The organism is Pseudomonas sp. CLCA07, assembly GCF_053615335.1.
In genome coordinates this window covers 862,763-918,589 of record NZ_CM132131.1, presented here as the reverse complement: position 1 = coordinate 918,589, position 55,827 = coordinate 862,763, and the positions used below count along the sequence as shown (strand labels likewise).

Sequence of the window (55,827 nt, the reverse complement as noted above, 5' to 3'; positions counted from 1 at the left end):
GCTGACGGAAAAGCAGGCCGGGCGCCTTGATCTTCCGGCGCTGGCCGTAATGCCAACCAGCCTGATTCCGAACTGGCTCGACGAAGCGGCGCGCTTTACCCCGCAATTGAAAGTTCTGGCGCTGCATGGCTCCGCCCGGCAAAAAGATTTTGCCAGTCTTGCTGAATACGATTTGGTGTTGACCACCTACGCGCTGCTGCCTCGGGATCTAGAGGTTTTGCAGCCACAAGTCTGGAGTGTGCTGATTCTCGATGAGGCGCAGAACATCAAGAACCCGGTCAGTAAAGCTGCTCAGGCAGCCCGCGACCTACAGGCCCGTCAGCGACTGTGTTTGTCTGGCACACCGCTGGAAAACCACCTCGGCGAACTGTGGTCCCAGTTTCACTTTTTACTGCCGGGTTGGCTTGGCGACAGCAAAACCTTCAATCGTGACTACCGCACGCCGATCGAGAAGCACGCAAATAGTGAGCGGATGCAACATCTTACGGCCCGGATAAAACCCTTTCTGCTTCGTCGCAAGAAAGACCAGGTAGCAACCGAATTACCGCCAAAAACCGAGATTGTGCATTGGGTTGATCTCAGCGATGGGCAACGGGATGTGTATGAAACCGTTCGCGTCGCGATGGACAAGAAGGTGCGTGACGAAATAGCCCTCAATGGCGTTGGGCGCAGTCAAATCATCATCCTTGACGCGTTACTCAAGCTGCGTCAGGTGTGCTGCGATCTGCGGCTGGTCAAATCGACGATCACTGCAAAGTCGCTTCGTTCTGGCAGTGGGAAACTGGTCAGCTTGATGGAGATGCTGGAAGAGTTGCTCAGTGAAGGCCGCAAGATTTTACTGTTTTCGCAATTTACTTCGATGCTCGCCTTGATTGAGGCGGAGTTGCAGCAGCGTGGTCTCGGTTACTCGTTGTTGACCGGTGATACGACGGATCGGCGCACGCCGGTCAAAGACTTCCAGAGCGGTAAAGTGCCGCTGTTTCTGATCAGTCTGAAAGCCGGCGGTACAGGTCTGAACCTGACGGCGGCGGACACGGTGATCCATTTCGATCCATGGTGGAACCCGGCGGTGGAAAATCAGGCGACCGATCGTGCCTACAGGATTGGGCAAAACAAACCGGTGTTTGTTTACAAGCTGATTGCTCGGGGCACAGTGGAGGAGAAAATTCAGGCTTTGCAGCAGGAAAAGGCCGCTTTGGCGGGTGCTGTGCTTGAAGGCGGGATGACCGGAGGATGGAAGCTTGAGCAGACTGAGATTGAGGCGCTGTTTGCACCGCTGCCCAACTCCAAGTCCTGACAGCGGGTTTCTTTAGTGATGGCCCCTTTGCGAGCAGGCTCGCTCCCATAGTAGGTCTATGGCGTTCCCATCATGGTGGGCAAACACAGATCCAAATGTGGGAGCGAGCCTGCTCGCGATGGCAATGTATCTGGCAATACTAGCCTCAGCGTTTTTCCAGCTTATCCGGCAACGGCGCAAACAGCGCTTCAATATCATCACTCTGCAACTTCCAGTCCCCGGTCTTGCGTCCATCCAGAACGCCGGCGGCCAGGTCGGATTTTTCTTTCTGCAGATGCTGAATCTTCTCCTCGACGGTCCCCCGGGCAATCATCTTGTAGACGAATACCGGCTTCTCCTGACCGATACGGTATGCCCGGTCAGTTGCCTGATTCTCCGTCGCCGGGTTCCACCATGGATCGTAGTGAATGACTGTATCCGCTTCGGTCAGGTTCAAACCAACACCGCCGGCCTTCAAACTGATGAGAAAAATCTGACGCTTGCCGCTCTGAAAGTCTTTCACCGGTGCGCGTCGGTCGCGGGTCTGTCCGGTCAGCAGCGCATACTCAACGCCACGTTTCGTTAGCTCGACCTCGATGAGCGCCAGCATTGACGTGAACTGCGAGAACAACAGAATCCGCCGACCCTCCTCGAACAACTCATCAAGCATTTCCATCAAACTGTCGAGCTTGCCCGATGTGCTGCCGCGAGTCGGCAGGACGGCATCGTTAACCAGGCGCAAATCACAGCACACCTGACGCAGTTTCAATAGCGCCTCAAGAATGATGATCTGGCTGCGCGCCACGCCTTTGCGGGTGATCTCGTCGCTGACTTTCTTGTCCATCGCCAGGCGCATGGTTTCGTACACGTCGCGCTGCGCTTCGTTGAGTTCGACCCAGTGAATGATTTCAGTCTTCGGCGGTAATTCCGTCGCGACCTGTTCCTTGGTCCTACGCAGCAGAAACGGTTTGATCCGACCGTTGAGGTGTTGAAGTCTGACTTCACTGGCGCGCTTTTCAATCGGCACACGGTAATCGCGGTTGAAGCTTTTCACATCGCCAAGCCAGCCCGGCAGCAGGAAGTGAAACAGCGACCACAACTCACCCAGGTGGTTTTCCAGCGGCGTACCACTGAGGCACAAACGTTGACGCGCATTCAGCTCGCGCGCCGCCTGCGCCGCCTTGCTGTTGGGGTTTTTGATGTACTGCGCTTCATCCAGCACCAGCACATGCAAAGGCTGCGCGGCGAGGCGTTCGACGTCCTTGGGCAGCAGCGCATAGGTGGTCAGGATCAGGTCGTAGTCGGCCATATTATCGAAGTGTTTTTTGCGACTGGCACCGTACAGCGCCAGCACTTTGAGTTGCGGCGTGAAGTGCGCTGCTTCGTCGAGCCAGTTCGGAATCAGGCTGGTGGGCATCACCACCATGCACGGCCGATCGAGGCGTCCAGCCGCTTTCTCAGTGAGAACATGCGCCAGGGTTTGTAGGGTTTTACCCAGGCCCATGTCGTCCGCGAGAATCCCGCCGACCTCCAGTTGCCGCAGTGATTGCATCCAGCTCAAGCCTTCGAGCTGATAGGGGCGAAGGGTTGCGTTCAAGCCTTCAGGTGCGGTTGCGGTGTGGTCCTTGATGTCGCGTAAACGCTGGGCAAAGGTGCGGATCTGTTCGCCACCTTCCCAGAGTAGCGGCAAGTCTTCCAGCGGATTCAGGCGCGTCGCGTCGGCCTTGCTCAGCCGTAGTGTGGTTTCGCCAGGTTCTTGCAGATAGAACTCGCCGAGCGTCGCCAGCACCGGCTTCAAGCGGCCGAAGGGCAGGGCGACTTGCAGCGGGCCGTACTCGGAGTTCGGGCGATTGGGGATGTTCACCAGGATCAGCTCATCGTCGCGACGTCGGGCGAGGCGTTCCGGATTGAGAATTTCAGTGTGCGAGCGCATCAGGTTCAACAGGATCGGCAGCAAACTCAGGCGCTCGCCGTTGACGATGATCCCCAGTTCCAGATCAAACCAGTCGCGCTCCGGCACCTGCTCGACGGTGGCGTACCAGTCGTCCACGGCGGTCAGGTCGAAACCGAAGTCTTCGTCGATTTGCAGCTCCCAGCCCTGGGTGCGCAGCTTGGGTATTTCATTGAGGGTGAACGTCAGCCAGGCGCTGTCGTTGACCATCTCGTAGAGTTCGCCGGCACTTTCCGGCAAGGCTTTGCTTTGTCGGGTGGCAATCTTGAAGCCGAGGATTCGTAACTGTTCCCTGTAGGTCTGTTCGACATCCGGGTGACGTTTTATCCGCAGCGTCTGGGTTTCCTGGCGAATCAGAATATCGGCGTTCTTTTGTCCGCAAACGTATTCATCCAGATAGCTAAAAGACAATGCCGCACGATGCTGAATGTAGCGCTGCATCTTGCCGTTGCGCGGTTCGAAGGCGCTGAACTCGATGCTCGCCAGCCACAAGCGCGGCACCGGTTGAACGTTATCCACAAGCACTTGCGGCGGTGCTTTAGGGCCGCGGTTTTCCAGTACGGCCTGAAGTTTTTCCAGCAGATCGGCATCTTGCGCAGCCGCGGGGTAGGCCAGTGTTTCTTGCACCTTTAGCAACACCGCTGCGCAATGTTTGCAGTTGCTGTGAACCGGGCAGGTGCAGGTCGCGTCAACCATCAGCAAGGTGGCTTTGGCTGACTCACGCAGGCGAATGGTCTGACGGTAAACATTACCGCCCGAGCCTTCGCACGCAGCGGTGATCGTAGCGTCACCGACCTCGACGATCCTGACGCGGTTCTCCAGCGCGTAGCGACGGCCACGCTCCAGGCTTTGTTCCTTGAATCGGCTGACCCAGGAAGGTGCCAGGGGTTTGCTCAGGGGCGAGGGCATAGCAATCAGTCCGGAATTTCTTCGGGGACTGGCCGAGGAGCAGGGGCGGTGAGCGAGGTGATCTTGATCAACAGGCCGAGGTGGCCGTTGTCGAGGAAGTTCAGCTCGCCGTTCTTGGTATGGCTTTCTTGCTTGAGGCGTTCGCTGGCGGTGACTGTGCCGTTGCCATCGATCTGGTTGACCCAGAAATCGGCGTCGACGTCGGTGAAGCGCCCCAGCTTCAGGTTCAAGGTGCCCTCAATCGGGAACTGACCGTATTGTTCCTTGCCGTCGCTGATCGCGATTTTGCTGTCTTGTTCGCCGAGGGTTTGTTGCCAGGCCTTGTGCAGTAACACAGTGTAGTCAGCGCTGGCGGTGAGTTTTTCCACTTCGCCATTCAGGCTCGGCGTGCGCAGGCTGTCTTTGCTGATGGGCTGCGCGCCGGCGGCCCAGTCTTCCGGTGCCGCGCGGCTGACGATGGCGGGCACGGCGTTTTGTCGGACCAGAATCATTTCAATCTGATACAGATCATCGGCAAACGCGGTGGGTGCGAGCAGCGTTATAAGCAGGGGCAATGAGCGAAACAGGCGCATGCGGCGTCCTTCAAGCAGTTTTCGGGATAAGGAGCTCAAGCAGCGCCTCTACAGTATTAAAGCGTTCTTCCGAACGCTCCATCGGCACCATGAATTTAAACATCGTGGCGCCTTCGAATTTATAGCGTTTGGGCTGGCCCTGAATCAGTTTGATCAGTGTCAGCGGGTCGACCGGCGTCTGTGCCGCAAACTCGATGCGGCCACCTTGCGGGCCGCCGTCGACTTTCTTGATGCCCAGCAATTCAGCCTGCAACTTCAGCGATGTGATGCGGATCAGGTTCTTGGTCGGCTCTGGTAGCAGGCCGAAACGGTCGATCATTTCTACTTGCAGATCTTTGAGGCCGTCTTCATCGGTGGCCGAGGCGATGCGTTTGTAGAGAATCAATCGAGCGTGAACGTCTGGCAAATAGTCTTCGGGAATCAACGCCGGTACGCGCAGGTTGACTTCCGGACCACCGCCCAGCGGCTGATCAAGGTTCGGCTGCTCGCCCTTGCGGATCGACTTCACCGCGCGCTCGAGCATTTCCATGTACAGCGTAAAGCCAACCGCCTGGATCTGCCCACTCTGACCATCGCCCAACAGCTCGCCGGCGCCACGGATTTCCAGGTCGTTGGTCGCCAGCACGAAGCCTGCACCGAGGTCCTGGGTGTTGGCGATCGCTTCCAGACGCTTTTCCGCATCCGGGGTGATTTGCTGGCGCGGCGGCGTCAGCAGGTACGCATAAGCCTGGTGGTGACTGCGACCGACACGACCGCGCAACTGGTGCAACTGCGCCAGGCCAAACTTGTCGGCACGCTCGATGATGATGGTGTTAGCGCTCGGCACGTCGATGCCGGTCTCGATAATGGTCGAGGCGATCAGCACGTTGAAGCGCTTGTGGTAGAAGTCGCTCATCACCTGTTCGAGTTCACGCTCGCGCATCTGCCCGTGGCCGATGCCGATCCGTGCTTCCGGCACCAGTTCGGCGAGGTCGGCGGCGCATTTCTCGATGGTCTTCACGTCGTTGTGCAGGTAGTAAACCTGGCCGCCACGCAGCAATTCACGCAGCAGGGCCTCTTTGACCGTGCTCTTGTTCTGTTCCATGACGAAGGTCCGCACCGACAGGCGACGGGCCGGCGGGGTGGCGATAATCGACAGGTCACGCATGCCCGACACTGCCATGTTCAGCGTGCGCGGAATTGGCGTGGCAGTCAGGGTGAGAATGTCGACTTCACTGCGCAGGGCCTTGAGCTGTTCCTTCTGACGCACACCAAAACGGTGCTCTTCGTCGATGATCACCAGCCCGAGGTTTTTGATCTTCACGTCATCTTGCAGCAGCTTGTGCGTGCCGATCACGATGTCGATCTTGCCTTCGGCCAGGTCCGCGACGGCGGCGTTCACTTCCTTGGTCGACTTGAAGCGGCTCATCACTTCCACGGTCACCGGCCAATCGGCGAAACGGTCGCGGAAGCTGTTGTAATGCTGTTGGGCGAGCAAGGTGGTTGGCACCAGAATCGCTACCTGCCGACCGCCATGCACCGCGATGAAGGCTGCGCGCATCGCTACTTCGGTCTTGCCGAAACCGACATCGCCGCAGACCAGTCGGTCCATCGGCTTCGGCGCGAGCATGTCGCCGCGTACCGCATCGATGGTGGTTTGCTGGTCCGGGGTTTCTTCGAACGGGAACCCGGCGCTGAACGTCGCGTAGTCAGCTTTTGGATCTTCGAAGGCATAGCCTTCGCGGGCGGCGCGACGGGCATAAATGTCGAGCAATTCTGCGGCGACGTCGCGCACCTGTTCGGCGGCTTTGCGTTTGGCTTTTTGCCAGGTTTCGGAACCGAGACGATGCAGCGGGGCCAAGGCATCGTCGCTGCCGGTGTAACGCGCGATCAGGTGCAGGTTGGCCACCGGCACGTACAGCTTGGCGCCTTCGGCGTATTGCAGCGTGAGGAATTCGGCGGCCTGATCGTCGATTTCCAGTGTCGCTAACCCGAGGTAGCGACCGACGCCGTGATCGATGTGCACCACCGGCGCGCCTTCGCGCAATTCGGTGAGGTTCTTGATGACTGCATCGTTGTTGGCGTCGGCACGTTTTTCGCGGCGACGACGCTGCATCACGCGTTGACCAAACAACGGGCTTTCGGCCACCAGCGCCAAGGCCGGATTATCGAGTACCAGGCCTTCATCGAGCGGGGCGATGGTGATCGCCAGACGCTCCTTGCTCGCGACGAAGTCTGGCCAGCTGTCGACGGTTTTCGGTCGCAGCTTCAAGCGTTCGAGCAATTCCAGCAGCACTTCGCGACGACCCGCTGACTCGGCGGTGAACAGCACGCGTCCGGGGAATTCGTCGAGGAAACCCGCCAGCGCTGCCAGTGGCTGAGTGGCCTTGGCTTCGATGGCCAGGTTCGGCAATTCCCGCGCAGGGAAACGTTCGCGGCCGACACCGGTTTCCACGTCCTGTTGGCTGGCAACCACGCGCGGCCAGCTTTTCAGGCGGGCAAAGCAATCTTCCACCGGCAGGAACAACTCGGCAGGCGGCAATAAAGGACGGGACGGGTCGACGCGGCGTTCTTCATAACGGTTGCGCACGTCATTCCAGAAATTTTCCGCCGCTTGCTCGATGCCCGGCAGGGAAAACACTTGCGTGTCCTGCGGCAGGTAATCGAACAGTGTCGAGGTTTCATCGAAGAACAGCGGCAGGTAGTACTCGATACCGGCCGGTGTAATCCCGCTGCTCAAATCCTGAAAGATCGGGCAGCGGCGGAAGTCGACATCAAAGCGCTCACGGAAGCGTGCCTTGAAGCGGGTGACCGCATCTTTTTGCAGCGGAAACTCACGCGCAGGCAATAGGCGGACGGTGTCGACCTTGTCGATGGAGCGCTGGTTTTCCGGATCGAATGTACGCAGCGTCTCGATTTCGTCATCGAACAGGTCGATGCGGAAGGGCAGTTTGCTGCCCATCGGGAACAGATCGATCAGCGAACCGCGCACAGTGAACTCGCCATGCTCGTACACCGTGTCGACGTAGCGATAGCCGCTGGCTTCGAGCCGGGTGCGCATTTGTTCGACGTCGAGCTTCTGGCCAACATCCAGCACCAGGCTGCTGCCCAGCAGGAACTTGGTCGGCGCCAGGCGATGCAGGGCGGTGGTGATCGGCACCACCAGAACGCCATGGCTCAGCTCCGGCAGCCTGTAAAGGGCGGCGATGCGCTGGGAAATAATGTCCTGGTGCGGCGAAAACAGATCGTAGGGCAGGGTTTCCCAGTCCGGGAAGTGCAACACGGGCAAATCCGGGGCGAAGAAACTCAGCTCCTGCTCAAGCCGTTCGGCACTTTGGCTGTCGGCGGTCAGCAGCAGGGTAAAGCGCTTGGCAGCGCTGGCAGCCTCGGCGATGGCCAGGCTGAGGGCGGCACCGGGCAGGTTGCCCCAGTGCTGTTTACCTGCCGCGGCAGGGAGAAGCGGTAGACGCAGAACGGGCACGGAAGGTTGAGCTCCAAGCGTTGCGACAAAGTCGGTAATTGTAGCGGTCCCGGGTGCCGCCTGTCAGTTGCAGACTGTGTCTATTACGCAGGTTTGGCGAAATGTAGTGGTAAAGACAAAATCTGCCGGTTTTTTACTGAAAATTGCTGAATATGTAGTGGCAAAACCACCCGGTGTTACGGAGGGTTACGGATAAGGTAGCGTTGTCTCCAAAAAATTGACTGTGCTGCAAGGCCCGGTTTTATTGGGCTTTAGCGGGGCGTAATTTTTTTGAACAGGAAATTGTTACGGATCGCACGACAAGCGCGCATTGCTACGGGAGGGAGTCGGCGGCATAATGTAGCCCCTTTTTTCTGCCCCTACATGTGGAAGGTTCCCGTGACTCAGAAGCCCGACCAGTGTCTTGGTGAATGGATCGACCGTGAAGCACTCGCAGAAGCGATGATTCCGCTTATCGGTCAGCTCTACCGCAATAACAACGTGGTGAGCTCGATCTATGGCCGCAGCCTGATCAACCGTTCAGTCATTGCGATTCTCAAAGCTCACCGCTTTGCTCGTCATCGTCAGTCCGATGACAGCGAATTGTCCGTCCACGAAACATTCCCGCTGCTCAAGGCGATGAGCGAGCTCAAGCTCGGCGCCGCTTCGGTAGACCTGGGCAAGCTTGCGGTCAAGTTCAAGGCCGAAGGCAAAGGTCGTACTGCCGAGCAGTTCGTCCGTGAAGAACTGGCTGACGTGGTTGGTCAGCAGAACATTGCCGCTCGTAAAGGCACCGACGTTGTCCTGTACGGCTTCGGTCGTATCGGCCGTCTGCTGGCGCGCATCCTGATCGAGAAAACCGGTGGTGGCGACGGCCTGCGTCTGCGCGCCATCGTTGTCCGCAAGGGCGCCGAGAACGATCTGGTCAAGCGTGCAAGCCTGCTGCGTCGTGACTCGGTTCATGGTCCGTTCGATGGCACCATCACCATTGATGAAGCCAACAGCACCATCACCGCCAACGGCAACCTGATCCAGGTTATCTACGCGAAAAACCCGACTGAGGTGGATTACACCCAGTACGGCATCAAAGACGCGCTGCTGGTGGACAACACCGGTGTATGGCGTGACGCCGATGGCCTGGGCCAACACCTGGCTTGCCCGGGTATCGACCGTGTTGTTCTGACCGCGCCGGGTAAAGGCAAGCTGAAGAACATCGTTCACGGCATCAACCACGGTGAAATCACCGCTGACGACAAGATCGTTTCCGCCGCTTCCTGCACCACCAACGCCATCGTGCCGGTGCTGAAAGCTGTGAACGACAAGTTCGGCATCATTAATGGTCACGTTGAAACCGTTCACTCGTACACCAACGACCAGAACCTGATCGACAACTTCCACAAAGGCGATCGCCGTGGCCGTAGCGCCGCGCTGAACATGGTGATCACCGAGACTGGTGCTGCCACTGCTGCTGCCAAGGCACTGCCTGAGCTGGCTGGCAAGTTGACCGGTAACGCGATCCGCGTTCCGACGCCAAACGTGTCGATGGCCATTCTCAACCTGAACCTTGAGAAAGCTGCCACCCGCGAAGAGATGAACGAGTACCTGCGCTACATGGCGCTGCACTCCGATCTGCATAAGCAAATCGACTACGTCAACTCGCAGGAAGTGGTTTCCACCGACTTCGTTGGCTCGCGCCACGCAGGCGTTGTGGACGCTGAAGCGACCATCAGCCAAGACAACCGCGTTGTTCTGTACGTTTGGTACGACAACGAATTCGGTTACAGCTGCCAGGTGGTACGCGTGATGGAAGACATGGCCGGTGTAAACCCGCCAGCATTCCCGCGCTAAGCGTTAGCTACACATGAAAACGCCCCGACTTTGGTCGGGGCGTTTTTTTTTGTGCATGATTTCGGGTTGCTCCAGCCGGCCTCATCGCGAGCAGGCTCGCTCCCACAATGGTTTGTGTGAACTCTATCAAAACCTGTGGGAGCGAGCCTGCTCGCGAAGGCGTCAGAAAACATAGCATTGAAGCTGGCTGTCACACCCGGCTCTTCCCGGATTTCTATCGCATAATGGCTGGCCTGGCGTTGTGTCAGGAATTGGCTTGGGGAGCGTAGGAATTGTTGGAAAGGTGGCAGGGTGTTTTCTTTGTGCTGTTCGGAGCCTTGGCCGGCTGCGGCAACAGCGACTCCATGGAAAGCTTCGGCGGCCCCACCATGGGCAGCACTTATTCGATCAAATATGTGCGCCGCGCGGGGCTGCCCGCCCCAAAAAAAGTCCGGGCCGAGGTCGAAAAAATCCTCGCCGATGTTGATCAACAAATGTCGACCTATCGCAGCGACTCGGAAATCGAGCGCTTCAATGATCTCCCCGCCAATCGCTGTCAGAAAATGCCCGAACCAGTCCTCGGATTAATCCGCGTTGGTGAACAGCTTTCAGAACAAAGCGAAGGCTCCTACGACCTGACGGTAGAACCTCTGCTCAACCTGTGGGGGTTCGGCCCGCAGGCGCGTGAGGAAAAAGTCCCGGCCGCTCAGGCACTGGCCGAAGTGCGACAGCGAGTCGGTTACCAGCATCTGCGCATCGACCACGATCAGTTGTGCAAGGATGCCGCCGTCGAAGTCGACTTCAATAGCATCGCCGCCGGTTATGCCGTCGACACCATTGCTGCAAAACTCGATGCCATGGGCATTCACAATTACCTCGCCGAAGCCACGGGAGAGCTCAAGGCCGCAGGCAAAAAAATTGACGGTTCACCTTGGCGTATTGCCCTCGAAGAACCCCGGGATGATCAGCAAGTTGCGCAAAAAGTTATCGCGGTCGACGGCTATGGCGTGTCCACCTCCGGCGACTATCGCAATTATTTTCAGCAGGACGGAAGGCGTTATTCCCACACCTTCGATGCCCGCACCGGTGCGCCGGTCCTACACACCCTGGCGTCAGTCACGGTGATTCATCCTTCAGCGCTGATGGCCGATGGACTATCGACGCTGTTGCTGATTCTCGGCCCTGAACGGGGTTGGGACTATGCCCAGGCGCATGACATCGGTGCATTCTTTGTGATTCGTGCCGATACAGGTTTCGTCACACGAACCAATCAGGCTTTTGAACGCCAAAGTGGCGGTAAAACCGAGTGATGACAGCGATTCAAGCGTTAAAGACTGGCGTTGTAGTGCAGGCAAAACTAGCCTACGACGCGACCAAGGGTTAATGTGCGCGGCGTTGACGCTTCTATAGACTGTGTCCGGGTTCTGCACTGGCCCCAAATTGTTCCTTCACGCCACAGATCGGCGTGATTTAGCCGCAGGGTGCCGATGGCGCCGCGGCCTGTTCTGAGGAGTACGCATGGCTGTCTACAACTACGACGTGGTGGTGCTGGGTTCCGGCCCGGCGGGAGAAGGCGCGGCAATGAACGCCGCCAAAGCAGGGCGCAAGGTGGCGATGGTCGATAGCCGTCGCCAGGTCGGCGGCAACTGCACCCACTTGGGTACCATCCCGTCCAAGGCACTGCGTCACTCGGTCCGGCAGATCATGCAGTTCAACACCAACCCGATGTTCCGGGCCATTGGTGAGCCGCGCTGGTTCTCGTTCCCGGACGTACTGAAAAGCGCCGAGAAAGTCATTTCCAAACAAGTTGCTTCGCGCACCGGCTACTACGCCCGTAACCGTGTCGACGTGTTCTTCGGCACCGGCAGCTTCGCCGACGAGCAAACCATCGAAGTGGTCTGCGCCAACGGTGTGGTTGAAAAGCTTGTCGCCAAGCACATCATCATCGCCACCGGCTCGCGTCCTTATCGCCCGGCGGACATCGATTTCCACCACCCGCGTATCTACGATAGCGACACCATTCTCAGCCTCGGCCACACCCCGCGCAAACTCATCGTCTACGGCGCTGGCGTGATCGGTTGCGAGTACGCCTCGATCTTCAGTGGTCTGGGTGTTCTGGTTGAGCTGGTGGATAACCGCGGTCAGTTGCTGAGCTTCCTCGACTCGGAAATTTCCCAGGCGTTGAGCTACCACTTCAGCAACAACAACATCACGGTCCGCCACAACGAAGACTACGACCGTGTCGAAGGCGTAGACAACGGTGTAATCCTGCACCTCAAGTCCGGCAAGAAGATCAAGGCCGACGCCTTGCTCTGGTGCAACGGTCGTACCGGCAACACCGATCAGTTGGGTCTGGAAAACATCGGCGTGAAGGTCAACAGCCGTGGTCAGATCGAAGTGGACGAAGCCTATCGCACCTGCGTACCGAACATTTACGGCGCCGGTGACGTGATTGGCTGGCCGAGCCTGGCGAGTGCCGCACATGACCAGGGTCGTTCGGCCGCTGGCAGTATCATCGAAAACGGTAGCTGGCGTTTTGTGAATGACGTTCCGACCGGCATCTACACCATTCCGGAGATCAGCTCGATCGGCAAGAACGAGCAGGAACTGACTCAGGCCAAGGTGCCGTACGAAGTGGGCAAGGCGTTCTTCAAGGGCATGGCGCGCGCGCAAATTGCCGGCGAGCCGCAAGGCATGCTGAAGATCCTGTTCCACCGCGAAACCCTGGAAGTGCTGGGCGTACACTGCTTCGGTTATCAGGCGTCGGAGATCGTGCACATCGGTCAGGCGATCATGAACCAGCCGGGCGAACTGAACACGCTGAAGTATTTCGTCAACACGACGTTCAACTACCCGACCATGGCCGAAGCCTATCGGGTAGCAGCGTACGATGGCCTCAACCGGCTTTTTTGAGCGGCTCCGGCCGGTGGCCTGAGCCGGCCGGGGAGACCGATTTCAGCAACTCTCGAGCGTGGCGCTGGCCAAACCGGGAAAGTCTGTAATCAGGCTGTCAACGCCGAAGTCGGCGAGTCTGCGCATTAGCGCGGGCTCGTTGACTGTCCACACCGACACATGCAGCCCCTGACGCTGCGCCTTCTGCAGGCGTTCCGGCGTACACAGGGTCCAGTTCAACGCCAAAATTTCACAGCCATAGCTTTGCGCGACCTTCAGCGGGTCGAGCCAGGCGTACTCGGCCACCAATCCGCGAGACACGTCCGGCACCAGGTCCAGCGCGGCTTTGAGCACTTCGCGTGAACTTGAGGTAATAGTGACCTTGTCGAGCAGGCCGAAACTCTGAGCCATTTCACGAATCGCCAGCACAGTCGTGGCAGCACGGGTGCGTGAGGCGCTTTTGACTTCCAGTTGCCAGTGATCGAAGTCGCACTTCTCGAACAATTCTTCCAGCGTCGGGATCGGGCAGGGTTTGATCCAGCCTGGGCCGCCGTTGCGCGCGTCATAAGTCACCAGTTCCGCCGCCGTATGCTCGACGACCTTGCCGCGCCGGTCGGTGGTGCGCTTGAGTGTCGTGTCGTGGATGACCATCAACTCGTTGTCCATGGACAGGTGCAGGTCCAGCTCGCAACGGCGAATGCCGTGCTTGAGGCATTGCTGAAAGCTGGTCAGGGTGTTTTCCGGTGCTTCGCCCTTGGCGCCGCGATGGCCGTAGATGAGGGTCACGGTTCTTCCTTAAATTAAATGCTTGATTCGTTTTCACGGGCCAGTCGTCGTTCCTGGGCCTGCTTCTGCAAAATGTAACGGGCCAGCAACTGTCGCTGAGCATCGGTCGGGCGTTCGAACTCGGTGCCGACATCAAAGCTGCCAGCCTTGCGGTCGCAATGGGTGACACGGGCTCGCAGCAACAGGCCGAGGGCTTGCGGCATCAGCACCAGCTTGACCGACAGGTGCGTGCCCACGGCGATAGGCGTCGGATGAAGGAACTCAATGCCGCCTTCGGAAATAACCACCGGCTGAGGCTCGCCGATCTGCCCAAGCACAGTGATTGCGATCACCTGGCTCAGTAAATCGATGCGTTTGTTCTGGGATTTCAGGAACGCCGCAAGGTTGCGGTCGCGCTCACTGATCTGGCGTAACAGGTGTTGCGACTCGAATTCGCTCAGGTGCAGCTCGCTAAGCAAATTGAACAATGGAGAAGCATCCTGCAACACTTCCTGGCCAGCGGCCTCGGGAGCTGACAGGGTCCGAATTTCCAGTGCGATCGTGTCCTCGATACGGTAGTATTCGCGGCGATCTTCTTCATCTAATGTCGACATGGCGAACCCATGGTAGCGGCGGTGGTCTGAGTGTAAAGCTGGTTATCGACCCCCGCCACAAGGACGTTCCTTTTCCCTCCGAACAAGCCCCGACATGTTCAGACCTCTCTTCGTATTTATTGGCACGCGTTATACCCGTGCAAAGCGTCGCAATCATTTTGTGTCGTTCATTTCCCTGACTTCAATGATCGGACTCGCCCTTGGCGTGGTGGTGATGATTGTCGTGCTGTCGGTCATGAACGGTTTCGATCATGAGATGCGCACCCGCGTGCTGGGCATGGTGCCCCACGCGACCATCGAGTCCGGTGAGCCGATCAGTGACTGGCAAAGCCTGGCCGCGAAGGTCAAGAAGAACTCGCAAGTGACGGCCGTCGCGCCGTTCACTCAGATGCAGGGTTTGCTGACCAACAACGGCAAAGTCTCCAAAGTCCTGCTCAATGCCATCGATCCTGCGCTGGAGCGTAACGTCTCGATCATTGATAACTTCATGCAGCAGGGCAAACTCGACGATCTGGTCCCGGGTGAATTCGGCATCGTCATCGGCGACAAGGCTGCGGCCAAGCTCGGCGCCGCTATCGGCGACAAGCTGACGTTTGTTGCGCCTGAAGTCACCGTGACCCCGGCCGGCATGTTCCCGCGCATGAAACGCTTTACCGTGGTCGGCATCTTCCATGTCGGCGCTGGGGAGCTGGACGGTTATCTGGGTATCACCAACTTGCAGGATCTGGCCAGGCTGCACCGCTGGAAGCCGGATCAGGTACAGGGCATTCGCCTGAAGTTCGACGACCTGTTCCAGGCGCCGCGCACCGCGTGGAGCATCGCCCAGCAGCTCGGTGAAGACCATTTCTATGCCCGCGACTGGACGCGTACCCATGGCAATCTGTATCAGGCGATCCGCATGGAAAAAGCCATGATCGGTCTGCTGTTGCTGCTGATCGTCGCCGTTGCCGCCTTCAACATCATTTCCACACTGGTGATGGTGGTGAACGACAAGAAGGGCGACATCGCGATATTGCGCACATTGGGCGCCACGCCGCGCACGATCATGGCGATCTTCATGGTGCAGGGCACCGTCATCGGGGTGGTCGGGACGCTGATTGGTGCCGTGGTCGGGATCTTCGCCGCGTTGAACGTCAGCGCAGCGATCTCGGCCCTCGAAGGCCTGATCGGCCATAAATTCCTCAACGCCGACGTGTACTTCATCGATTACCTGCCGTCGCAAGTGCAGAGCCAGGACGTCTTGATGGTCTGCGGCGCCGCGTTGGTCCTGAGTTTCCTCGCCACCCTGTATCCAGCCTGGCGTGCCGCGCGCACCCAGCCGGCGGAGGCGCTACGTTATGAGTGAGTCGGGCATGAGTGATAAAGCAATCTTGAGCTGCCGCAACCTGGGCAAATCCTACGAGGAAGGCCCGGAGTCGGTAGAGGTTCTGGCCGGTCTGCAACTGGAACTGCATCCGGGTGAGCGCGTGGCGATTGTCGGCAAGTCGGGTTCCGGCAAAAGCACCTTGCTCAATATGCTGGGCGGGCTTGATACGCCGACCAAGGGCAGTGTCTGGCTCGACGGTGAAGAACTCTCGGCGCTGAGCGAGAAGAATCGCGGCCTGCTGCGTAACCGCGCCCTCGGGTTCGTGTACCAGTTCCACCACTTGCTGCCGGAATTCACCGCGCTGGAAAACGTCTGCATGCCGCTGCTGATTGGCAAGACGTCGATCCCGGAAGCGCGTCAGCGTGCGACGGCGTTGCTGGAGCGGGTAGGGCTGGGGCATCGTCTGGAACACAAACCGGCCGAATTGTCCGGTGGTGAACGCCAGCGTGTGGCTATCGCTCGTGCTCTGGTGAACAATCCAGGGCTGGTGATGCTTGATGAGCCGACCGGCAACCTCGACTCCCACACCGCCCAAGGCATTCAGGATTTGATGCTGGAACTCAGCACGTCGATGCGCACCGCGTTCCTGGTGGTGACCCACGACATGAACCTGGCCCGCCAGATGGACCGCGTCCTGCATTTGCAGGAAGGTTGCCTGACACCCATCTGATTGAGCAAAACCCGACGTACCAGACGGTACGCCGGGTCTTTTATTTTTATACGGTGCCCCAGCGAATGTTCAGACCGTTATCGATCTTCATCGGCGCGCGCTATACCCGCGCCAAGCGCCGCAATCGCTTTGTTTCCTTCATCTCGATGACTTCGATGATCGGCCTCGCCCTCGGCGTGCTGGCGATGATTGTGGTGTTGTCGGTCATGAACGGTTTTCAGCGCGAAATGAGCTCGCGCATCCTCGGCATGGTGCCGCACGCCACCATCGTCGGCGTGAACCCGATCGACGATTGGCAGCCTGTCGCCGCGGCCGCGATGAAAAATCCGCAAGTGACGGCGGCCGTGCCGTTCACCGAGATGGAAGGCATGCTGTCCTACAAGGGCACGATGCAGCCGATCCAGGTCAGTGGCGTCGATCCTGCGCAGGAAGGCAAGGTGTCGATCGTTGCCCAGCACATTGTTCAGGGGCGTCTTGATGCCTTGAAGCCGGGTGAATTCGGTGTGGTGATCGGCGAGATCACGGCGCGTCGTTTCCGTTTGAACGTCGGCGACAAGCTCACCCTGATCGTGCCGGAAGTCAGCACCGCACCGGGCGGGATTACCCCGCGCATGCAGCGCCTGAACGTGGTCGGTGTGTTCAAGGTCGGTGCTGAGCTGGACGGTTCGATGGCTTTGATCCACGTCGCCGATGCCGCGCAGATGCAGCATTGGGAACCGAATCAGGTGCAGAGCGTGCGTCTGGCGGTTAAGGATTTGTACGCCGCGCCTCAAGTATCGAGCGACATCGCCAGCAGTTTGGGTGCCGCATACAAGGCTGACGACTGGACCCACACCCAGGGCAGCCTGTTCAGCGCGATGAAAATGGAAAAGACCATGATTGGCCTGCTGTTGCTGATGATTGTCGCGGTGGCGGCGTTCAACATCATCGCGACCTTGATCATGGTGGTGAACGACAAGGGCGCGGACATCGCGATCCTGCGCACCATCGGCGCCACTCCGGGGCAGATCATGGCGATCTTCATGGTCCAGGGGACGGTAATCGGAGTTGTCGGGACCTTGATCGGCGGCGTGCTTGGGGTCATTGCGGCGTTGAATGTCAGTGAACTGGTGGGCTGGATCGAGCGGGTGAGTGGGCAGCACATCTTCAGTTCGGATGTGTATTTCGTCAGTAACCTGCCTTCGGAATTGCAGGGCGCGGATGTGCTGTTGATTTGCTCGGCAGGGTTCATCTTGAGCTTCCTTGCCACCGTGTATCCGGCGTGGCGTGCGGCGAAGATCGAGCCGGCTTACGCGTTGCGGTATTCGTAAGCCGTTACACCCTCATCGCGGGCAAGCCCGGCTCCCACAGTTGGTCGAGTTGAATCACACATTTGTGAACGACTCCAAACCCTGTGGGAGCGGCGGTGCGACGATTCGACTTGCCCGCGATGAGGTCGGTACTGCTGGCCTCAATCTCCTTTGGGTAACTCAATCACAAACCGCGTCCACCCATTCTCCGATTCGCAACGAATCTGCCCACCATGGGCACGAATGATCGACTGAGTAATCGCCAGTCCCAACCCCGCATGTTCACTGCTGCCCTCCTGGCGCGCCGGATCGGCTCGATAAAACCGGTCAAACAATCGCGGCAGCAACGCCCCGTCAATGCCGTCGCCGCTGTTCTCAACCGTCAGACTCAACCCTTTAACCTGATCAACAATCCGCACCCGAACCTCGCCCTCGGCCGGCGTAAACCGCAACGCGTTGTCCAGCAAATTGGAAAGCGCCCGCCGCAACATGCTGCGGTCACCCTCCATCCGTGCACTACCTTCACGACTCAGCGCCACCTTGGCGTCTTCAGCCAGCGGCGCAAAAAACTCCAGCAACACATCCGCTTCTGCCGCGAGCTCCAGCGGTTCACGCTTGGGCGTCAGCAACCCGTGATCCGCCTTGGCCAGGTACAACATGTCGTTGACCAGTTGCGCCATCCATTGCAGCTCTTCGAGGTTACTGTGCAGCGCCTCGCGGTAATCCTCGATGGGTCGGGGGCGGGTGAGGGTGACCTGCGTGTGGGTCAGCAGATTGGACAGCGGCGTGCGCAGTTCATGGGCGATGTCAGCGGAGAACGCCGAGAGCCGTTGAAAAGAGTCGTCGAGGCGTCCGAGCATGGCGTTGAAGCTGTGGGCCAATTCCGCGAGTTCGGGCGGCATGTTCTCTTCGGGCAGACGCGCATTCAGTGATTGCGCCGAAACACCGCGGGCGACCGCACTCATGCGTCGCAACGGGCGCAATCCACTGCGCGCCGCCCAAGCCCCGAGCAGGGCAGTGGCCAACGCTGACAACCCAACGGTCAGCCAGATCAGATGCTGCATGCGTTGCAGAAAGTGCTGGTGATGGGTGATGTCCAGTAACAAGGTCAGTTGTGGGGAGTCAGGTTTGTCGACGAACAACGGCGCATTCAACACTCGGTAGTCAGTGCCGTCGTCGTTCAGGGTCGATAAACCCGGTTTTTGCGGGAGCTTGTCCGGCAGCTGCGCCGAACTGTCATACCAGCGCTGGCCATCACTGCCGGTAATTCGCAGCGACAAATCGGCCTGCCGGCTCAATTCATCCGCGAGTCTGATTTGGTTGTCGCTGGATTGAATATCGTGAAGTGCCCGGCGTAAACCAATCAACTTGCCGTCCAGCAACTGCTGATCGAGTTCGACGAAGTGCGCTTCACTGGCGCGGCTGAACAACACCCCGGCGAACAGCGAAACCACCGCCGTGCAGGCCGCAAACAGCAACGCCAGACGGCTGCTTAACGAAAGATGCCGCATCAGGCTGAACGCTCTTCAAGGACGTAACCCATGCCGCGCACGGTGTGGATCAGTTTGTTGGGGAATTCATCGTCGATTTTCAGGCGCAAACGACGGATGGCGACCTCGATCACATTGGTGTCGCTGTCGAAATTCATGTCCCAGACCTGAGAGGCGATCAGCGATTTGGGCAGGACTTCGCCCTGGCGACGCAGGAGCATTTCCAGCAGGGCGAATTCCTTGGCCGTCAGGTCGATGCGCTGGCCGTTGCGCTCAACGCGGCGGCGGATCAAGTCCAGGCGCAAATCGGCCAGTTGCAAACTGGTTTCCTGTGGCGAGGCGCTGCCACGACGCAACAGGCTGCGAACCCGGGCCAGCAGTTCGGAGAAGGCGAATGGTTTGACCAGATAATCGTCGGCACCGAGTTCAAGACCGTGGACTCTGTCTTCCACCGCGTCACGGGCTGTCAGAAAAAGCACCGGCGTGTCGAGGCCCGCACTGCGCACTGCTTGCAGAATCTGCCAGCCATCGCGGCCGGGCAACATCACGTCGAGAATCAACAACGCGTAGTCACCGCTCAGTGCCAGTTGTTGCCCGGTGCGGCCGTCGGCCACCAGTTCGGCGTTGAAACCGGCCTCGCTCAGGCCCTGACGCAGGTAGTGGCCGGTTTTCGGTTGGTCTTCGACGATCAGCAGTTTCATGGGCGACTCTGGGTAAATTGAACGTACGCTTTATACCGTGGGCAGCGTGGATACAGATCAACCTGACAAAGTTGTAATCTGGCTGTCAGGTTGCGGGCAGTGGCAGCAGTTTAGAGTTTTCCACAGGCTGAACCTTATCTTGTTGGAGTACGACGATGTTTTTGCGCAAATCTTTGCTGCGGGTGGCGTGTTTGTTGGCGTTGAGTTCGCCGGTGTGGGCTGCCCCGGCGCATACCTACGAATTCGGCCAGCCCGCTATGGCGGCCAAGGCGACTCGCAGTATTGAAGTGGTGATGGGCGATATGTCGTTTACTCCCAAGGCCATCGAGATCAAGGCCGGTGAGACGGTTCGCTTTGTGCTGGTGAATAAAGGCCAGTTGTTGCACGAATTCAACCTGGGTGATGCGGCGATGCATGCCAAACACCAGCAGGAAATGTTGCAGATGCAGCAGAGCGGCATGCTGACGCCTACAGGCATGAAGGAAATGGACCACGGTTCGATGGCTGGTATGGATCATGGATCGATGAAACACGACGACCCGAACAGCGTCCTCGTCGAGCCGGGCAAAACGGCGGAACTGACCTGGACCTTTACCAAGGCCACTAGCCTGGAATTTGCCTGCAACATCCCCGGCCATTATCAGGCTGGTATGGTCGGCAAGTTGACTGTCAGTCAGTAAGCACTCAATGGCGGGCGCAAAGGCTGGTAGAATCCGCTGATTCTTCAGTCAGGTTTCCGCCATGCATCCCGCAGCCGAACACTCGCCGCTGGGCAAATCCAGCGAATACATCGCCACTTACACGCCGTCCTTGCTGTTCCCGATTCCGCGCACAGCGAAATGGGCCGAGCTGGGCCTGACGGCTGAAACCCTGCCATACAAGGGCGTGGATTTCTGGAACTGCTTCGAGCTGTCGTGGCTGTTGCCGTCCGGCAAGCCCGTGGTGGCGATTGGCGAGTTCAGCATCCCGGCGGATTCGCCGAACATCATCGAATCGAAGTCGTTCAAGCTGTACCTGAACTCGCTGAATCAGACGCCGTTTGCCGACACAGCGAGCCTTGAGGCTACGCTGGCGAAAGACCTGTCGGCCGCCGCCGGCAAACCGGTTGGCGTGCGCATTCGCAGTCTCAAAGACGTTGAAGCCGAAGGCGTCGTGGCGCTGCCGGGCGTATGCATCGATGATCTGGATATCAGCGTCAGCAACTACGAGCATCCGCGTCCGGAACTGCTGCGTTGCGATGAGTCGCTCATTGTCGAAGAGAGCGTGCACAGTCATTTGCTCAAATCCAACTGCCCGGTCACCAGTCAGCCGGACTGGGGCAGCGTGGCGGTGGAATACCGCGGCGCGGCATTGGATCACTCGAGTTTGCTGGAATACATCGTGAGCTTCCGTCAGCACTCGGACTTTCATGAACAGTGCGTGGAGCGGATTTTTCTCGACTTACAGCGGTTGTTGAAGCCGGAGAAGTTGACGGTGTATGCGCGGTATGTGCGCCGTGGCGGGTTGGATATCAACCCGTATCGCAGCACCGAGACTGTTCAACTGTCGAACCACCGTCTGGTCCGTCAGTGAAGATCAAGTGTGGGGGCGGGCTTGCTCGCGAATGCGGTGAATCATTCAACATTGATGTCGTCTGACACTCAGCTATCGCGAGCAGGCTCGCTCCCACAGGGGGATTGCATACAAATCCCGGATATGAAAAAGCCCCGCTAGCGATAGCGGGGCTTTTTCGTATCTAGCGGGTTCAGATCCCCATGTTGCCCAGGGCTTGCACTATGTTGCGCAAGGTGCCGGCAAGGGTCGGGTGTTCGATTTCGAAGCGTTCAACGGCCAGGTTCACATTGTCGGCGAGGCTGGAGTCCTGGGTTTTGGTTTCGAGCTCCAGTTCCAGTTCGATCTGTTGCATCAGCGCGTGCAGGTCTTCGCGCTCGGCTTCGGTCAGCGGTGGATTCTGTTCCAATTGCTCGCGCAGAGTATTGAGCTGTTCTTGCAGTTCGCGGGCAGGCATGGCGTTCTTCCTTTTATCGATAGGCACTGGCATAGACCGCAGCCTCGTGCCAAAGGTCTATGGCTGACCTTTAGATTAATCCACTTGCGCGCAACCTGCATGATCTCGGTCAGGGCTTTTCGCCTTTGAGCCGGCGCAGGCTGATATCGGCCAGGCAGGTGTCGAGTTCGCCCAGATGATCGATCACCGAATGCACGCCCAAGTTGAATAACTGCATCGTCGCCTTGCCGCGTAAATGCTCGCGTTCCTTTTGACTTAACGCATGCCATTCGCTGGGCGCGAGGCCGCAGAGCGAGCCGCAGGACGCGAGGCCAATCGTCCATAGCCCGGCATTCAAACCCGATTGCAGCAATCGCGGTTCGCCGCTGACCAGCACACAGCCATCCAGACGTTCGACATTCAACGCCATCAGGGCTTGCCAGCAAGCATTCGGTGCGGGCCATGGGTTGATTGTTGCAGGGTGTTGCGAAGAGCTGATCCAGGAAGGCAGGGTCACGGCCAGAGAATGACTGAGGGCAGGGGGTAGTTCATCGAGCCAGGCGCAGGGAATTTGCTTGCGCTGCAAACTGCGCAGGCTGTCCAGCGCACCGGGAGTGGCCTCGGCGTGCTCCGCAGAATAAACCCCGTGTTGGCGCGTCCGGGCGCCGAAATCCACCAGGCAACCGCTGAGGCCGAACAAGACGGCGGTCAAGCTGGGTGCTGCAATGGGCAAGGTTTCAGCGTTTGGCATATCAACGTCCCTGAAATAGTGACAAGGCTATGCGGCGTCAGTGACAGTTGAGTGACATTGGTGTGAAGCGCTCTCAATCAGGGCGATTCATCTGTAGGCGAATGTGCACGATGCTGCATAAACCAGCTTTTCCGACTTATACTAACTAGCTTAACGCCCGGGCCGAGTGCCCGCGCCAGTAATAATCCAAGGAGTTTTTCTATGCGCTGGAGCAATCATCTCGCTCAGCTTTGTGTGTGTGCCAGCGTGTTGCTGGTTCCGTTTGTGGCTCAGGCTGCTTCGGAAGACGACCCTTGGGAAAGCGTTAACCGTCCGATCTTCAAGTTCAACGATGTGATCGACACTTATGCACTCAAGCCTGTTGCTCAGGGTTATGAGTTCATAACGCCGCAGTTTCTGGAAGACGGCATCCACAACATGTTCCGCAACGTCGGTGATGTCACCAACCTGGTGAACAACATTTTGCAGGTCAAACCGACCGCCGCAGGTACTGATACGGCACGCATCATCTTCAACACCACGTTCGGCCTGCTGGGCTTTTTCGATGTGGGTACCAAGATGGGCCTGCAACGCAACGACGAAGACTTCGGCCAAACCCTCGGCTATTGGGGTGTCGGTAGCGGTCCTTACGTGGTGCTGCCATTGCTGGGCCCAAGCACCGTGCGTGATGCGCCTTCCAAGGTCGTCGACAGCTACACCGGCCCGTACCCGTACATCAACGATGTGCCGGTGCGTAACTCGGTCTTCGGCCTGAACGTCGTCGACACGCGCGCCAGCTTGCTGTCGAGCGAGAAACTGATCACCGGTGACAAGTACACCTTCATTCGTAATGCGTACTTGCAGAACCGCGAATTCAAAGTCAAAGACGGCCAGGTCGAAGACGATTTTTAATCTCGATCGGTAATACGAAAAAGGCGGCCATTGGGCCGCCTTCTTTCGTTTGGATCCGGCTTATTTTATCTTCAAGATTGTAAGCCCGAGTTTCTGAGCATCACCGTCCACTGACTTCACCCACACCACCTCGGTGTCTGCCTCAAGGCCTTTTAATGCGGCGTGATCGGAGTCGATGCGCACGATGAGCCGGTTGCCGACGTTGAATTCACGCTTCGCTTCAACCTGCATGCCACTGCTGGAAAGGTCGATGCAGACGGCTGAAGCCTCATCGCCTTCCTGAATCAACGACACCTCGGCATCGACTCGCATGCGGATGAAATAGCGCTTTTCGCTGTAGTCCCGACCGGTTTGACTCATGGTCTCGATCCTTCCATTGGGTTACGAATTTGTCTGTTCTTATAACTCTCGGTGATTTGACAAATAAAGACGCCAAGCGACCATCGGCGTGAGCTTGAAACGCCCCGCGGATGGGAGTACCGTCTGCGCCTTAGAAGGGCACCTCTGGTGTACGTGTGAGTAGGGCAAGTGCTCGAAAACGGTGCAGCAGAGAGGCTAGAAAGCGAATCCAGTAGTGTGAGCCGGGCCAAAGCCCTGCCTGCTACGCCAACCTAATTCTGGCGCCGTTTGCCCACATGCCAAAAACCAGTGCCACGCTGCTGATAATCGATGATGACGAAGTAGTGCGCGCGAGTCTCGCGGCCTATTTGGAAGACAGTGGTTTCAGTGTCCTGCAGGCCAGCAACGGCCAGCAGGGTCTTCAGGTATTCGAGAAAGATAAGCCCGACTTGGTCATCTGCGATCTGCGCATGCCGCAGATGGGCGGACTCGAACTTATCCGCCAGGTCACTGAGCGGTCTCCGCAAACCCCTGTGATTGTGGTCTCGGGTGCCGGCGTGATGAACGACGCGGTCGAGGCGTTGCGCCTGGGCGCTGCGGATTACCTGATCAAGCCTCTCGAAGATCTGGCTGTGCTCGAGCATTCTGTGCGCCGAGCCCTGGATCGCGCGCGTCTGCTGCTGGAAAACCAGCGCTACCGCGAGAAGCTGGAAAAGGCCAACCGCGAGCTCGCCGCCAGCCTGAACCTGCTCCAGGAAGACCAGAATGCCGGTCGCCAGGTGCAGATGAACATGCTGCCGGTCAGCCCCTGGACCATCGACGAGTTCCAGTTTGCGCACCAGATCATCCCGTCGCTGTACCTGTCGGGTGATTTTGTTGACTACTTTCGGGTCGACGAGCGTCGGGTAGCGTTCTACCTGGCAGACGTTTCCGGGCATGGCGCCTCTTCAGCCTTCGTTACCGTGCTGCTGAAGTTCATGACCACGCGCTTGCTGTTCGAATCCAAGCGCAGCGGCACATTGCCGGAATTCAAGCCTTCAGAGGTCCTTGGTCATATCAACCGAGGCCTGATCAGTTGTAAGCTGGGAAAACACGTCACAATGGTCGGTGGAGTCATCGACGAGGAGACAGGTTTGTTGACCTATAGCATCGGTGGTCATTTGCCGTTGCCTGTGTTGTACACGCCAGACAGTGTTCGTTATCTGGAAGGGCGTGGTCTGCCGGTGGGCCTCTTTAATGAAGCCACCTACGAAGACCACGTGCTGGAGCTGCCGCCGACGTTCAGCCTGACGCTGATGTCTGATGGCATTCTGGACCTTTTGCCAGAACCCACACTCAAAGAAAAAGAAGCGGCGTTGCCCCAACGGGTCAAGGCTGCGGGCGGCACCCTGGATGGGCTGCGGCAGGTTTTTGGATTGGCCACGCTTGGGGAGATGCCGGATGATATCGCCCTGTTGGTGTTGAGCAGGAATCTTTAATGAGTACCGGTAGAATCCAGTTCGCCGAGCAGGACGGCACCTTCGTCCTGAAATTCGTCGGTGAAGTACGCCTGACCCTGTGTTCGGCGTTGGATGCGACTATTGATCGGATCTTCACCGCGTTGAACTTTAATGCGATCGTGATCGACCTGACCGAAACCCGCAGCATCGACAGCACCACCCTTGGCCTGCTGGCCAAGCTGTCGATCCTGTCGCGGCAGAAGGTCGGCCTGCTGCCGACCGTCGTCACCACCCACGAAGACATCACCCGTCTGCTGGAATCCATGGGTTTCGAGCAAGTGTTCAACATTGTTGACCAACCTGTGCCGTGCCCGGAATGCCTGGACGACCTGCCAGACCAGGACCAGTCCGAAGAAGTGGTGCGTATCAAAGTCCTCGAAGCACACAAAATCCTCATGGGCCTCAATGACCACAATCGCGAAGCGTTCCATGACCTGGTGAATGCGCTCGAGCGTCACTGATCGGCTTAAAGTGATGTGGGCCTTACGGGCCCCATCGCAGGCAAGCCAGCTCCCACATTAGCCTCCGTCGTAAGCACTATCGCGACCCACCACAGAACCCCTGTAGGAGCCGGGCTTGGTCCGGGCGGCGATCCGACGATGGGGCCATCACATGCGCCATATCCCTCCACGCACAGCCATCCAAATCCAAGTTCAACGCACAAAAAAGGGCGAACCCACCAAGGTTCGCCCTTTTTGCATTGCCTTGAACTAGATCACAGCTTGGCCTGCAACAGCGCCTCAAGCTTCTCCTGATCCCGAGCAAACTGACGAATACCCTCAGCCAGTTTCTCAGTCGCCATTGCATCCTCGTTGGACAACCAACGGAACTGCGCTTCATTCAAGCTCAGGCGTGCTTCACCGGCATGCCCAGGTGCCAGCTTGCGCTCCAGCTTGCCAGTATCTGCCGCCAGCTTCTCCAGCAGGTCCGGGCTGATTGTCAGGCGATCACAACCCGCCAACTGCTCGATCTGGCCCAGGTTACGGAAGCTCGCGCCCATCACCACAGTCTTGTAGTCATTGGCCTTGTAGTAGTTGTAAATCCGCGTCACCGACTGCACGCCCGGATCATCCGCGCCGATGTAGTCGTTGCCGTTGGTTTTCTTGTACCAGTCGTAAATCCGGCCCACGAACGGCGAAATCAGGAACACACCCGCATCGGCACACGCCGCCGCCTGAGCAAAGGAGAACAACAGCGTCAGGTTGGTCTGGATGCCTTCTTTTTCCAGCGTCTCTGCCGCGCGGATGCCTTCCCAGGTGGAGGCGATCTTGATCAGCACGCGGTCACGGCCAATGCCGGCCTTGTCGTACAACTCGATCAGACGGTGCGCACGCTTCAATACGGCGTCAGTGTCGAACGACAGGCGCGCATCCACTTCGGTGGAAATACGGCCCGGTACAACCTTCAGAATCTCTTGCCCGACCGCAACACCAAAACGGTCGCTGGCCAGGCCCACATCGCCTTTGCAGTCGTGAACGCAAGCATTCAGCAACTCGGCATACGCAGGGATAGCCGCGGCTTTGAGCAGCAGGGAAGGGTTGGTGGTAGCGTCCACCGGTTTAACGCGAGCGATCGCTTCGAAGTCGCCAGTATCGGCAACCACGGTGGTCATTTGTTTAAGTTGTTCCAGCTTGGAAGTCATGAGCGTGCTCTGTCCTGTGGGTCTAATGACATTACCCGAGCGCTGACAGCCACTCAAGGGCGCATGTACGTATCGATGGCCCCAGCGGCAACAACCTGAAAACGGCTGTTTGAATGGCGGGGCGCGGTATCGATAAATACGATGCCAAATCAGCGCACAGGTTCAACCCGGGCGACTATTAGCGCCCCTCCAACAACTCCGCCGCCTGATCCAGCAACACCAAAGGCTCCTTGGCCTTATGAATATCCACCGACAACAACTGCCGAAACTTGCGCGCCCCCGGGAACCCGGTGCCCAGTCCCAGTACATGCCGGGTGATATGGTGCATCGAACCACCCGCATCGATGTGCGCGGCGATATAAGGCCGCAACTGCGCCAGCGCCTCGGCCCGAGTGATCACCGGTGCCGTGCTGCCGAACAGCTGCTGATCCACCTCAGCCATCACATAAGGATTGTGATACGCCTCCCGCCCCAGCATTACACCGTCGAACGTCTGCAAATGCTCGTGACAAGCCTCAAGCGTCTTGATCCCGCCGTTGAGAATAATCTCCAGGTCCGGAAAATCCGTCTTCAACTGCGCCGCCACGTCATAGCGCAGGGGCGGAATGTCGCGGTTCTCCTTCGGCGACAACCCCTCCAGAATCGCAATCCGCGCATGCACCGTAAAACTCGTACACCCGGCATCCCGAACCGTACCGACGAAATCACACAACTGCTCGTAACTGTCCCGCCCATTAATCCCGATGCGGTGCTTCACCGTCACCGGAATCGACACCGCATCACGCATCGCCTTCACACAATCAGCCACCAACTGCGGATGCCCCATCAGGCACGCGCCGATCATATTGTTCTGCACCCGATCACTCGGACAGCCGACGTTTAGATTCACCTCGTCGTAGCCGTGTTCCTGGGCCATGCGGGCGCAGGCGGCGAGGTCCAGCGGAACACTGCCGCCGAGTTGCAGGGCGAGCGGGTGTTCGGCTTCGTTGTGACGGAGGAAACGGTCGTGATCGCCGTTTAGGAGCGCGCCGGTGGTGACCATTTCGGTGTAGAGGAGGGCGTTTTTCGACAATAAGCGTAGGAAAAAACGGCAATGTCTGTCAGTCCAATCCATCATCGGCGCGACGGAGAAGCGGCGGGAGAGCGGGGCGGGTATGGCGGTGATTGGGGGCATTGGGGGTCTGGAATCGGTGGGGCGAAAGACGGGAGTTTATCAGGAATGGACTTATGCGGCGCGGACGAGTCTTGCTGCGGTTGTTCAGGGCATATGAGAGAAGGGATGGGGGTGGTAGCAAAGCCAGCTATGAGTAAATAAATTTGTCCCCTTTGTTTTCGGCAATTGATGGGGATCGTTCCGCAAAATGCAGGGGGCTTTGGCTCGATCAGAGAGGCGGCGCAGATTTATGCGGCGAATGAGTTGGAGCCCATTCAAGCTCGAATGGAACAGCTCAACGAGTGGGTAGATGAAGAGGAGATTTCTTTTTTAAGTTACTCTATCGATTGTTAGAAGTTAGGCGAGTGTACTATGCTCGCCTATGAGTGTGGTTTGATTTCAATCTGCTATGGCGTATAGCTTGAAGTCGTCATTACGTCCTAGGTGTTGTTCAAAGTTGATGCTTGCGTATTTTACGTTTTCTCTAAATTTGCAAGGGGTGACCTCAATTAATTTTTCGTCACACCATTCGGCTGCCAAAAGATCAGTTTCAAATATGTTGAATTGAGATATGAAGTGCAAGTCCTCTAGTTTTATTTCGACGCGGCCTGTCAAATGTAGTGTTCCGAATGAGTTCGTGTGCTCAATGGCGTTTCCTTGTAGATCTTCATAGCTTATGTTTAAAGGAATAGACGGCTCTGTACAGCTCATGGTGCAAGTGGCCTCTCCACCGCCCTCTATCGCGTAGGTCGTTTTGTGGAGTTTGATCAATATGCATAGGGCTATTTGTTTAGCTTGTTGGTTTAGCTTGAGTTTGTCGAACTCAATATTGTTGAGTTTTAATGTTTCAAAAATCTGCTTCATCACTTCGGTTTGGGTATAGGCGGGTCTCACGATCATAAAAGAGAATAGCTTGTTCATGAGCTTTATAGCTTTTGTGGGGTAAATATCGCCAGTAAATGAGACAGTGTCGGTAGATTCATCTAGAGTGTATATTTTATTGAATAGTGCTCGTAGTTCTTTTCTGCTTTTCTTTAACTTTGATAGGTCTTTTTGAGGCAGGATTTTTATTTGGTTTAAGAGTAGTCTTTTGATCCAGCTTGGAAATGGGCCTGCAAGTTCAATTTTCTTCTGAGGTGTTAAATATTCAAATTGAAATCTGACTAATAAGTAAAACTGTTCTAAGGCATGGTTCGTTATGCCTTTTTCACGCTTGTCATTGTGTGCAACAAAATCCCCTAGTTCTCTGAAAATTTCATTGCTTCCTGCATGAGCCCTAAGGCTCATAAATAAATTGTCAATGCTCCGATCATCGAAGTTCCCCGACTCAATCTCTCGCACAGTTTTGCTTACTTTACTTTTTTCATTGCCTTGAATAGTCATGTAATTCCTTTCGGCACAAAGCACCAGCACGTAGATTTCAACGAAAATAAATCCGTCCCCTTTATTCCGTCCTTGTCTAGGCCTGAACGTTTTATTTTTAGAGAGGCTGATAGGTTAGTCAGTCCAAACGGACGGTGCTCTCACTGCACCACGTCTGGCCAAGCAACCTGCTGACAACGTCATAACGCGCAGTGCGCGAAGTCAGCCGATTGCTACAGCCATTACTGGATTGTAGGTAAGAAATGGGACGAAAAACCTTCCAGAGCATAGTTGGTCTTCTTCATGATCGTGTGATTCAAACGATCATCCGGATATAGATTACACGCCGGCTCCGTTGCTATTAACGATGGTTTCCAAAAGACAAATCCATCGGGAGAGCTGGAATCATAGTTGCAGCATATCAAGATGCCTTCACCCCAAAACGTCTGTTGAAGGCACTGCGAAAACGTCGGAGATTTCCCGCAACCTGCGTCGCCATTACCCACCTTGCACTCCCCCAGCCACCCATATAACCTTCCCTCGTCGCTGCAAAATCAGCGACAAGGGTGTGGAAGCCCTTCACAAGATCTAGGCGCACAAGCGCCACCAAAATTTCAGCGGGCGTTTTTTTCGTGTCTGCTGTTAAATTATGGCGGCTGTGCGCGGGGCACTTTCGGGTGCGCTGGGTTCCTAGATCCCCGGTCTTCCACACCTGCGTACAGCTGCCACCCATCATGTGGAAGTGATGCCGGCAGTTCCTTTATTTAATTCTAGGAACAAAACGAATGAAAAAGATCACTCCAAATCCCCCCGAAACGCCATTAGATCCGGACTCCATTGAGCTCTCCGAAGCGAGTGAAAGGGCTGTCAGCAAACGCCTTCGCAACCCAAACCATGCCGACCCCATCAGCCACGTGTTCACCATTCTCCCCAGCATCGACACCGAATCCCTCCTAAGCCATGCCTGTGAAACCCTCGCGTCGCTTAACGTCCTAACCACCGATCTTGCGTGCAAACTCGAAGGCTCAAATCGCAGCCTGGCCCTCTCAATCCAGCAACTGGCAGTCATCGGCGAGCTATTGATAAACCGAGCCCTGGACGATCTCGATCCGCCCGAGGGCGCCTCCGAAGTTCCATCCGCCAGCAACGCCTAAGCGGTCACGCTCGTTTATCCATTGGAGCTCCAAACCATGGCTCGATACATGCCAATCACTGGCATCGACTGCAGCATCCCGTCGCTGCTGATCGACACCGAAGCGCCCATCGACGTGTTGCACGACACTGCCGCGTACCGCATCCGCACGGTGACGCAATTGCTGGAAACCCTATCCCTCGGCGAGGGCCTCAGTCGCGACGCGTTGCTGCTGCAAGACTTCGCGCGGGTGCTGGCGATTCTGTTGCGTGATGGCTGTGATTTGATGGATGTAGTGGGGCGGCGATTGCAGGCGCAGGTTTAGGCGTCGCGGCTCTAAACAATAAAGGGCGATCCTGAGGGCGCGCCCTTTTTCCCACCCAGAAAACGCCCTAGCTGAACCAATGCTGTCGCCCCGCAAAGTTTCACGATGTCCCCCGAAATTGCAGCCTAGGATTACGACTCAAGCTCGTATCACCGCACTTCAATCCCACAGGGAACTGAAAAATGATCTCGAATCTCGTCAAAGTCGTACTAATCGGTGGTGCTTTGCTGTTAAGCGCCTGTTCGGGTGTGAGCACCCATAGCGATTATTCGGAAGCCACCCTGCCGTCTGCCGGCTTTGGCCCGGGGCCCACCAACAACCCCAATAAGATGAATTTCCATGGCAGTGCGCTCGGCAACAGCTTCGGCGAGTACAGTTCGGGTTTGTTGCACGACGATTAACGGCGGAAGTGTTTCCGCCGTTTTGGATTTTGCCTGATGTGCCGCGCGCTTTGGGGTGGCGACTGCTGCGCAGTCGGACGCAGGCTTCGCCAGCTACTACGGGGGATAATCTAGCGGCTATTTAGTCCCGGGCATTGCTATCCATCGGCTCAGCGAAAACGCAGGACCGTCCCCGAACGGATAATAAACACTAAATACTGTCCTGGGGTTTGAGTACCGTCTCAACCGCTGACCCCGTTGGCCATTTCCGGACTCAACGTCCCCAGCCACGCCACCAACCCGACAATCAACACCGCTGCCGCCAGTTCCACCAGCACACTGCGCCGCAACGCATTGGCTGCGACCTGATACTGCCCATCTCGTAGCGACCGTTCCAAAAATGGCCCGAGGTGAAATCTGTTCAACGCCGCGAGCACCAGCATTGCGGCGAACAGTGCGACTTTGATAAACAGCAAAATCCCATAGGTGCTGAGTAAAACGTCATCCAGTTTCGGGCCAACGATAAACAGATAGTTCACAACGCCCGTCACCGTAATGACCACGACGATCAACGCACCTGCGGTTTCAAACCGTGTCACCGCACGGGCCAGCAACCTGATGCGCACTTCGGTTTGCAGCGCATTGATCTTCGCCATCAACGCAAACGCCACCAGCGCACCCAGCCAGGCACCCGCCGCCAACAAATGCAGGATGTCGCTGGTGAAATGCCAGATGCGCCGACTGCCTTCATCCATCGCACCATGTCCGCTCCAGGCCAGGGAGGCGAGGGTAATGCCGCCGGCGATCGAGGCGACCAGCAAACTTACACCTGGAGTGTGAGGGTTGAGCATCATGGCTAAACCGCAAACCACCAGCGCAACGATGCGTACTATCCAGGCCAATCCGACATTCGTTTCAAGCATCATCATCTCGATGTGCGGGCGCAGTTCAGTGAGGTCCGACTCTCCGCTCATGGCGCTCGCCATCGTCACCATGCTGACGACGGACAGCAACACACCCAGCACCGCGGTCCCCGTCAACATCGACCGAAACGACAACACCGCCCCTGACAACCGTTCCCGTCCTTGAAGGCTGTAAAGCCCAAACAGCGCCAGTCCGAACAGCAGCATCAAATCCAGATACAACGCAAACCGCAGCGCAATGCCGACCGAGTCGCTCATCCATCACTTCACTTTAAACGTGACATTGCCGATGATCGGGTGGGTGTCCGAAGACACCGCGCGCCATTCCACTTGGTAGGTGCCAGTGGGCAATGGCGACAGTGGAGTGATGACCATGGTTTTCGGGTCGCTGCCGCCGGTGACTTTGGCTTTCATCGGCATCGGCGAGTGGGCCATGCCGGGCATTTCGGTCATCACCAGTTTTGCACCGGAAAACTGGGTCATGAGGTTTTCCGAGAAGTGCAGTTCGATAGTGTTGGGTGACGCGCCATCCGCGCCTTCTGTTGGGACGGAGGAGAGCAGTTTCGGGTGCGCTTGAGCGAGTGTGCTCATCAGCAATCCGGCGGCGATAGCGGTGATTTTGATGGTGTGCATGCAAGGCCTCGTTAAATTGTTGTTTTGGGTAAAAGGGTTTAAAACCACAGCCGAACCCCGAGGACGAGGCGCGTTTCACTGCGGTCCTCGCCTTCGTTGGTGGCGTAGTCGGCGGTTTTGCCGTAGGTGCGATACCAGGTCACGCCAACGTACGGCGCGAATTCCCGGCGGATTTCATAGCGCAGGCGTAGACCGGCTTCGGTGTTGGACAGGCCCGAGCCGATGCCCCGTTGCGGGTCGTTTTTTCCGTAGACGTTCAGCTCGGCGGTCGGCTGCAGGATGAGCCGGTTGGTCAGCAGGATGTCGTAGTCGCCTTCCAGTCTGGCGGCGGTTTGGCCAGCTTCGCCGATGAACGCAGTGGCCTCGGCTTCGAAGTTGTACAACGCCATACCTTGCACGCCGAAGGCTGCCCAGGTTTGCGGGGCGCCGGGTTTGAAGTCCTGGCGCACGCCGCTGACCACATCCCACCAAGGGGAAATCGCGTGGCCCCACAGCGCCTGGATTTCGGCGTCCTCGGTCTTGCCGTTGGTGCGTTCGCCTTCGGAGCGCAGCCACAGGCGATCGATGTCGCCGCCAATCCAGCCGGAGAGATCCCAGGCCAGGGTGCTGCCGTCGTCAGCGTCCTGCCATTCGAGTTTGTCGGCGAGGAAGTAATAGTTGAGCACGGAGTCATGCACCTTGTGCCCGCCGGGGCTGGCGAACACTGCGGCGCGATCGGCATCGGTCAGCACCGGGATCGGTGTGCGGCTTTCGGTCGGCGCGGCGGGCTGCATCTGGAAGTCGTCCATGCTTTGCATCTGGCTGTGGTCCATACCGGTCATTTGGCTGTGGTCCATGCCCTGCATGTCGTGGGTGGCGGCCATGGCCGAAGAGAGCGTCAGGCCCACCGTCATGAGCGCCAGGGAAATCGGGGTAAGTCTGGTCATGGGATAGCGCCTCATTCTTCCACGCGAACTTCACGGAACATGCCCATTTCCATGTGGTACAGCAGATGGCAGTGATAGGCCCAGCGGCCGAGCGCATCGGCGGTCACCCGGTAACTGCGCCGGGAGCCGGGTGGCATGTCTATCGTGTGTTTGCGCACCATGAACTGGCCGTTTTCGTCTTCGAGGTCGCTCCACATGCCGTGCAGGTGAATGGGGTGGGTCATCATCGTGTCGTTGACCAGCACCACGCGTACTCGCTCTCCGTACTTGAGGCGCAGCGGTTCGGCGTCGGAGAATTTCACGCCGTTGAACGACCAGGCGAATTTCTCCATGTGGCCGGTGAGGTGCAGTTCGATGGTGCGACCAGGCTCTCGGCCATCGGGGTCTTCGAAGGTGCTGCGCAGGTCGGAATAGGTTAGGACCCTGCGCCCGTTGTTGCGCAGGCCCAACCCCGGATCGTCGAGTTTTGGCGAGGTGGTCATGGCCTGCATGTCCACCAGCGGATTGTCTTTTTCCGTGTCCGGATGAGATTGCATGCCCGGCATGGCCATGCTGCTGTGATCCATGCCTGCCATATCGCCCATGCTGCCGTGGTCCATCCCGCCCATGCCCATGTCATCCATGGTCACCCGCGGGCGAGGGTCCAGCGCAGGGATCGGCGCGGATAAACCCGCCTTCGCGCTCAGCGTGCCGCGTGCATACCCGGTGCGATCCATCGATTGGGCGAAGAGGGTGTAGGCCTCTTGCGTCGGCTCGACGATCACATCGAACGTCTCCGCCACCGCGATCCGAAACTCGTCGACGCTCACCGGTTTGACGTGCAATCCATCTGCCGCCACCACGGTCATTTTCAGGCCGGGAATGCGCACGTCGAAATACGTCATGGCAGAGCCGTTGATGAAGCGCAGGCGCAGCTTCTCGCCGGGCCGGAACACACCGGTCCAGTTCATGTCCGGCGCCTGGCCGTTGATCAAAAAGGTGTAAGTGGCGCCGCTGACGTCGGCGAGATCGGTGGGGTTCATCCTCATCTCGGCCCACATCTTTCGATCCGCGACCGTTGGGCCCCAACCTTTTTCGCTGGCGTCGTGGATGAAATCACCCACGGTGGGTTTGTTGTAGTTGTAGTAGTCGGACTGTTTTTTCAGCGTCTTCATCAGGCTGACGGCGTCTTCGTCGGTCCAGTCGGTCAGCATCACCACGTAGTCGCGGTCGTACTGGAACGGCTCAGGCTCTTTGGCGTCGATCACCAGCGGGCCGTAAACGCCGGACTGTTCCTGAAGGCCCGAATGGCTGTGGTACCAGTAAGTACCGTTTTGCCGAACCTTGAATTGGTAGAGGTACATTCCCCCGGGTTCGATGCCGTGGAAGCTCAAGCCTGGCACGCCGTCCATGTTGGCCGGCAGCAAAATGCCGTGCCAGTGGATGGAGGTGTCGCCCTTGAGTTTGTTCCTCACCCGCAATGTGACGGTGTCGCCTTCACGCCAGCGCAGCAGCGGGCCGGGAATGCCGCCGTTGATGGTCATGGCGGAGCGTGGGTTGCCGGTGATGTTGACCGGGGTTTCGCCGATCAACAGGTCGAAATCGGTACCCGCCAGGACTTGAGGTTCGCCGGGGCTGGTGACCGCCCAGACCGGTGCGCGCCATAAGCCGAGGCCGCCGAGCAACCCGCCGGCGGCCAGGCCCTTCACGAAAGTGCGTCTTGAAGTGTTGGAATGCATGCCGTTGTTCCCGGTCCGTCAACGTGGAGTTGACGGCGAGACTAACGAAGGCTGCCTTTCAGAAGACTGAGGTGGGGATTACAGTTTTGACAGGTTCACGCGGTATTTACTTGCGGATGGTTGATTTGGCCGCCGACGCGACGGTTTCACTGCCGCAATTGATATAAGAAGAACTCTTCAACCAACGCTGATCCGGATAGTAAGAAAACAACAACTGCCCATCTTTCATCGAATCAATCAGCCGATGCGCAATTGCCGGCCTGACTGCCGGGCAACCGAGGCTTCTGCCGATCCGGCCATTCACGCGGGCCAGCATCGGGCTGACATAGGGCGCGCCGTGAATCACGATCGCCCGGTCAAACGCGTTGTCGTTGAACCCCGGTTCCAGGCCTTCCATGCGCAGCGAGTAGCCGTTTTGCCCGACATAACTTGACTGCGTGCGGTACAAGCCGAGGCTGGTGGCAAAGCTTTCGTTTTTATTGGAGAAATTAACGGCCATGTTCTCGCCGGTGTTGCGCCCGTGGGCCACCAGTTCATGGAACAGTAACTTGCGTTTTTTTAGATCGAACACCCACAACCGTTGTTGAGTCGAAGGCAGGGAATAGTCGATGACTGCAAGCCTTTGAACAGGGGCTGCGCCTTGAGCGATGCTGCATTTTGAAGCGCGGACCGCCAGGTCAATGACCTTGGCGTCGGCAGTGGGGGCTGCTTTGACGAGGGCGGCGGCAAGCGAATCGGCGTAAGCTGATGGTACGGACATTGCAGTCAGTATCAGGGCCGCGATTGGAAGGCCGAAACGTAGTAACGCCATATAGATGTCTCATTATGTTAAGTGCGAGTCTAGCAGTGCGTGGGAAGCTAGCTGGTGAATGCGGGAGATTAAGGATTATCTATGGTGCAATTAACAAGGTTATTCGTCATAAGCCGCATACTTTTTATGGGCTTTCTGATCAGCGGTGCAGCGGTTGCCGAAACTTCGCCGATTGAGCCGGCAACTGCGCCGAGCGCCGTTATGGACGCTGCACCGGACGACAACGTCGCTCAAACGATTCAGGCAACACTTGCGCCGATGAAAACCGCGTTTCCGCCATTGCTCACTTCAAAGCGCAATCGGCGGGTGGATGTCAGCCGTCTGGTCATGGATTTTTATACCCATCGCGCCTATCGCGCGGCGTGGTCGAATGACAGCGACGTCGCGCAGTTGATCAAAAGCTTGAACGACACGCAGGCCGACGGTTTGAACCCGGCGGATTTCCATATTGAAGAAATTGTCCGGACACAGCCTTCAGTACTCGCCTTGACCGCCACGACTGAGCAGCGGGCAGCCTTTGATATCGCAACCACCCACACCTTTATTACTGCGCTGCAGCAGTTGCGGCGCGGCAAGGTCGACCCTTCGCGGCTCGACAATCACTGGAATTTTGACTCGAACGGCGTCGATCCCCGTGACGACTTCAACGCCTTCTTCGCAGCACTCGACAATCACGACGTGGCGAGTGCTTTTGCACAGGCACCGCCGCAAGAAGCGGTGTACGGGAGTCTGCGTCAGGCATTGGCGCAACTGCGCGGTGTTCGGGACAGAGGCGGCTGGCCGAAAGTCGCTGTCGACCATTCGCTCAAACCCGGCATGGACGAACCCGCTGTCGCACAGCTGCGCGCGAGGATGGTCGCGGCAGGCTTTCTTGATCCGCGATTGGGCCGCGGCACGAAGTACGACGGTGCTGTCACCGCTGCGGTGAAGAAGTATCAGACCGAGCAATACCTTGGCGCGGATGGTGTGGCGGGGGCGACTACGCTGGCGGCGCTGAATGTGCCTGTTGAGGCGCGCATCGATCAGGTGCGGGTGAACATGGAGCGGGCGCGCTGGCTGCTTTATAAACTGCAGGGCACTTTCGTTATCGTCGATATCGCCGGCTACAAGGTGGCGATGTACCGCGATGGCCAACCGATCTGGCGATCCCGGGTGCAGGTGGGTAAAGCAGCTCGCAATACACCGATTTTTCAGGCGCAGATCACCTACATCACGTTTAACCCGACCTGGACTGTACCGCCGACGATCCTCAAGGAAGACGTGCTGCCAAAAGTTCAGGCGAATCCAGACTACCTGGCCAACAACCGCATACGAGTACTTGATCGAGAAGGCAATGTGCTCGATCCGTCATCCGTTGACTGGAGCAATCCGCGCGGGCTCACCCTGCGCCAGGATGCCGGCCCTGACAGCTCGTTGGGCCAGGTGGTGATCCGCTTCCCCAACGACTATGCGATTTACCTCCACGACACTCCGCACCGCGAGTTATTTGCCAAAACTGTGCGCGCGACCAGTTCGGGCTGCATCCGCGTAGAAAACCCGCTGCAATTGGTGGAACTGTTGTTCAACGACCCGGTTAAATGGAACAGCGCCGGCATTCAAAAACAATTGGCCAATGGCAAGACCCAGAACATCTCGCTTCCGGTGAAAGTGCCGGTGTTGTTGGCGTACTGGACGGTGGATCTGGAGAGTGGCGGGCGAGTGGCGTTCAAGCCAGATGTGTATGGCTACGATGCGCCGGTGTTGCGGGCGTTGAACCGGCCTTCGCCATTGCCTGTGCTGGATTTGCATGCGGCTTTGGGGTCGGGCGGGTAGTCAGGTTTTCAAGATAAAGTCATTTTTACTGACCCAGATCCGGGTCGGAATGGAGTTGCGGTCAACTTGCCCTTGCAGGGTATAGGCGAGATCGTCGTACCAGACCGGATCCTCCAGGTACCAGGAGTGGGAAATCATGCCGTCGATGATCTTGAATTTTCTTTTGGGGACCGCCTTGTAACGCGGTCCGCAATCAACATCGACGGCCTTTTCGTGCGCTGGCGTATCTATCGGCATGCCAACGCGTCCGACGCGCGATCTGATGTCTATGTTTTTGACATTTGAAACGGCCAGTGCTTCATCGTAACCACTGAAGTAGTTGGTCAGTCGGCCGCAGTGGTTGAAGATCGGAATCATGTCCGAGTTGTTGAGCTCAAAGCACTCGGAGGAGATATCTGCCGCAAACAACACCAGTTGACCGATGCGCCAGTCATTGGCCAGGTCCGCATTGCGAGTTTTATCGACCGCGCGTACCGCCTCACGCACCACGAAGGCACCCATGGAGTGCGCCATGATATGGATGTTTATGGGGCAGTCTTTTAGCGTGTAGTTGGCAAACGGGATGATGCCGCCAGTTACTAACAGCGTGGCGGCTTCCTGCGCTTCGGAGCGGTCATACAGATACAGTTCAGCGCTGCCTGCACTTGGCCAATCGAAGCCGATCACCATGCAGTTGTATTTGCGTTTTTTCAGTTCGCTCTCGACCAGTCGCTGGCGCTTGAGTGCTTCTTTTGAATCGGTGTTGTAGCCATGAACGAAAAAAACAATATCCAGTTCTTTTCCGGGTTTGGTGCCTGGAGGGTTCGCTTGTAGGACGATCAGGTCCAGCCACTGTTTGACGGTACTTACCTGATCTGAAGGGGTGGGGTCGGCGGCGCCACTGGACACTTTCAAATATGAAACGGCGCCGGTGCGATTACCAAACCTGTTCTGCCCAGAAACCTTGGCGCGTGTGCCCAAAACAAAACTGTCCATGCATGTTGTCCTGTGCTGTTGGTCGAACACAGTCGAGGGTCGAATAGAAGGTTAGTCCCAAAGCTCCAAACCTTCCTGCACGACCGAAAGCAGATTGTTCTCCGTCAGCGCAACCGCATCCAGTTGTTGTCCTGGCTGTTCAATGACCTGTAACCACCAATGCGTTTCGCCATGCTCACCGACGGTACGCAGCAAAGCGAGCTCTTTGCCTTTGGAATGAATCTCTACGCGGCCCTCGCCATCTTCGGTGAAACGCGCGACGGGGTCGAAAGTCAGGGTATGGTCATTACCTTCGATCACCAGTTGGTCAATGGCATAGTTGAACGTTTCCCCCTCCGGATCGCGCTCGAAAACGTGTGTGGGGTTGTGCCGCAATACCAGGCCGACCTCCGTCAGCGGCAGCAGCCAGTGCTCGATCTGGCGATACAGTTCGTAAACCTGGTTCGGCCAGCTATCGATCGCCTGATCGGCGTGGGTAGCCCCAGTGTGTTTCAACTTCGTGGCGAGCTCGTCTGCCTTACTCATGTCGATTCCTTATCATGATGTAAGAGTAATCGTAGCTCCTTCAGCGTTATCGGGTTTTGTCTTGGGTCATATCCACAGGTCAATTCATTCCGGTGTCCAAGCGCATTAGCGACCATTCAGTGCTATTAACACCCCGACAACCGGTCGTCCGCCTGTCAGTTCTTACTGAATCGATCGTCTAGAGTTCCGTTAGCGCTGCCGACCCCGGCAGCACTCCCCATTGCAAGGACGATCGCCTAAATGTTGATTACTCAAGCATTGACAGCCGTTGCTCTAACGCTTGCGGCCGCGGCCGTTTTTCCCCTGGCCAGCCAGGCTCAACCGAAAGTCACGCCCGAAGAAGCGCATGCCATCGGCGTTGAAGCCTACCTGTATTTTTATCCGCTGTTGACCATGGACATCACCCGCAAGCAGTTCACCAATATCGAACCCGGCAAGGAGTTCGGTAAAGGCCCGATGAACATGTTTGTGAGTGTGCCGGAGTACCCACCCGTGAGTTTCAGAGGTGTGGTGCGGCCGAACTTCGATACGCTGTATTCCATCGCCTGGCTCGACTTGACCAAAGAGCCATTGGTGATTTCCGCGCCGGACACGGCAGGGCGCTTTTATCTGTTGCCGATGCTCGACATGTGGAGCGACGTTTTCGCGTCGCCCGGTTGGCGCACGACTGGCACCCAGGCCAGTCAGTTTCTGGTGACACCGCCGGGCTGGACCGGAACGGTGCCGGCGGGATTGAGTCATTTACCGGCACCGACGACTTTTGTCTGGATCATCGGTCGGACCAAAACTGACGGGGAAGCCGACTACGCGGCGGTGCACAAGATTCAGGCGGGCTACACCGTGACGCCATTGTCGCAGCTGGGTAAAAAAGCTGAACCGGTCACCGTGAAAATCGACCCGACGGTGGACATGAAAACGCCGCCGAAGATTCAGGTCGATACGATGTCGGCGGCCAATTATTTTGCCTACGCCGCCGAGTTGCTCAAAATGAATCCGCCTCATCTCACCGACCAGCCGATTCTGGCGCAGATGCAACGCATCGGTATCGAGGTGGGCAAATCGTTCAACATCGAGGCACTGGATCCGGCCGTTAAAGCCGCGCTGCAAACCGCGCCCGAAGAAGCGCAAACGCTGATGAAGTGGAAGGTTGCCTCGCTCGCTCCTGTGGTCAACGGCTGGTCGATGAACACCGACACCATGGGCGTCTATGGCAACTACTACCTTAAGCGCGCGATCGTGGCGCAGGTCGGTTTGGGAGCGAACTTGCCCGAGGATGCCATTTATCCGCTGAACATGGGCGATGACCAAGGCAAGCCACTCGATGGGGCCAACAAGTACGTGCTGCATTTCGATAAGGGTGAAGCGCCACCGGTGAACGCTTTCTGGTCGATCACGTTGTACGATCCGGAAGGGTTCCAGGTGGGCAATACACTCAACCGTTTTGCGGTCAGTAGCTGGATGCCGTTCAAGACCAATGCCGACGGTTCGCTGGATATTTATTTCCAGAATGAAAGCCCCGGCAAAGACCTTGAGGCCAATTGGCTTCCCGCCCCCAAAGGTGCGTTCAACTTGACCATGCGCTTGTACGGCCCGAAATCCGAGGCGTTGACCGGTAAGTGGAGCCCGCCCCCGGTCAAACGACTGTGACGATCGGGTAGCGAAAACAGGCCATGAACTGCTTCATGGCCTGTTTTTATTCATTCAGCTGCCGGTTCCACTCCCGGCACCTCCGCCCCGACACCTTTAATTGCCTGCAGCGTCTGCCACGGCAACTATCCTCGACACGGATACCCACAGTCGCTATCTGGAAGCGGCGGTGCACGGCGTGCTGGTGGGGTGTCTGTACCTGCCCAATGGCAACCCGCAGCCGGGGCCGAAGTTCGATTACAAACTGGCGTGGTTCGAGCGGCTGATCGCCTATGCCAAGGATCTGCAAAGCAGCGAGCATCCGGTGGTGCTGGCGGGTGACTACAACGTGGTGCCCACTGATCTGGACATCTACAACACACGTTCCTGGCTCAAGGATGCGTTGCTGCAACCGCAAAGCCGCGAGTGTTATCAGCGCTTGCTGGGTCAGGGCTGGACTGACTCCCTGCGCCATCTGTGCCCGCAGGATCGGCTTTACACGTTCTGGGATTATTTCCGACAGCACTGGCAGACAAATTCCGGGCTGCGGATCGATCATCTGTTGTTGAACCCGGCGCTGAGTTCGTATCTGCAAGAGGCGGGGGTCGATGCCTGGGTGCGCAATGAACCGCATGCCAGTGATCATGCGCCGACGTGGATTCGTGTGAGCTCGCGCAAGCGACATTGACATTGATGAGAGCGGTGATTGGCGAAATCAATTGTCAGTTGCACTGCTTTATCCCTTATACATGGCGACCATCGGCGGAGAGATCCGCGGCCCATGCATAAGGACTGAGCAATGAGCGAGCCACGCCTGCCCCACCTTGCGTTGTATCTACAGCGTCTGGGCTTCGACGCGCCCCCGGCACCGACCCTGGAAACCCTGCGCCAGCTGCAGCTGCGCCACACAGGTGAATTCGCGTTCGAAAACCTCACCACGTTGTCGGGCGAACCGGTGCTGATTGACCTGCCGTCCATCGAGCAAAAAATCCTGTACGACGGTCGAGGTGGTTACTGCTATGAGCTCAACAACCTGTTCCTGGCGTTGCTCCAGGCATTAGGCTTTGATGCTCACGGCATCACCGGCCGGGTAGTGATGGGCCAGCCCGAGGGCGCGTGGACCGCTCGCACGCACCGCTTGAGCCTGGTCACGCTGGACGGCGTGCGTTACATCACTGACGTCGGTTTCGGCGGCATGGTCCCTACTGCACCGCTGATGCTCGATACCGAAGCCGAACAACTCACCCCCCATGAACCGTATCGCATTGAACGGCATGAAGACGGCTACACCTTGCGTGCCAACATCGGCGGCGAGTGGCGGGCGATGTACATCTTCGACCTGCAACGCCAGGAAGACATCGATTACACCGTCGGCAACTGGTACGTCTCGACCCATCCCGAGTCGTCGTTTGTCCGGCAACTGATGGTTGCGCGGACCGGGGAGGGCTGGCGCCGTACGCTGAACAACGGCAGTTTTGCAATACATCGGGTCGGTCGCGAAAGCGAACGGCGGCAGGTGGTGGATGTGGATGAGCTGATCGGGTTGCTGAAGGAAGAGTTCGGGATCCGGGTGCCGGAACATGAGGGTTTGAAGCGAGTGCTTGAGCGGTTGCTCCGCCCAGACTGAGCCCGCGTTTTTTGAGACTCCGCAGGGGGATAACTCAAGGCGCCATCACTCGATGAATTTCACTGAGAACCTCGGATAATTTTTTTTCGAGGTTCTTCAGCTCGGAGGCGGTTATCCCTTCTTTGAAATGTCCGGCATTCGCGAAAGCGGCACGCTGGTCGAGCTCGGCGGTTGTTTCCCTGTGATTGAGCAGTGCCTGACGCAAGGTGTTGTTGATCACTGTCTGATAGCCAAATCCCTCGCTCTCGGCAAGTGAGCGAGCCGCCTCTATGACGGCATCATCGAGCATGATGGTGATTCTGGTTTTGCCTTTGCTGGAGGCAACAGCCCCACGTTTGGCATTGCTGAAGTCGTATTCGTCTTTCATCGGTCAATCCTCCATGTACCGTCGGCGCTCGTTTTTGGTAGCGATGCGCGCGGAAATGATTCGAACGAAATTCGGATCTCGATAGGTATACGCAACGACCAACAAGCGACCCTTGGCATCCATCCCCATGATGATCCACCGTTGTTCATCCTGGTGGTGGTCTTGAAGCGTAAGTGCTCGCTCGTCACAGAAAACCGGCTCTGTTTCTGAAAGGCTGATGCCTTGGTGCTTTAATTTGTTGGCTGCGTTTTTTGCCTTGTGAAACTGAATTTCGAATGGCTTCATTATGCATACTTTATATGTATAAGCGAGAGGCGACCGTGCCGGCGGTCGCTGGGAATGCCAAAGCCTAGTGGGGAATGTGGAAGGGCCGCGTCAGGATGTATTTCAAAATTTTTGAGGGGAGGAAAGCCGCACAGCTAAGGGCGAAATGAACAACTGGTCATAATCTGAATGATAAGTTGTATACAACTCTATAGACATTTGTCCTCGGTCTTGAATACAGTGTGCGCATAACAAAAACCAGGGAACCCCCCAACCATGAAAACGCCCCATGTTTCACACCAACGGCCTGAGGATGAAAACCTTGGGATCGGCGCGAATATGGCTTACGGCCTGCAACATGTTCTGACCATGTACGGCGGCATCGTCGCGGTGCCATTGATCATCGGTCAGGCGGCCGGGCTCTCGCCGGCGGACATCGGTTTGTTGATTGCTGCTTCATTGTTTGCAGGAGGGCTGGCGACGTTACTCCAGACCCTTGGTTTACCGTTTTTCGGTTGTCAGTTGCCGCTGGTACAGGGCGTATCGTTCTCTGGCGTCGCGACCATGGTGGCGATTGTCAGCAGTGGCGGGGAGGGCGGGTTTCAGTCGATTCTCGGGGCGGTGATTGCCGCATCGTTGATTGGCTTGTTGATCACGCCGGTGTTCTCGCGCATCACCAAGTTCTTCCCGCCGCTGGTCACGGGCATTGTGATCACCACCATCGGCCTGACGCTGATGCCGGTGGCTGCACGCTGGGCCATGGGCGGCAATAGCCACGCACCAGACTTCGGCAGCATGGCGAACATTGGCCTGGCGGCAGTGACGTTGGTGTTGGTTCTGCTGCTGAGCAAGGTCGGTAGCGCGAGCATCTCCCGATTGTCGATTCTGTTGGCGATGGTCATCGGCACGGTCATCGCGGTGTTCCTTGGCATGGCGGACTTCTCGTCTGTTACCGAAGGCCCGATGTTCGGCTTCCCGACGCCGTTCCATTTCGGCATGCCGACCTTCCACTTCGCCGCCATCCTGTCGATGTGCATCGTGGTCATGGTGACGCTGGTGGAAACCTCGGCGGACATCCTCGCCGTCGGTGAAATCATCGGCACCAAAGTCGACTCCAAACGCCTGGGCAACGGTCTGCGCGCCGACATGCTGTCGAGCATGTTTGCGCCGATCTTCGGCTCGTTCACCCAAAGCGCCTTCGCCCAGAACGTCGGGCTGGTGGCGGTGACCGGGATCAAGAGTCGCTTCGTGGTCGCCACGGGTGGTGTGTTTTTGGTGATTCTCGGCTTGCTGCCCTTCATGGGCCGGGTCATCGCGGCGGTGCCGACGTCTGTCCTCGGCGGCGCCGGTATCGTGCTGTTCGGCACCGTGGCGGCCAGTGGTATTCGTACGCTGTCCAAAGTTGACTACCGCAACAATGTCAACTTGATCATCGTCGCCACCTCCATCGGTTTCGGCATGATCCCTATCGCTGCACCGAACTTCTACGACCACTTCCCAAGCTGGTTCGCGACCATCTTCCACTCGGGCATCAGTTCGTCGGCGATCATGGCCATCGTGCTCAACCTGACCTTCAACCACCTCACGGCCGGTAACTCGGATCAGCAGTCGGTGTTCGCGGCCGGTACTGAGCGCGTGCTGCGTTATCAGGATCTGGCAGCGTTGCGTGAAGGGGATTACTTCAGCGAAGGCAAGCTGCATGACTGCGACGGGAAAGAAATTCCGGTGGTGGAGATGGACCACGGACATGGAGAACCGCATGCGGCGCATGCGAAAAGTAGTGAGCATGTCTGACAACATTCAAGGCTTGGCAATATGAAAAAGGCGTCCTTTGGGGACGCCTTTTTTATTGTCCGAATTGCGCTCTGGCGACGGAGTTGACCAAGCGGGCTTCGGCTGCCACTGTCATCAAATGTGAAGTCACTGACGTCAAATGAAAAGCAGTCGACGTGCTCGTGGCGATACTGGTTTCCCTGCGAAACCCCGTTTACACATCCAGCCTGGCGGGGGAGAGCTGTCAGTTGCATCTCAGTAAAACAATTATAGAGAGCGCAAAATGAAGTTCAGTTTTATAGATAACAGCAAGCCGAGCCGCCGGCGCGTTCTGCGCGATGCCTTCACCCTGGCAGTGGCGGCCTCTCCATTGGCAAGCCTCGCCAAGGCAGCCGACGAAACCAAGGCGGCCGACCAAACCGCCGAAGAAGTAACCTTTGCTGCTGGTCCACGGCCGCTGGTGCAATACCCGCAAAAACGCCCGTTGACCCTGGTGACCACGCGCCCGCCGCACCTTGAGACGCCGTTCCCTGTCTTCAACGAAGGGCCGATCACGCCGAATGACGCCTTTTTCGTGCGTTACCACTTGGCCAATTTCCCTACCAGCATCGATCCGGATACTTACCGTTTGACGATCAAGGGCTCGGTCAACACGCCGCTGTCGCTTTCCCTGGCAGAACTCAAGTCTCTCGCCGAACCGGTAGAAGTGGTGGCCGTCAATCAGTGTTCGGGTAACAGTCGTGGCTTCTCGATGCCGCGTGTGTTTGGCGCTCAGTTGGGTAATGGTTCAATGGGTAATGCCCGCTGGGTGGGAGTACCACTCAAGGCGGTATTGGAAAAGGCCGGTGTGAAAGCCGAAGCCAGGCAAGTGACCTTCCGTGGGTTAGATAAGCCAGTGCTGCCGAGCACACCGGAGTTCATCAAGGCCCTGGACATCAGCCATGCCATGGACGGTGAGCCCATGATCGCCTGGTCAATGAACGGAACCGATCTGCCGTTCCTCAATGGCTACCCGATACGTCTGGTGGTGCCAGGCTATTTCGGCACGTACTGGGTCAAGCACCTGAGTGAAATCGAAGTCGTCGACCATACCTTCGATGGTTTCTTCATGGCGAAAGGTTACCGCCTTCCGGACAACGATTGTTTATGCATCGCCCCCGGCACCACTGCGGCACAAACCAAACCGATTTCCAAATTGGCGATACGCAGCTTCATCACCAGCGTTAAACATGGCGATGTGTTGCCGCTGAAAAAAAACGTGGTGCTCAAGGGCATTGCGTTCGACGGCGGTGTTGGCGTCAACAAGGTGGAAATCTCGATCGACGGCGGAAGTAACTGGCGCGAAGCCAAGCTTGGGCAGGACCTTGGCCGTTTCTCCTTCCGTGAGTGGACGCTGCCGATCACCTTTAACAGCAAGGGCGCCACACAATTGATGGTGCGAGCCAGTAACAGTGCGGGCGAGACGCAACCGCTGCGAGCCGACTGGAACCCTGGCGGCTACCGCCGCAATGTCGTAGAAACCAGCCACGTGACTGTCGCCTGAGGGGCCTGCATGAAACTCATGAAACGCATGACCACTTTGCTGTGCGCGGCTCAGGTTTGTTTGGCTACGCTGGCTAGTGCAGCGCCACTGTCGATCACGTTGCCGCCGGAAACGGCTGTTCTCAAGCCCAATGCTTTGCCTGGTTATCAGTTAGCCCAACAGAAATGTGCCACCTGCCACTCAGCCGATTACATCAACTTCCAGCCTCCTGGCATGAGCCTGGCGCAATGGACGGCAGAAGCGGGCAAGATGCAGAAGGTGTATGGAGCTCCGATCAGCGATCAGGATGTGAGCATGATCGGCGCCTACCTTGCAGTGACCTACGGCAGTGCCCGTGCGAGCGATGCCGATGTGCAGGCGGCCTCGAACCCGTCGGCAAGCCAGCCCCCGACGGCGCCTGTCGCAAAACCCGATGCCATGGCTTTGCTCCAGAACAACGCCTGTCTGTCCTGCCACGCAATCGATCATAAGGTCGTAGGCCCGGCCTATCACGATGTGGCTGCCAAGTACGCCAATGACCCGCAGGCGCTGGCCAAGGTAACGTCCAGCATTCAGCACGGTGGTACCGGCAAATGGGGGGAAATCCCGATGCCGCCTTTCGCGCAGTTAAGCCCGGACGATCTGAAAACCCTGACTACGTTTATATTGCAGCAGTAAGTTCAGTCCCGGCTCATCTGAGCCGGGAACCTGCTCTCTGACGGCTGTATCGGCTGCGTAAAAACGCATGCACGTTTTTAAGGTCCGCGCTTATCCTCTGCTCTTGCAAGGTGGCTGAACAAACACATAATTCACGCAAAAGCACCGCTTTCAGGCTGATATCTGTTACTGCAAGCACCCAAAAGCGTTTTTACACAGCCTCGACCCGAAGCGGACCCTCATAGGGGAGGCGACAGGGTCGATGAGCTTGGCCGGGTGCACTCGCACCGCAAGGACTGTCAGGACCGTTGTATAAGAAACCATTGGCGTGCCGCAATCCATCCACCATGGCTTACGAATGGATCGGTGACGAGGAATTCAGTTGGCCGCGTTGAAGTTCCGGTTAAATACCACCACGTCGACGTGGGAAGGATTCTTGGCGAAGAGCTCAGGTAAACGCGTATTAAGCTCCTCTCGTTTCTGCGCTGCGGCTCCCTTGACTGCGGCGGCCAGCGCCGGACGCATTTGATCAGCGGTGTAATCGCAGCAGTACGCTGGAGTGCATGGTTGTTGGCGCCACGAATCCTCGAGGCTTCCGCTGTCGACTGGCTCGAAGCCAACTTCATCGACTAGCTTCATCACGAGAGTTTTCTGACGGGCATCGTCGCCAGCGACGGCGACTCCCAGACGACCTTCCGACCCTTTCGGCTTACCAAGATTTTCCAGCGAGTAAGCCAGAAGATTGTTGAAGGCCTTGATGACCGGTCGGCCGAGCTGCTCGCTGACCCAGACACTCTCCGTTTGACCAGATTCCAATGCGGGGATCTGCGCGTCTCTCAGGCCTGGATAGTAGTTGCTGGTGTCGACCACCGGAACCGAGGATGGCAATGCGGCCAGCAGGTCTTCTGGAAGCGTTGCGATTGCGGGTAGTGGGATGGCAAGCATCACTGCATCAGCGCCGTCGATGGCATCTTTGAGGTCGGTGGGGATGACGCCTGCCTCTTTAGCAAAACTGCTCACAGCAGCCTTTCCGCGGGAGTTGGCCACGCGGACCTCATGGCCTGCAGCGGCGAGTCGACGGGCAAGGTTCCCGCCGATAGATCCGATTCCAACGATAGCGATTTTCATAGTCCCTCCAAGGATTCAAAGTCCGGATACGATATTGTCGCTGCTGCAAAATTCGCAAGAACCGACGTTTTTGTCTGTAACACACCAAAAGGTAAGTATCGATGGATCGTGAGTGGGAATGTGAGAACCCATTACGGCGTCAGGCCTGGTCTGCCGCCATCAACGCTACGCTTCGCGTGCTGGAGGGGAAGTGGAAGATCGTCATCATCAATGAGCTGATGGCCGCCAAAGGCCGGCCGCTTCGATTCTCTGAACTGGAGAAGCTCATTCCCGATGTCACGCAGAAGATGCTTATCCAGCAGTTGAAGGGGCTCCAACAAGACGACATCGTCCACCGAACGGTTTACCCAGAAGTGCCTCCGCGGGTGGAGTACGCCCTGACAGAGCTTGGTCATGCACTTGCCCCTACCATGACAGGGCTTATCGACTGGGCCGAACTCCGTCACCAGCACGATGCAAAGCGCGTCGAGACCACTTAGCGACGTAGAATCTTCGGGCTGAGAGGAGGCACTCGCCGATAAACCTAAAAAAACGGCCGGTTACGCGACCACTGCTAGACGTTTGGCAATTGCTCCGGCTTGCGAGGCCCGATAGCCGGCGAAGGCGGCTTCTTTACCTCGGCGCAGACGGCCAAACATCCTTCGGAATGGACGGTTTGTGACGATATTGCAATTTGGTCATAAGTTGTCAACCCGCTTTGGGATGCGTAAGCTGCTCGCATGAACCAGCCATCCGTTTCTTCTCCCAGCGCCCGCGGCCCAGCCGATCACGACATTCGAGACCAGATTGTCGCGGCGGCCAACGAGCATTTCAGTCAGTACGGTTACGGCAAAACCACGGTTTCTGACCTGGCCAAGGCCATCGGTTTTTCCAAGGCTTACATCTACAAGTTCTTTGAATCCAAGCAGGCGATTGGTAACGCTATCTGTACCAATTGCCTGACGGAAATCGTTGCAGCTGTGGAGCAGGCCATCAATGCAGAAGGCATCTCGCCGACTGAGCGTTTTCGGCGATTGGTCAAAACCCTGATCGCTACCGGTGTGAGCCTGTTCTTTAACGACCGTAAACTCTATGACATCGCGGCGTTCTCCGCGTCGGAGCGCTGGCCGAGCTCGCAAGTCTATGACGCTCAGATCAAGAACTTCGTGTTGCAAATCGTGCGTGAGGGGCGAGAACTCGGCGAGTTTGAACGCAAGACACCGTTGGACGAGACAGTAGAAGCGATTCATCTTGCTCTGCGGCCCTACATCAATCCTCTGCTATTGCAGTACAACCTCGATTTTGTTGAAGAAGCCCCTTCGCTCATCTCCAATCTTGTTCTGCGCAGCCTAATGCCTTAAGCCGCAGCTGACGGATGGGCTGCCATCCGTATCAACGTGCGCGCCTTTAAAACCGGATCTCTAACCTTTCTGCGTTGCTCTGATCAACAGGGCGGCGTTCATTCACTTAAGTTGTGACTATTGACAGAAATGGTCACTTGAATAAGCATGAGGCATCCGCTACTGAGAGGTCTCTATGATCCAGCGCCCCCACCTGTTATTCATTTTCATTGGTTTGTTGCCGTTTGCCCTGACGGCCTGCAACGAGGCCACGCCTGCAGATCCTCGCCTTCAAGTGCCCTTGGTGCGCATCGGCGTGGTTCAGCCCTCCGCGCCTGCGGCACGGGTATTCACCGGTATCGTCGCGGCTCGAGTTCAGAGCGATCTCGGTTTTCGGGTACCTGGGAAGGTCTTGGAGCGTTTGGTGGATGCTGGACAGAGTGTCAAGCGCGGGCAGCCCCTTATGCGAATCGATGCCAACGACCTGACGCTGACCGCGCGGGCACAGCAGGAAGCGGTACTGGCCGCCATGGCCCGAGCTCGGCAGGCCTCCGATGACGAGCGTCGCTACCGTGATCTGGTGTCCGTCGGAGCGGTATCTGCTTCAGCTTACTCAGGGTTCAAAGCGGCCGCCGACTCGGCGAAAGCCCAACTCAACGCTGCCCAAGCCCAGGCTGATGTGGCGAGAAACGCGACCGGTTATTCGACGTTATTGGCTGATGCTGATGGGGTTGTGGTGGACACCTTGGCTGAGCCGGGGCAGGTGATTGGCGCAGGTCAGGTGGTGGTGCGTGTTGCCCACTCAGGGCAGCGCGAGGCGGTGATCCAGTTGCCCGAGACGTTACGTCCTGCGCTGGGCTCGGCGGCGACGGTTGAGTTATACGGCCAGCACCAGGCTGCAGGTAGCGCGCGTTTACGCCAGTTGTCCGACTCTGCCGACCGACAGACCCGAACGTTTGAAGCGCGTTATGTGCTGGAGGGGGCGCTCTCCAACGCCACCCTGGGTTCGACGATCTCAGTGGTTATCGCTGACACGGATGTTGCTGATGCCAAGGAATTACAGGTGCCCGTGGGGGCCCTCTACGACGCCGGTAAAGGCCCGGGGGTCTGGGTGGTGGGCGGGGAACCGGAGCAGGTGGCATGGCGCCCGATTAAAGTTCGCAGCCTGAATAATGAGGCCAGCGTGCGCGTGACGGGTGATCTGCAGGTGGGTGAACGTGTTGTCGCATTGGGTGCTCACTTGCTGAGTGAGGGAAAGAAGGTCAGGACTGAACTCGCCGATGCTCCGCAAAACTCAGTGGTTGAGGTAAGTCGATGAGCGGCTTCAATCTTTCGGCGCTGGCCGTACGCGAGCGCTCAATCACCCTGTTTTTGATCCTGCTGATTTCTGTGGGTGGGTTGTACGCCTTCTTCAAACTGGGGCGTGCAGAAGACCCCGCATTCACCATTAAACAAATGACGGTGGTCACTGCCTGGCCTGGGGCGACGGCCCAGGAGATGCAAGACCAGGTGGTAGAAAAGCTGGAAAAACGCATGCAGGAACTGCGTTGGTACGATCGGACCGAGACCTTTACCCGGCCCGGCTTGGCATTCACCACGGTTTATCTGCTCGATAGCACGCCGCCCTCAGCCGTCCAGGAGGAGTTTTACCAGGCGCGCAAAAAAATTCTGGATGAGCAGAAGGGGTTGCCGTCTGGGGTGATCGGCCCGATGGTCAATGATGAGTATTCCGATGTCACCTTCGCGCTCTATGCGCTCAAGGCCAAGGGCGAGCCGCAACGCCTGTTGGTGCGCGAAGCCGAGAGCTTGCGCCAGCGTCTGTTGCATGTGGCGGGTGTGAAGAAGGTCAACATCATTGGTGAACAGGCCGAGCGCATTTTTGTCGAGCTGTCGTATGAGCGTCTGGCGACACTAGGTATTTCCGCACGAGACATCTTCAGTGCGTTAAACACGCAGAACATGATGACTCCGGCCGGCTCAGTTGAAGCGAAGGGCCCACAGGTTTTTATCCGCCTGGATGGTGCGTTTGATGACCTGCAGAAGATTCGTAATACCCCACTGACGGTGCAGGGTAGAACCCTCAAGTTGTCCGATGTGGCTGAGGTCAAGCGCGGTTATGAGGACCCTGCGACGTTCCTGGTACGCAACAATGGCGAGCCGGCATTGTTGCTCGGCGTGGTAATGCGCGATGGCTGGAACGGTCTGGATCTGGGGAAATTGCTGGAGGCTGAGGCGATAGCGATCAATGAGCAGATGCCCTTGGGCATGAGCCTGACCAAGGTCACGGATCAGGCGGTGAACATCGGCGCATCCGTCAGCGAGTTCATGATGAAGTTTTTTGCTGCCCTGGGCGTGGTGCTGCTGGTGTGTTTTCTCAGCATGGGCTGGCGTGTCGGCGTTGTGGTTGCCGCGGCGGTGCCGCTGACCCTGGCGGCCGTGTTCATTGTCATGGCGGCCACGGGCAAAGACTTCGATCGAATTACCCTGGGCTCGTTGATTCTGGCGCTGGGGCTGCTGGTGGACGATGCAATCATTGCCATTGAAATGATGGTGGTGAAGATGGAGGAGGGCTACGACCGAATCAAGGCCTCCGCTTATGCCTGGAGCCACACGGCCGCGCCGATGTTGTCGGGGACGTTGGTGACGGCGATCGGCTTTATGCCCAACGGTTTTGCCAAATCGACCGCTGGTGAGTACACCGCGAATATGTTCTGGATCGTTGGCATTGCGCTGATCACTTCCTGGGTGGTGGCCGTGGTGTTTACCCCTTACCTGGGCGTCAAACTGCTGCCGCAGATCAAGGTGCCTGAAGGCGGGCATGCGGCGATTTACGGTACACCGAACTACCAGCGTTTCAGGCGCGTGCTAGGCGGTGTGATCCGCCGCAAAGGTCTGGTGGCTGCATCTGTCGTGGGCTTGTTTGTTGTTGCGATTCTGGGCATGGGCGTGGTCAACAAGCAGTTCTTTCCAACGTCCGACCGACCTGAGGTGCTGGTTGAGGTGCAGATGCCTTACGGCACCTCTATCGAACAGACTGATGTGGCGGCGGCCAAGGTCGAGGCGTGGTTGGCTCAGCAGCCGGAGGCCAGGATCGTCACCGCTTACATTGGCCAGGGCGCGCCGCGCTTCTATTTGGCGATGGCACCTGAGCTACCCGATCCATCCTTCGCAAAAATCGTCGTCCTGACCGCGAATCAGCAAGAGCGTGAGGCGCTCAAGCTCCGCCTCAGACAAGCCGCGGCCGATGGCTTGGCGCCTGAAGCTCGGGTGCGGGTGACGCAGTTGGTATTTGGTCCTTATTCACCGTATCCGGTGGCCTTCCGGGTGATGGGCGCCGACCCCGCGATGTTACGAGATATCGCCGCGCAGGTGCGCGAGGTCATGACCGCCAGCCCCATGATGAGGACAGTCAACACCGACTTGGGCGAGCGCACACCAGCGCTTCATCTCACGCTGGATCAGGATCGCTTGCAAGCTTTCGGCTTGACCTCGACCGATGTCGCGCAACAGTTGCAATTCCTGCTCACGGGAGTGCCTGTCACCGAGGTGCGCGAGGACATTCGTTCGGTTCAGGTGGTCGCTCGCTCGGCGGGAGAGACGCGTCTGGATCCGTCGAAAATTGCCGCCTTCACGCTGACCGGCGCCCAAGGGCAGCGCGTGTCGCTGTCCCAGGTGGGGGCGGTGGATGTGCGCATGGAGGAGCCCATTCTGCGACGTCGTGATCGTACGCCGACGATAACCGTGCGCGGTGACGTGGCTGAAGGTCTTCAGCCACCCGATGTCTCTAATGCCTTGATAACGCAGTTGCAGCCCATCATCGAAAAACTGCCGGCGGGCTACCGCATTGAGTTTGCCGGCGCGATCGAGGAGTCGGGTAAAGCGAACAAGGCATTGCTGCCGTTGTTCCCGATCATGATCGCGCTAATGTTGCTGACCATCATCATTCAGGTGCGCTCGATGTCGGCAATGATGATGGTGTTCGCCACCGCGCCTTTGGGCCTGATTGGTGTGGTGCCAATTCTGCTGCTGTTCCAGCAACCGTTCGGGATCAACGCCTTGGTGGGACTGATTGCCTTGTCTGGGATTCTGATGCGCAACACGCTGATCCTCATCGGCCAGATTCACTCCAATAAGCAAGCCGGCCTGTCGCCTTACAACGCCGTGGTCGAAGCCACTGTGCAGCGCGCGAGGCCCGTGATTCTCACGGCGCTGGCGGCAATGCTGGCGTTCATTCCGCTGACTCATTCGGTGTTCTGGGGAACGCTGGCGTACACCCTGATTGGCGGTACGTTTGCCGGCACAGTGCTGACCCTGGTGTTCCTGCCAGCGATGTACTCTCTCTGGTTCAAGATCAAGCCTGAGTCCGCGCATGAGCTTGCAGCGAGCACTCATGTGGCTTGATATCTACGTGCGGCTTGGCCGAACGGCAAGCCGCGTCGGAGATTGAAGCAGTAGTGCGCGACATGAAGGGTACTCCCTTTTATCGAACTGACCTTTATCCCGAACTCAGATCCAGCGGAACGCCAAAACGAAAAAACCCGCCAGAAGGCGGGTTTTTTCGGAGTTTCAGAGATTTTGGAAGCCTTCTCTGGAACCTTGTATGGCTCCACGACCTGGACTCGAACCAGGGACCCAGTGATTAACAGTCACTTGCTCTACCAACTGAGCTATCGCGGAATGGCGCCTATGTTACTGATTCAAAAAGAGAAGTCAAGCGCCTGATTGCAACTTGGGCGATTAGTCGGGACAGACGGTGGTTTATCGGTCATGGGCGGTTACCAGATTCGTCCCAGAGGTCTACCATGGCCGCCCGGAAGTGGTAACACGCGCTGCCGGCCATTCGCCGAAAAGGTACGCGCCATGAATCACCCAACCTGCACACCTCACAACAACGGGGTGTTCGCATGAGCATCGCTCAGATCAGCTTGCCCAAAGGTGTCGGCCCCCACGCCGAAAAATTGTTCGACGCAATCACACAGGCCAGCACCGCTGAGGAATTGAACCGTGCCGGCGGCAAGGCCGAGGGTTTTGTTCTGGGCCTGGAAAGCACCAAGGCGATCAAGAGTCAGATTGCCGAGTCGCTTTATGTCGCCTATGACGACGCCGCCAGCCAGCGTGCCACCGAACTGGCTTAACCGCCGAATGTGAAGGTGCCGAGCATCAATTTGGCGTAGAGCGTCGTGGCGGCCAGTTGCACCAGCCACAAGGCCATACCGCCGAGAAATACGCCCGCAGCGACTTGCATTACCAGGTTGCTGCCGCGTTTGGCCGGGGTGCGAGGTACGAAGTGGTCCAGCTCATCGCGGTCTGCGCGTAGGTCATCGTTTTTCATGTGGGTTCTCGTAAAATTCCTGGATGTACACAAAACCTGTAGGAGCTGGCTTGCCTGCGATGAGGCCATCACATTCAACATTGATGTTGGCTGGGCGACCGCTATCGCAGGCAAGCCAGCTCCTACATTTTGAATTGTGTGGAGTTTAGAGGGCGGGGTCACTGCGTTGAGAATTATCTGCGACAAATAAAAAACGGGAAGCCAATCGGCTTCCCGTTTTTCATATCACTGGACGACTCAGATCACCTGAACGATAGCCTTGGTCACCACGTCGATATTGCTCTGGTTCAACGCGGCCACGCAGATGCGGCCGGTGTCCAGGGCGTAGATGCCGAACTCGGTGCGCAGGCGGGTGACTTGCTCAACCGTCAGGCCGGAGTAAGAGAACATGCCGCGCTGACGACCCACGAAGCTGAAATCGCGCTGAGGAGCGTTTTTCGCCAGCAGATCAACCATCTGGATGCGCATGCCGCGAATCCGCAGGCGCATTTCAGCCAGTTCTTCTTCCCACTGGGCGCGCAGGACCGGGCTGTTCAGCACAGCGGCGACGATGCTTGCACCGTGGGTTGGCGGGTTGGAGTAGTTGGTGCGGATCACGCGTTTGACTTGCGACAGCACGCGCGCGCTTTCTTCTTTCGATTCGCTGACGATCGACAGGGCGCCAACG

Annotated in this window: 51 protein-coding genes, 1 tRNA gene and 2 pseudogenes (2 of these 54 only partly in view); 28 read left to right on the top strand and 26 right to left on the bottom strand. The window is 57.5% G+C overall.

The window, feature by feature from the left end; all coding sequences use genetic code 11:
- On the top strand, positions 1–1,297 hold the final stretch of the coding sequence (locus ACWGZX_RS04290) for a DEAD/DEAH box helicase (protein ID WP_452627417.1). 2,000 nt of this gene lie to the left of the window's left edge; the window shows 1,297 of its 3,297 coding nt (coding positions 2,001–3,297); the start codon falls outside the window, past its left edge; it ends in the stop codon at positions 1,295–1,297.
- Positions 1,298–1,442: 145 nt separating this feature from the next.
- Here the strand turns inward: ACWGZX_RS04290 and ACWGZX_RS04285 are convergent, their stop codons facing one another.
- The 3 genes from ACWGZX_RS04285 to mfd are packed head-to-tail and all read right to left on the bottom strand — an operon-like array spanning position 1,443 to position 8,168.
- Entirely contained in the window at positions 1,443–4,136 is a 2,694-nt protein-coding gene (locus ACWGZX_RS04285; protein WP_452627416.1) for an SNF2-related protein, read from the bottom strand.
- Between the two features lie 5 nt (positions 4,137–4,141).
- Entirely contained in the window at positions 4,142–4,708 is a 567-nt protein-coding gene (locus ACWGZX_RS04280) for a CsiV family protein (protein ID WP_452627415.1), read from the bottom strand.
- A gap of 10 nt (positions 4,709–4,718) precedes the next feature.
- Positions 4,719–8,168 carry a transcription-repair coupling factor gene (gene mfd, locus ACWGZX_RS04275; RefSeq protein WP_452627414.1) on the bottom strand — a complete coding sequence of 1,150 codons (3,450 nt, stop codon included), beginning with the start codon at positions 8,166–8,168 and terminating at the stop codon, positions 4,719–4,721.
- A 363-nt stretch (positions 8,169–8,531) separates the two neighbouring features.
- On the opposite strand from mfd, the gene ACWGZX_RS04270 reads away from it, so the two are divergent.
- The 3 genes from ACWGZX_RS04270 (at position 8,532) to sthA (ending at position 12,887) form a co-directional block, all read left to right on the top strand.
- Positions 8,532–9,995, top strand: a complete 1,464-nt coding sequence (locus ACWGZX_RS04270; protein ID WP_452627413.1) for a glyceraldehyde-3-phosphate dehydrogenase — start codon at positions 8,532–8,534, stop codon at positions 9,993–9,995.
- A 272-nt stretch (positions 9,996–10,267) separates the two neighbouring features.
- Positions 10,268–11,284 carry an FAD:protein FMN transferase gene (locus tag ACWGZX_RS04265; RefSeq protein WP_452627412.1) on the top strand — a complete coding sequence of 339 codons (1,017 nt, stop codon included), beginning with the start codon at positions 10,268–10,270 and terminating at the stop codon, positions 11,282–11,284.
- A gap of 208 nt (positions 11,285–11,492) precedes the next feature.
- The gene (gene sthA, locus ACWGZX_RS04260; RefSeq protein ID WP_223511662.1) at positions 11,493–12,887 is read left to right on the top strand and encodes a Si-specific NAD(P)(+) transhydrogenase; all 1,395 of its coding nucleotides are present in this window, start codon (positions 11,493–11,495) and stop codon (positions 12,885–12,887) included.
- Positions 12,888–12,929: 42 nt separating this feature from the next.
- On the opposite strand, the gene ACWGZX_RS04255 is transcribed toward sthA, so the two are convergent.
- Together ACWGZX_RS04255 and ACWGZX_RS04250 are read right to left on the bottom strand one after the other, a co-directional pair.
- Positions 12,930–13,652 (bottom strand): glycerophosphodiester phosphodiesterase, encoded by a 723-nt coding sequence (locus tag ACWGZX_RS04255; RefSeq protein WP_452627411.1) that lies wholly within the window; start codon positions 13,650–13,652, stop codon positions 12,930–12,932.
- Between the two features lie 14 nt (positions 13,653–13,666).
- Positions 13,667–14,245, bottom strand: a complete 579-nt coding sequence (locus tag ACWGZX_RS04250; protein ID WP_452627410.1) for a PilZ domain-containing protein — start codon at positions 14,243–14,245, stop codon at positions 13,667–13,669.
- A 94-nt stretch (positions 14,246–14,339) separates the two neighbouring features.
- On the opposite strand from ACWGZX_RS04250, the gene ACWGZX_RS04245 reads away from it, so the two are divergent.
- From ACWGZX_RS04245 to ACWGZX_RS04235, 3 genes are all read left to right on the top strand, one after another.
- A complete protein-coding gene (locus ACWGZX_RS04245) occupies positions 14,340–15,590 on the top strand; it encodes a lipoprotein-releasing ABC transporter permease subunit (RefSeq protein WP_223511659.1) in 1,251 nt (416 codons plus the stop codon).
- A 7-nt stretch (positions 15,591–15,597) separates the two neighbouring features.
- Positions 15,598–16,281 (top strand): lipoprotein-releasing ABC transporter ATP-binding protein LolD, encoded by a 684-nt coding sequence (lolD, locus tag ACWGZX_RS04240; RefSeq protein ID WP_162830870.1) that lies wholly within the window; start codon positions 15,598–15,600, stop codon positions 16,279–16,281.
- A 65-nt stretch (positions 16,282–16,346) separates the two neighbouring features.
- Complete coding sequence (locus ACWGZX_RS04235; RefSeq protein ID WP_452627409.1) at positions 16,347–17,591, top strand: lipoprotein-releasing ABC transporter permease subunit; 1,245 nt, start codon at positions 16,347–16,349, stop codon at positions 17,589–17,591.
- A 140-nt stretch (positions 17,592–17,731) separates the two neighbouring features.
- Here the strand turns inward: ACWGZX_RS04235 and ACWGZX_RS04230 are convergent, their stop codons facing one another.
- Positions 17,732–19,081 carry a heavy metal sensor histidine kinase gene (locus ACWGZX_RS04230; RefSeq protein WP_452627408.1) on the bottom strand — a complete coding sequence of 450 codons (1,350 nt, stop codon included), beginning with the start codon at positions 19,079–19,081 and terminating at the stop codon, positions 17,732–17,734.
- Complete coding sequence (locus tag ACWGZX_RS04225) at positions 19,081–19,761, bottom strand: heavy metal response regulator transcription factor (RefSeq protein ID WP_452627407.1); 681 nt, start codon at positions 19,759–19,761, stop codon at positions 19,081–19,083. The genes ACWGZX_RS04230 and ACWGZX_RS04225 overlap by 1 nt, the downstream gene beginning before the upstream one ends.
- A gap of 155 nt (positions 19,762–19,916) precedes the next feature.
- On the opposite strand from ACWGZX_RS04225, the gene copI reads away from it, so the two are divergent.
- Entirely contained in the window at positions 19,917–20,441 is a 525-nt protein-coding gene (copI, locus tag ACWGZX_RS04220) for a copper-resistant cuproprotein CopI (RefSeq protein WP_452627406.1), read from the top strand.
- Positions 20,442–20,502: 61 nt separating this feature from the next.
- Positions 20,503–21,333, top strand: coding sequence for an NADPH-dependent 7-cyano-7-deazaguanine reductase QueF (gene queF, locus ACWGZX_RS04215; RefSeq protein ID WP_452627405.1), 831 nt, complete (start codon positions 20,503–20,505; stop codon positions 21,331–21,333).
- A 172-nt stretch (positions 21,334–21,505) separates the two neighbouring features.
- Here queF and ACWGZX_RS04210 read toward each other — a convergent pair whose 3' ends face one another.
- A complete protein-coding gene (locus tag ACWGZX_RS04210) occupies positions 21,506–21,769 on the bottom strand; it encodes a DUF4404 family protein (protein WP_452627404.1) in 264 nt (87 codons plus the stop codon).
- 109 nt (positions 21,770–21,878) lie between these two features.
- The gene (locus ACWGZX_RS04205; RefSeq protein ID WP_452627403.1) at positions 21,879–22,499 is read right to left on the bottom strand and encodes an HAD family phosphatase; all 621 of its coding nucleotides are present in this window, start codon (positions 22,497–22,499) and stop codon (positions 21,879–21,881) included.
- Between the two features lie 201 nt (positions 22,500–22,700).
- On the opposite strand from ACWGZX_RS04205, the gene ACWGZX_RS04200 reads away from it, so the two are divergent.
- Complete coding sequence (locus tag ACWGZX_RS04200; protein ID WP_452627402.1) at positions 22,701–23,390, top strand: MlaA family lipoprotein; 690 nt, start codon at positions 22,701–22,703, stop codon at positions 23,388–23,390.
- 60 nt (positions 23,391–23,450) lie between these two features.
- Here the strand turns inward: ACWGZX_RS04200 and ACWGZX_RS04195 are convergent, their stop codons facing one another.
- Positions 23,451–23,750, bottom strand: coding sequence for a PilZ domain-containing protein (locus tag ACWGZX_RS04195; RefSeq protein WP_452627401.1), 300 nt, complete (start codon positions 23,748–23,750; stop codon positions 23,451–23,453).
- 275 nt (positions 23,751–24,025) lie between these two features.
- Between ACWGZX_RS04195 and rssB the strand changes: the two genes are divergently transcribed.
- Together rssB and rssC are read left to right on the top strand one after the other, a co-directional pair.
- Positions 24,026–25,207, top strand: a complete 1,182-nt coding sequence (gene rssB / locus ACWGZX_RS04190) for a two-component system response regulator RssB (protein WP_223511648.1) — start codon at positions 24,026–24,028, stop codon at positions 25,205–25,207.
- The gene (gene rssC, locus ACWGZX_RS04185) at positions 25,207–25,689 is read left to right on the top strand and encodes an anti-sigma factor antagonist RssC (RefSeq protein WP_007943680.1); all 483 of its coding nucleotides are present in this window, start codon (positions 25,207–25,209) and stop codon (positions 25,687–25,689) included. Before rssB ends, rssC begins: the two co-directional genes overlap by 1 nt.
- A gap of 254 nt (positions 25,690–25,943) precedes the next feature.
- On the opposite strand, the gene tal is transcribed toward rssC, so the two are convergent.
- Positions 25,944–26,870, bottom strand: a complete 927-nt coding sequence (gene tal / locus ACWGZX_RS04180; RefSeq protein ID WP_452627400.1) for a transaldolase — start codon at positions 26,868–26,870, stop codon at positions 25,944–25,946.
- 178 nt (positions 26,871–27,048) lie between these two features.
- On the bottom strand, positions 27,049–28,044 hold the full coding sequence (dusA, locus tag ACWGZX_RS04175) for a tRNA dihydrouridine(20/20a) synthase DusA (RefSeq protein ID WP_452627399.1): 996 nt from the start codon (positions 28,042–28,044) through the stop codon (positions 27,049–27,051).
- 162 nt (positions 28,045–28,206) lie between these two features.
- Between dusA and ACWGZX_RS04170 the strand changes: the two are divergent.
- Positions 28,207–28,377: pseudogene (locus tag ACWGZX_RS04170) on the top strand (phage portal protein); the annotation flags it as partial.
- Positions 28,378–28,422: 45 nt separating this feature from the next.
- Here the strand turns inward: ACWGZX_RS04170 and ACWGZX_RS04165 are convergent.
- A complete protein-coding gene (locus ACWGZX_RS04165; RefSeq protein WP_452627398.1) occupies positions 28,423–29,406 on the bottom strand; it encodes a hypothetical protein in 984 nt (327 codons plus the stop codon).
- A gap of 764 nt (positions 29,407–30,170) precedes the next feature.
- Here ACWGZX_RS04165 and ACWGZX_RS04160 point away from each other — a divergent pair.
- From ACWGZX_RS04160 to ACWGZX_RS04150, 3 genes are all read left to right on the top strand, one after another.
- Positions 30,171–30,539, top strand: coding sequence for a DUF6124 family protein (locus ACWGZX_RS04160; RefSeq protein WP_452627397.1), 369 nt, complete (start codon positions 30,171–30,173; stop codon positions 30,537–30,539).
- A gap of 36 nt (positions 30,540–30,575) precedes the next feature.
- Positions 30,576–30,842, top strand: coding sequence for a hypothetical protein (locus ACWGZX_RS04155; protein WP_452627396.1), 267 nt, complete (start codon positions 30,576–30,578; stop codon positions 30,840–30,842).
- A gap of 182 nt (positions 30,843–31,024) precedes the next feature.
- Positions 31,025–31,243 (top strand): hypothetical protein, encoded by a 219-nt coding sequence (locus ACWGZX_RS04150; RefSeq protein ID WP_452627395.1) that lies wholly within the window; start codon positions 31,025–31,027, stop codon positions 31,241–31,243.
- A gap of 221 nt (positions 31,244–31,464) precedes the next feature.
- Here the strand turns inward: ACWGZX_RS04150 and copD are convergent, their stop codons facing one another.
- The 5 genes from copD to ACWGZX_RS04125 all read right to left on the bottom strand — a co-directional run bounded on the left by copD (position 31,465) and on the right by ACWGZX_RS04125 (position 36,233).
- Positions 31,465–32,403: a copper homeostasis membrane protein CopD gene (gene copD, locus ACWGZX_RS04145; protein ID WP_452627394.1), complete on the bottom strand. Its 939-nt coding sequence runs from the start codon at positions 32,401–32,403 to the stop codon at positions 31,465–31,467.
- Between the two features lie 3 nt (positions 32,404–32,406).
- The gene (gene copC, locus ACWGZX_RS04140; RefSeq protein ID WP_452627393.1) at positions 32,407–32,778 is read right to left on the bottom strand and encodes a copper homeostasis periplasmic binding protein CopC; all 372 of its coding nucleotides are present in this window, start codon (positions 32,776–32,778) and stop codon (positions 32,407–32,409) included.
- Between the two features lie 38 nt (positions 32,779–32,816).
- Positions 32,817–33,704 carry a copper resistance protein B gene (locus tag ACWGZX_RS04135; protein ID WP_452627392.1) on the bottom strand — a complete coding sequence of 296 codons (888 nt, stop codon included), beginning with the start codon at positions 33,702–33,704 and terminating at the stop codon, positions 32,817–32,819.
- Positions 33,705–33,715: 11 nt separating this feature from the next.
- Positions 33,716–35,422, bottom strand: a complete 1,707-nt coding sequence (locus tag ACWGZX_RS04130) for a copper resistance system multicopper oxidase (RefSeq protein WP_452627391.1) — start codon at positions 35,420–35,422, stop codon at positions 33,716–33,718.
- 106 nt (positions 35,423–35,528) lie between these two features.
- Positions 35,529–36,233, bottom strand: coding sequence for a murein L,D-transpeptidase catalytic domain family protein (locus ACWGZX_RS04125; RefSeq protein WP_223521148.1), 705 nt, complete (start codon positions 36,231–36,233; stop codon positions 35,529–35,531).
- An 81-nt stretch (positions 36,234–36,314) separates the two neighbouring features.
- Here ACWGZX_RS04125 and ACWGZX_RS04120 point away from each other — a divergent pair, with 81 nt between their 5' ends.
- A complete protein-coding gene (locus tag ACWGZX_RS04120) occupies positions 36,315–38,045 on the top strand; it encodes a L,D-transpeptidase family protein (protein WP_452627390.1) in 1,731 nt (576 codons plus the stop codon).
- Here the strand turns inward: ACWGZX_RS04120 and ACWGZX_RS04115 are convergent, their stop codons facing one another.
- A complete protein-coding gene (locus tag ACWGZX_RS04115; RefSeq protein WP_452627389.1) occupies positions 38,046–39,020 on the bottom strand; it encodes an alpha/beta hydrolase in 975 nt (324 codons plus the stop codon).
- Positions 39,021–39,071: 51 nt separating this feature from the next.
- A complete protein-coding gene (locus ACWGZX_RS04110; protein WP_452627388.1) occupies positions 39,072–39,545 on the bottom strand; it encodes a hypothetical protein in 474 nt (157 codons plus the stop codon).
- A 240-nt stretch (positions 39,546–39,785) separates the two neighbouring features.
- On the opposite strand from ACWGZX_RS04110, the gene ACWGZX_RS04105 reads away from it, so the two are divergent.
- The 3 genes and pseudogenes from ACWGZX_RS04105 to ACWGZX_RS04095 all read left to right on the top strand — a co-directional run bounded on the left by ACWGZX_RS04105 (position 39,786) and on the right by ACWGZX_RS04095 (position 42,798).
- Entirely contained in the window at positions 39,786–41,192 is a 1,407-nt protein-coding gene (locus tag ACWGZX_RS04105; RefSeq protein ID WP_452627387.1) for a DUF1254 domain-containing protein, read from the top strand.
- 133 nt (positions 41,193–41,325) lie between these two features.
- Positions 41,326–41,859 (top strand): annotated as a pseudogene (locus ACWGZX_RS04100) (exodeoxyribonuclease III); the annotation flags it as partial.
- A gap of 111 nt (positions 41,860–41,970) precedes the next feature.
- On the top strand, positions 41,971–42,798 hold the full coding sequence (locus ACWGZX_RS04095) for an arylamine N-acetyltransferase family protein (RefSeq protein ID WP_452627386.1): 828 nt from the start codon (positions 41,971–41,973) through the stop codon (positions 42,796–42,798).
- Between the two features lie 34 nt (positions 42,799–42,832).
- On the opposite strand, the gene ACWGZX_RS04090 is transcribed toward ACWGZX_RS04095, so the two are convergent.
- Both ACWGZX_RS04090 and ACWGZX_RS04085 read right to left on the bottom strand, forming a co-directional pair.
- Positions 42,833–43,165: a BrnA antitoxin family protein gene (locus ACWGZX_RS04090; RefSeq protein ID WP_223521053.1), complete on the bottom strand. Its 333-nt coding sequence runs from the start codon at positions 43,163–43,165 to the stop codon at positions 42,833–42,835.
- 3 nt (positions 43,166–43,168) lie between these two features.
- Positions 43,169–43,450 (bottom strand): BrnT family toxin, encoded by a 282-nt coding sequence (locus ACWGZX_RS04085; RefSeq protein ID WP_452627385.1) that lies wholly within the window; start codon positions 43,448–43,450, stop codon positions 43,169–43,171.
- Between the two features lie 255 nt (positions 43,451–43,705).
- Between ACWGZX_RS04085 and ACWGZX_RS04080 the strand changes: the two genes are divergently transcribed.
- From ACWGZX_RS04080 to sorB, 3 genes are all read left to right on the top strand, one after another.
- On the top strand, positions 43,706–45,223 hold the full coding sequence (locus tag ACWGZX_RS04080) for a nucleobase:cation symporter-2 family protein (protein ID WP_223521050.1): 1,518 nt from the start codon (positions 43,706–43,708) through the stop codon (positions 45,221–45,223).
- A gap of 262 nt (positions 45,224–45,485) precedes the next feature.
- On the top strand, positions 45,486–46,745 hold the full coding sequence (gene sorA, locus ACWGZX_RS04075; RefSeq protein WP_452627384.1) for a SorA family sulfite dehydrogenase catalytic subunit: 1,260 nt from the start codon (positions 45,486–45,488) through the stop codon (positions 46,743–46,745).
- A 9-nt stretch (positions 46,746–46,754) separates the two neighbouring features.
- Positions 46,755–47,402 (top strand): SorB family sulfite dehydrogenase c-type cytochrome subunit, encoded by a 648-nt coding sequence (gene sorB / locus ACWGZX_RS04070; RefSeq protein ID WP_452627383.1) that lies wholly within the window; start codon positions 46,755–46,757, stop codon positions 47,400–47,402.
- A gap of 357 nt (positions 47,403–47,759) precedes the next feature.
- On the opposite strand, the gene ACWGZX_RS04065 is transcribed toward sorB, so the two are convergent.
- Entirely contained in the window at positions 47,760–48,509 is a 750-nt protein-coding gene (locus ACWGZX_RS04065) for an NADPH-dependent F420 reductase (RefSeq protein ID WP_452627382.1), read from the bottom strand.
- A 101-nt stretch (positions 48,510–48,610) separates the two neighbouring features.
- On the opposite strand from ACWGZX_RS04065, the gene ACWGZX_RS04060 reads away from it, so the two are divergent.
- The 4 genes from ACWGZX_RS04060 (at position 48,611) to ACWGZX_RS04045 (ending at position 54,229) form a co-directional block, all read left to right on the top strand.
- Positions 48,611–48,988, top strand: a complete 378-nt coding sequence (locus ACWGZX_RS04060; protein ID WP_452627381.1) for a winged helix-turn-helix transcriptional regulator — start codon at positions 48,611–48,613, stop codon at positions 48,986–48,988.
- Positions 48,989–49,228: 240 nt separating this feature from the next.
- Positions 49,229–49,849, top strand: a complete 621-nt coding sequence (locus tag ACWGZX_RS04055) for a TetR/AcrR family transcriptional regulator (protein WP_223521041.1) — start codon at positions 49,229–49,231, stop codon at positions 49,847–49,849.
- A 175-nt stretch (positions 49,850–50,024) separates the two neighbouring features.
- The gene (locus ACWGZX_RS04050) at positions 50,025–51,146 is read left to right on the top strand and encodes an efflux RND transporter periplasmic adaptor subunit (protein ID WP_452627380.1); all 1,122 of its coding nucleotides are present in this window, start codon (positions 50,025–50,027) and stop codon (positions 51,144–51,146) included.
- Complete coding sequence (locus tag ACWGZX_RS04045; RefSeq protein ID WP_452627379.1) at positions 51,143–54,229, top strand: efflux RND transporter permease subunit; 3,087 nt, start codon at positions 51,143–51,145, stop codon at positions 54,227–54,229. Before ACWGZX_RS04050 ends, ACWGZX_RS04045 begins: the two co-directional genes overlap by 4 nt.
- 200 nt (positions 54,230–54,429) lie before the next feature.
- Here ACWGZX_RS04045 and ACWGZX_RS04040 read toward each other — a convergent pair.
- Positions 54,430–54,505, bottom strand: a tRNA-Asn gene (locus ACWGZX_RS04040).
- Between the two features lie 227 nt (positions 54,506–54,732).
- Here ACWGZX_RS04040 and ACWGZX_RS04035 point away from each other — a divergent pair.
- The gene (locus tag ACWGZX_RS04035) at positions 54,733–54,963 is read left to right on the top strand and encodes a hypothetical protein (protein ID WP_007943502.1); all 231 of its coding nucleotides are present in this window, start codon (positions 54,733–54,735) and stop codon (positions 54,961–54,963) included.
- Here ACWGZX_RS04035 and ACWGZX_RS04030 read toward each other — a convergent pair.
- Both ACWGZX_RS04030 and ACWGZX_RS04025 read right to left on the bottom strand, forming a co-directional pair.
- Entirely contained in the window at positions 54,960–55,160 is a 201-nt protein-coding gene (locus ACWGZX_RS04030; protein WP_452627378.1) for a hypothetical protein, read from the bottom strand. The genes ACWGZX_RS04035 and ACWGZX_RS04030 overlap by 4 nt on opposite strands.
- A 237-nt stretch (positions 55,161–55,397) precedes the next feature.
- Positions 55,398–55,827, bottom strand: partial view of an amino acid aminotransferase gene (locus ACWGZX_RS04025; RefSeq protein WP_452627377.1) — the 3' portion only. 767 nt of this gene lie beyond the right edge of the window; the window shows 430 of its 1,197 coding nt (coding positions 768–1,197); its start codon lies beyond the right edge, outside the window — the gene reads right to left on this strand; its stop codon occupies positions 55,398–55,400.

Excerpts from the sequence above, each read along its gene's own strand:
- ACWGZX_RS04285 (WP_452627416.1), bottom strand. The coding sequence starts at position 4,136 with ATGCCCTCGCCCCTGAGCAAACCCCTGGCACCTTCCTGGGTCAGCCGA.
- ACWGZX_RS04280 (WP_452627415.1), bottom strand. The coding sequence starts at position 4,708 with ATGCGCCTGTTTCGCTCATTGCCCCTGCTTATAACGCTGCTCGCACCC.
- ACWGZX_RS04270 (WP_452627413.1), top strand. The coding sequence starts at position 8,532 with ATGTGGAAGGTTCCCGTGACTCAGAAGCCCGACCAGTGTCTTGGTGAA.
- sthA (WP_223511662.1), top strand. The coding sequence starts at position 11,493 with ATGGCTGTCTACAACTACGACGTGGTGGTGCTGGGTTCCGGCCCGGCG.
- ACWGZX_RS04250 (WP_452627410.1), bottom strand. The coding sequence starts at position 14,245 with ATGTCGACATTAGATGAAGAAGATCGCCGCGAATACTACCGTATCGAG.
- ACWGZX_RS04245 (WP_223511659.1), top strand. The coding sequence starts at position 14,340 with ATGTTCAGACCTCTCTTCGTATTTATTGGCACGCGTTATACCCGTGCA.
- lolD (WP_162830870.1), top strand. The coding sequence starts at position 15,598 with ATGAGTGATAAAGCAATCTTGAGCTGCCGCAACCTGGGCAAATCCTAC.
- ACWGZX_RS04235 (WP_452627409.1), top strand. The coding sequence starts at position 16,347 with ATGTTCAGACCGTTATCGATCTTCATCGGCGCGCGCTATACCCGCGCC.
- ACWGZX_RS04230 (WP_452627408.1), bottom strand. The coding sequence starts at position 19,081 with ATGCGGCATCTTTCGTTAAGCAGCCGTCTGGCGTTGCTGTTTGCGGCC.
- ACWGZX_RS04225 (WP_452627407.1), bottom strand. The coding sequence starts at position 19,761 with ATGAAACTGCTGATCGTCGAAGACCAACCGAAAACCGGCCACTACCTG.
- copI (WP_452627406.1), top strand. The coding sequence starts at position 19,917 with ATGTTTTTGCGCAAATCTTTGCTGCGGGTGGCGTGTTTGTTGGCGTTG.
- queF (WP_452627405.1), top strand. The coding sequence starts at position 20,503 with ATGCATCCCGCAGCCGAACACTCGCCGCTGGGCAAATCCAGCGAATAC.
- ACWGZX_RS04210 (WP_452627404.1), bottom strand. The coding sequence starts at position 21,769 with ATGCCTGCCCGCGAACTGCAAGAACAGCTCAATACTCTGCGCGAGCAA.
- ACWGZX_RS04205 (WP_452627403.1), bottom strand. The coding sequence starts at position 22,499 with ATGCCAAACGCTGAAACCTTGCCCATTGCAGCACCCAGCTTGACCGCC.
- ACWGZX_RS04200 (WP_452627402.1), top strand. The coding sequence starts at position 22,701 with ATGCGCTGGAGCAATCATCTCGCTCAGCTTTGTGTGTGTGCCAGCGTG.
- ACWGZX_RS04195 (WP_452627401.1), bottom strand. The coding sequence starts at position 23,750 with ATGAGTCAAACCGGTCGGGACTACAGCGAAAAGCGCTATTTCATCCGC.
- rssB (WP_223511648.1), top strand. The coding sequence starts at position 24,026 with ATGCCAAAAACCAGTGCCACGCTGCTGATAATCGATGATGACGAAGTA.
- rssC (WP_007943680.1), top strand. The coding sequence starts at position 25,207 with ATGAGTACCGGTAGAATCCAGTTCGCCGAGCAGGACGGCACCTTCGTC.
- tal (WP_452627400.1), bottom strand. The coding sequence starts at position 26,870 with ATGACTTCCAAGCTGGAACAACTTAAACAAATGACCACCGTGGTTGCC.
- dusA (WP_452627399.1), bottom strand. The coding sequence starts at position 28,044 with ATGCCCCCAATCACCGCCATACCCGCCCCGCTCTCCCGCCGCTTCTCC.
- ACWGZX_RS04165 (WP_452627398.1), bottom strand. The coding sequence starts at position 29,406 with ATGACTATTCAAGGCAATGAAAAAAGTAAAGTAAGCAAAACTGTGCGA.
- ACWGZX_RS04160 (WP_452627397.1), top strand. The coding sequence starts at position 30,171 with ATGAAAAAGATCACTCCAAATCCCCCCGAAACGCCATTAGATCCGGAC.
- ACWGZX_RS04155 (WP_452627396.1), top strand. The coding sequence starts at position 30,576 with ATGGCTCGATACATGCCAATCACTGGCATCGACTGCAGCATCCCGTCG.
- ACWGZX_RS04150 (WP_452627395.1), top strand. The coding sequence starts at position 31,025 with ATGATCTCGAATCTCGTCAAAGTCGTACTAATCGGTGGTGCTTTGCTG.
- copD (WP_452627394.1), bottom strand. The coding sequence starts at position 32,403 with ATGAGCGACTCGGTCGGCATTGCGCTGCGGTTTGCGTTGTATCTGGAT.
- copC (WP_452627393.1), bottom strand. The coding sequence starts at position 32,778 with ATGCACACCATCAAAATCACCGCTATCGCCGCCGGATTGCTGATGAGC.
- ACWGZX_RS04135 (WP_452627392.1), bottom strand. The coding sequence starts at position 33,704 with ATGACCAGACTTACCCCGATTTCCCTGGCGCTCATGACGGTGGGCCTG.
- ACWGZX_RS04130 (WP_452627391.1), bottom strand. The coding sequence starts at position 35,422 with ATGCATTCCAACACTTCAAGACGCACTTTCGTGAAGGGCCTGGCCGCC.
- ACWGZX_RS04125 (WP_223521148.1), bottom strand. The coding sequence starts at position 36,233 with ATGGCGTTACTACGTTTCGGCCTTCCAATCGCGGCCCTGATACTGACT.
- ACWGZX_RS04120 (WP_452627390.1), top strand. The coding sequence starts at position 36,315 with ATGGTGCAATTAACAAGGTTATTCGTCATAAGCCGCATACTTTTTATG.
- ACWGZX_RS04115 (WP_452627389.1), bottom strand. The coding sequence starts at position 39,020 with ATGGACAGTTTTGTTTTGGGCACACGCGCCAAGGTTTCTGGGCAGAAC.
- ACWGZX_RS04110 (WP_452627388.1), bottom strand. The coding sequence starts at position 39,545 with ATGAGTAAGGCAGACGAGCTCGCCACGAAGTTGAAACACACTGGGGCT.
- ACWGZX_RS04105 (WP_452627387.1), top strand. The coding sequence starts at position 39,786 with ATGTTGATTACTCAAGCATTGACAGCCGTTGCTCTAACGCTTGCGGCC.
- ACWGZX_RS04095 (WP_452627386.1), top strand. The coding sequence starts at position 41,971 with ATGAGCGAGCCACGCCTGCCCCACCTTGCGTTGTATCTACAGCGTCTG.
- ACWGZX_RS04090 (WP_223521053.1), bottom strand. The coding sequence starts at position 43,165 with ATGAAAGACGAATACGACTTCAGCAATGCCAAACGTGGGGCTGTTGCC.
- ACWGZX_RS04085 (WP_452627385.1), bottom strand. The coding sequence starts at position 43,450 with ATGAAGCCATTCGAAATTCAGTTTCACAAGGCAAAAAACGCAGCCAAC.
- ACWGZX_RS04080 (WP_223521050.1), top strand. The coding sequence starts at position 43,706 with ATGAAAACGCCCCATGTTTCACACCAACGGCCTGAGGATGAAAACCTT.
- sorA (WP_452627384.1), top strand. The coding sequence starts at position 45,486 with ATGAAGTTCAGTTTTATAGATAACAGCAAGCCGAGCCGCCGGCGCGTT.
- sorB (WP_452627383.1), top strand. The coding sequence starts at position 46,755 with ATGAAACTCATGAAACGCATGACCACTTTGCTGTGCGCGGCTCAGGTT.
- ACWGZX_RS04065 (WP_452627382.1), bottom strand. The coding sequence starts at position 48,509 with ATGAAAATCGCTATCGTTGGAATCGGATCTATCGGCGGGAACCTTGCC.
- ACWGZX_RS04060 (WP_452627381.1), top strand. The coding sequence starts at position 48,611 with ATGGATCGTGAGTGGGAATGTGAGAACCCATTACGGCGTCAGGCCTGG.
- ACWGZX_RS04055 (WP_223521041.1), top strand. The coding sequence starts at position 49,229 with ATGAACCAGCCATCCGTTTCTTCTCCCAGCGCCCGCGGCCCAGCCGAT.
- ACWGZX_RS04050 (WP_452627380.1), top strand. The coding sequence starts at position 50,025 with ATGATCCAGCGCCCCCACCTGTTATTCATTTTCATTGGTTTGTTGCCG.
- ACWGZX_RS04045 (WP_452627379.1), top strand. The coding sequence starts at position 51,143 with ATGAGCGGCTTCAATCTTTCGGCGCTGGCCGTACGCGAGCGCTCAATC.
- ACWGZX_RS04035 (WP_007943502.1), top strand. The coding sequence starts at position 54,733 with ATGAGCATCGCTCAGATCAGCTTGCCCAAAGGTGTCGGCCCCCACGCC.
- ACWGZX_RS04030 (WP_452627378.1), bottom strand. The coding sequence starts at position 55,160 with ATGAAAAACGATGACCTACGCGCAGACCGCGATGAGCTGGACCACTTC.